Genomic DNA, 54,498 nt, shown 5'->3' on the forward strand with positions numbered 1-54,498 from the left:
CAGCGACACAGTGCCGCGCTTGCCCTTGTCGCGCCCGGCCAACACGATGACCTGGTCGCCTTTGCGAATCTTGTTCATGGCGTTGTTGTCCTTACAGAACTTCGGGGGCCAGGGACACGATCTTCATGAACTTCTCGGTGCGCAGCTCGCGCGTGACCGGTCCGAAGATGCGGGTGCCGATGGGCTCCAGCTTGGCGTTGAGCAACACAGCTGCGTTGCCGTCGAATTTGACGAGGGAGCCGTCTGCACGACGGATGCCCTTGGCGGTGCGAACCACCACTGCACTGTAGATCTCGCCTTTTTTGACGCGACCGCGCGGAGCAGCTTCCTTGATGCTGACCTTGATGACGTCGCCCACGCTGGCATAACGCCGCTTGGAGCCACCGAGCACCTTGATACACAGGACGGATTTCGCGCCCGTGTTGTCGGCCACATCGAGCCGGGATTCAGTTTGGATCATGTCTTGATATTCCCAACTTGTACCGTTTGCCACCCCGGCTGGATCCGGTTGTGTAGCGCTGCGGTCAGTCTTGGGCCCGTCGTCCACACACCAAAACCACTTCGGTGCGCTTCCGCTGGGCAGAAACTTTCGCCTTTTGAAGCGAAGCCCGCGATTGTTGCATAGTCCAAACGCCTCGTCAACACCCGGACCTGCAGAAATCTGTCAAACCGTAGACTCTCGCGGTGCACGCCAGACCATCGCCGCCTCTCATCCGCCGCCGGCTGCTGCTGGCGGCCGGGGTCGCCGGCCTTCTCCCGGGCTGCCGCAACGCCCCTGCGGGCCTGCCGCCCTCACCGCGGGTCCGGCAGGCCGAGCCGGCCCAGGCGCTGCGCCTGGTCGGCGAAGCGCGGTGGCCGCATCGGGCGGAGTTCCAGGGCACCGCCCTGGGAGGCTTCTCCGGCATCGACTACGACCCTGCGCGGGGCGAATACCTGCTTCTCAGCGATGACCGGTCGGATCTGGCGGCCGCACGGTTCTACCGCATGCGCTGGCCCGCGGTCGGCGCAGAGCCGCCGCAACCTGCCGGCGTCACCTTGCTGCGACAGGCCGGCGGCGCACTCTGGCCGGCGCGGCGTGCCGCGGCCGCGGACATCCCGGTGGTCGACCCCGAGGCGATCCGCTGGCGCCCGGAGACCGGCACGGTGCTCTGGACCAGCGAGGGCGACGTGGCGCGCGGCTTCGGCCCGGCACTCTACGAATCCCGGGGCGACGGCACGCTGGTGCGCGAGATCGCCTTGCCCGCGATGTTCGCGGCCGACCGCAGCGGCCGGAGCGGCCCCAGGGACAACCTCGGGCTGGAGGGGCTCGCGCTGACGCCCGACGGCCGCGACGCCTGGGTGGCGATGGAGAACGCGCTGCTGCAGGACGGGCCGGTGCCCACGCTGCGCGCCCCCGGCGGGCCCTGCCGCTTCACCCGGATCGACCTCGCGACCGGCCAGGCCCGGCGCCAGATCGCCTACCTGCCCGACGCGATCCCCCTGCGCCCGCTGCTGCCCGGCACCTATGCCGACAACGGCGTCAGCGAGGTCCTGATGATCGACGGCCACCGAATGCTGGTGCTCGAGCGCGCCTATGCGACCGGGATCGGCAATTCGCTGCGCCTCTACGAGATCGACACCCGCGAGGCCAGCGACACCCTGGCCCTCGACGCGCTGTCGCCCGACAATCACCGTCCGGCGCCGAAAAAGCTGGTGGCGGACTTCGCCGCGCTCGGACTGTCGCGCCTGGACAATACCGAGGGGCTCTGCTGGGGCCCCGATCTGCCCGGCGGCCGCCGGATGCTGGTCGCGGTGAGCGACGACAATTTCAATCCGCTGCAGGTCACCCAGTTCGCAGCCTTCGAATTCACAGACACGTCATGAACATCGCAGTCACCTTCCTGCCGCGCCAGGACCCGCTCCCCCTGCCCCCGATCGCCTTCATCGGCGGCGGCAACATGGCCAGCGCCATCATCGGCGGACTCCTCAAGCAGGACACGCCGGCAGCCACCTTCGAGATCGTGGAGCCCTTTGCGGAGGCGCGCGAACGGCTGGCCCGCGACTTCGGCATCGTCGCCCAGGCCGAGGCCGGCCCGGCCCTGGCGCGCTGCGAGGTCGTCGTCTGGGCGGTCAAGCCGCAGAATTTCGCCGAAGCCGCGAAGCCGGTGCGCGGGCTGGCGCCGGATGCCCTGCACCTCAGCGTCGCCGCGGGCATTCCGTCCGACAGCATCGCCCGCTGGCTCGGCACCGAGCGCGTGGTGCGGGCGATGCCCAACACGCCGGCCCTGGTCGGCCAGGGCATGACCGGGCTGTTCGCGCGCGACGCGGTCGATGGCGCCGGCCGCAAGCGGGTGGAACGGGTGCTGGGCGCCACCGGGGAGCTGCTCTGGGTCGATGCCGAAGGCGCGCTCGACGCGGTCACTGCGGTTTCCGGCTCCGGTCCGGCCTATGTGTTCTATTTCCTGGAGGCCATGACCGAGGCCGGCATCTCGCTGGGCCTGACGCCGGAGCAGGCGCACCAGCTCGCGGTCGGCACCTTCTCGGGCGCCACGGCGCTGGCCGCCAGCGCCGGCGAACCGCCGGCGGTGCTGCGCGCGCGCGTGACCTCCAAGGGGGGCACGACCTATGCGGCGATCTCGTCGATGGAAGACGCCGACGTCGCCGGCAAGTTCAAGGCCGCGATCCGCGCCGCCCACCAGCGCGCCGGCGAACTTGCGGCCGAATTCGGGAAATAGGCTCGCCCCCAGGTTGCCCGGCACTTCGTGTCCGGGCGCCCACCCCCTGCCGGGGGCAACACCGGCGGCCCGGCGAAGCCGGTTCCGCGGTGTTTCACCAACGGGCCTGGCTGCGCCGGCCGGTGAATACTGGCGCTGTGGTTGTTCTATGGCGGCGCGCAACGCGCCTGTCGGTGGGCGGCCGCGGAACCGGCTTCGCCGGGCCGCTGACTGCGCCCCCGGTAGGGGGTGGGCGGGCTACACGCAGTGAGCCCAACCTGGGGGCGAGCTAGTGCTCCGCGCAGCGCGCCCGTTCGTGGGCAGTCGCGGAACCGGCTTCGCCGGGCCGCTGACTGCGCCCCCGGAAGGGGGTGGGCGGCTACACGAAGTGAGCCAACCTGGGGGTGAGCTACACCCCTCCGGCCACGACGCCGGCGAACACGGTGAAGCCCAGCCAGTGGTTGAGGCGGAAGGCCTTGAAGCAGCCTTCACGCGTGCGGTCCCTGATCAGGCGCCAATGCCATAGCGCCTGCGCCGCGGCCACGGCGATCGCAAGGTAGAACAGGGGGCCCAGCCCCATGCCGCCGCCGACCGCAGTCCAGACGACCAGGAACAGCAGGTAACAGGCCATCACGATCGCGACGTCGAAGCGCCCAAAGGTGATCGCCGAGGTCTTCATGCCGATCCGCAGGTCGTCATCGCGGTCGACCATCGCGTACTCGGTGTCGTAGGCCAGCACCCAGAACAGATTGCCCGCCAGCAGCCACCAGGCCAGCGCCGGCACTTCGCCGCGCACCGCGGCAAAGGCCATCGGGATGCCGAAGCTGAAGGCGATGCCGAGCACCGCCTGCGGGATCGACACGACGCGCTTGGCATAGGGATAGGCCAGCGTGATCGCGAGCGCCACGAAGGACCACAGCACCGTCACCTGGTTGGTGGTGAGCACCAGCGCGAAGGCGCACAGGGCCAGCACGGCGCCGACCGCCAGCGCCTCCTTGACCGAGAGCACGCCGCTGGTGACCGGCCGCTGCGCGGTCCGCTTGACGTGGCGGTCGAACTCGCGGTCGGCCACGTCGTTGATGCAGCAGCCCGCGCTGCGCATCAGGAAGGTGCCGAGCACGAACACGACCAGCAGGTGCCAGCCCGGCCAGCCGCCGGCCGCAAACCAGAGCGCGCCCAGGGTCGGCCACAACAGCAGCAGCCAGCCGGCCGGCCGGTTCCAGCGGATCAGGTCGAGGTAGAGCCCGAGCCGCCCGCGCGGGGACTCGGCGCCAGGATCATTCTTCAAGGAGCGAGCGCAGCATCCAGGCCGTCTGGTCATGCACCGTGCAACGCGCGGTCAGCATGTCGGCGGTCGGGTCATCGCCGGCTTCCTCGGCCACGGGGATGAACTCGCGCGCGATGCGCGACACGGTCTCGTGGCCCTTGACCAGGATGCGCACCATCTCCATCGCCTTGGGCGGGACCTGCGGCACGTCGGGCACGGTGGCGATCTTGCTGAATTCGGCATAGGAACCCGGTGCGTAGTGGCCCAGCGCGCGGATGCGCTCGGCCAGGACGTCGGTCGAGGTCCAGAGCTCGGTGTACTGGCCCATGAACATCGCATGCAGCGAGTTGAAGTGCGGGCCGGTCACGTTCCAATGGAAGTTGTGCGTGGTCAGGTAGAGCGTGTAGGTGTCGGCCAGCACCCGGCTCAGGCCTTCGGCGATGGCCGCGCGGTCCTGGCGGTCGATGCCGATGTTGATGATCGGCGCGTTGCGGCTGCCCGATTCCTCGGCCACCCGGATGCCGCCTTTGCGCGGCACCTTGCCGGCCGACGAGGCCGGAGCGGGCGTGGCGGGCGACTTGGGCTTCTTGATGACTTTGGCCATGCGAAGGGTTCTTTCTACAGAAGGGTTGACGGCAGGAGGAAGCCGGAAACGGCGCACCGGCTTCGCAACATGCGCACTCTATCTCAGGACCGTCAGGACAGGCGCTTGACGCCCGGCAGTTCGCAGGCATAGATCGCGTTGCGCAGCGCCGCGATCGCCTCGTAGCGCGTGAAGCTGCGCCGCCAGGCCAGCACCACGCGCCGCGTCGGCGGCTCGCCGCCCTGGGTGTCGCGCACCGGCAGGTAGCGCACGATCTGCTCGGGCTCCTTGCGCCCCTTGCCGCGGGGCTTGAGCGCGTCGGCCGGCACCGACAGCCGCGGCACCAGCGTCACGCCCATGCCCGAGGCCACCATGTGCTTGATGGTCTCCAGCGACGAGCCCTCGAAGCTCTTGCGGATGCCTTCGGCGTTGCTCGAGAAGCGGGCGAATTCGGGGCAGACCTCGAGCACGTGGTCGCGGAAGCAGTGGCCGGTGCCGAGCAGCAGCATGGTTTCCTTCTTGAGTTCGTCGGAACTCACGGACTCGCGCTCGGCCAGCGGGTGATGCGCCGGCAGCGCGGCCATGAAGGGCTCGTCGTAGAGCGCGGCCATCGCCAGGCCGGTGTCGGGAAAGGGCTCGGCCATGATCGCGCAGTCGATCTCGCCGGCGCGCAGCATCTCGAGCAGCTTGGCGGTGAAGTTCTCCTGCAGCACCAGCGGCATCTGCGGCGTGCGCGCGATGTTCTGGCGCACCAGGTCGGGCAGCAGGTAGGGGCCGATGGTGTAGATCACGCCGAGGTTCAGCGGGCCGGACAACGGGTCCTTGCCGCGCTTGGCGATCTCCTTGATGCTGGCGGCCTGGTCAAGCACGCTCTGGGCCTGCTGGACGATCTGCTCGCCCAGCGGCGTGACCGTGACCTCGCCGGCGCTGCGCTCGAAGAGCTTGACCTCGAGTTCGTCCTCGAGCTTCTTGATCGCCACCGACAGGGTCGGCTGCGAGACGTAGCAGGCCTCGGCGGCCTTGCCGAAATGCCGTTCGCGCGCGACCGCAACAATGTATTTGAGTTCAGTGAGGGTCATAGCTTGGGTCAATTATTGCTCGCCCCCAGGTTTTGTCCCACGCGAGCCGGGCCGAGGCGCCGGGCTCGAGGGAAAGATCAGCCGAGCGCGCGCTCGACCCACCGCGCAATGGCCAGCAGGTAGTCGTCGTCGTACCAGCGGCCGGCCAGCTGCAATCCGATGGGCAGGCCCTTCGCGCTGTTGCCGCACGGCATCGAGAGCGCCGGGTGGCCCGTGAGATTCATCGGGTAGGTGTACGGATACCACGCACCGCGGATGGTGCCTGCGGGCTTGCCGCCGATCTCGACCTCGCCGCTCACGTCCAGGTCGATGGGCAGCGGCGGCGCCGAGACGGTGGGCGACACCAGCACGTCGAAGCGGCTGAACAGCGCCTGCAGCTCGGTGAAGCAGCGGGTCTTGGCGAAGGTGGCCTCGTGCAGGTCGACCGCGCTGTGGCGGCGGCCCTTTTGCACGGCGTCGATCAGCGTGGCGTCGAGGCGGTCGCCGAAGCGTTCGAGGTTGGCGCCGACGCGCGCGGCCAGCATCGACTGCAGCACCACCAGGAAGTGGCGCTCGAGCGCGACGAAGTCGAGCTGCACGGTCTCGACGAAGGCGCCTTCGCGCGCCATGGCCCGGACGGCTGCGGTCGTCGTGGCTTCGACTTCGGGGTCCACGGGGTTCCCGGCGGTCGGCAGCCACGCCACGCGCAGGCCTCGCAACGAGGCGGGCGCGGGGCGTTGCGGCATCGGGCCGCCCAGGCCGTACGGATCGCGCGCATCGAAGCCCTTGATGACATCGAACAGCAACTGTGCGTCGGCCACGTCGCGTGCCATCGGGCCGGTGAAGGAGTTGGCAGAGAACAGGTCGGGCGCCTGCAGGTGCGGCACCACGCCCAGCGTGGCCTTGAGTCCGACGATGCCGCAGCACGAGGCCGGAATGCGGATGGAGCCGCCGCCATCGGTGCCGAGCGCCAGCGGCCCCATACCGGCCGCGACCGCCACGGCCGCGCCGCTGCTCGACGCGCCGGGCGTGTAGCGGGCATCGATCGGATTCAGCGTGCGGCCGAAGATCGGCGCGGTCGCGACCTGCTTGTGGCCGAACTCCGGCGTGGTGGTCTTGCCGATGAGGATGGCGCCGGCCGCCTTGGCGCGCGCCACGGCCACCGCGTCTTCCTTCGGCACGAAGTCTTCGTAGATGGCCGAGCCCATGGTGGTGCGCACGCCGGCCGTCAGTGTCAGGTCCTTCACGGAGTACGGCACGCCATGCAGCGGGCCGAGCGCGTCGCCGGCCATCACGGCGGCTTCGGCGCCGCGCGCCGCCTCGAGCGCCTGCTCGGCCGTCACGGTGATGAAGGCATTGAGTTCGCGGCGCGCCTCGATGCGCGACAGTGCCGCGCGCACGGCCTCCACGGGCGAGGCTTCCTTGCTGCGAATCAGCGCGGCGAGGTCGCGCGCGCTGTGGTCCATCAGGTCCATGGTCGTGTCCTTGAGAGGGAAGGCGGAGGAAAGGGGCTCAGAGCATCCAGCGCCCGCCGTCGATCAGCAGCGTCTGGCCCGTGATGAAGCGGGCTTCGTCGCTCGCCAGGAAGCGCACCGCGGCGGCCACGTCTTCGGGTGCACCGACGAATCCGGCGGGCGTGTCGGCAACGATCTTCGCGAGCACGTCGGGGTGCAGCTTGTCGTGCGCGCGGGTGCGAATCGCGCCGGGGCACACGGCATTCACCGTGACTCCGTGGGGTGCGAGTTCGCGCGCCAGCGAGCGCGTGAACCCGACCACGCCCATCTTGGCGGCTGCATAGTCCGCCAGGCCCACGTCGCCGGCGAAGGCCGCGTCGGTGCTCATGTTGACGATGCGGCCGAACCCGCGCGCCTTCATGCCGGGCGCGATGCGGCGCGACGCGCGCATGGCCGTCAGCAGCGACACCTCGATGACGAAGCGCCACACGGCCTCGTCCGATTCGGTGAACAGTCCGCCGCGTTCGCGCGCGCTCTGGCCGACATTGTTGAAAAGGATGTCGACGGGGCCCAGTTCCCGTTCGACCCGGTCGAAGAAGCCGGAGACCACGACGCCATCGGTGCAGTCGCCCGACACGCACAGGCAACGCGCCGCGACGTCGGGCTTCGTGGCGAGCTGCTGCGCGAGCGGGGTGCAGTCGAGGTCCAGCACCGCCACCCGCGCGTCCTTGCCGAGAAGGTCGAGCACCGTGGCGGCGCCGATGCCCTGCCCGCCTCCGGTGACGACGGCGATGCGGTGCTCGAAGGTCATGGCGGTTCGCTCAGTGGAAGGTGCGCCCGCCATCGACGGCGAGTGCGGTGCCCGTGATGTAGCTGGCGCCGGGGCCGCTCAGGTAGAGCACCGCTTCGGCCACTTCCTCGGGAGCGGCAACGCGGCCCAGCGCGTAGCGCCGGCGGATCTCGTCGAGCTCGCGTTCCGGGTCGTCGCTGTGCTCGTAGCTGGTGCGGAACAGCGGCGTGTCGATGGCACCGGGGCAGACCGCGTTGACGCGGATGCCGTCGGCCGCCGCCTCGATGGACAGCGCCTTGCCGAACATGATGACGGCCGCCTTGGCGGCGCAGTACGCGGTGCGGTTCGGCAGCGGACGCAGCCCTGCGCCCGACGAAATGTTGACGATGCTGCCGCCACCGGCCGCGCGCAGGTGCGGCATGGCGGCGCGGCACATCAGCATCGGGCCCGTGAGATTGACGGCCAGCGTGTGGGCCCACTCGGCATCGTCGGTCTGCTCCAGCGGCTTGAGCGAGTCGACGCCGGCCGAATTGACCAGCGCATCGAGGCCGCCAAGCCAGTGGACGGCGTGGTTCACCGCCGCCCTCACCGCCTGGGCATCGGTGACGTCGCACACCAGCGGCAGTGCCGCGTCGCCCAAGGCAGCGACGCACGCCTGCAGCCGCGGCGCATCGCGGTCGAGCAGCACGACGCGTGCGCCGCGTTCCAACGCCAGCCGAGCCACCGCGAAGCCGATGCCGCTCGCGCCGCCGCTCACGACGAAGCGCCGGGCCGTGGAAGACGTGGCGGTCATGCGGCGACGGCTGCCTGCAGCCGCGGGCGCATGTCGTCGGAAATGCGGTCGCAGCGATCGATCCACACGCCCGAGCGAGTCAGCGCGTGCTCGATCAGCCCTTCGAGCACCTTCAGCCGCGAGGGCTGGCCGATGATCTGCGGGTGCATGCCGACCATCATCATCCGGTCTTCGGCGTAGAGCATGTCGAACTCGCTCGTCCAGGCCTCGAGCACGGCGGAAGGCGCCTGCAGCGTGCGGCCCGGCAGCGTGATCGAGTACTGGAAGAAGGGCGCGTCGTCGAGCACCCAGCGGAACGGCAGCTCGACGATGTCGGTGCGCTGGCCGCCGATCTCGAGCAGGTAGGGCGAGTCGTCGTCGAAGAAGTTCGACGAATAGTCGAAGCCGTATTCCTTGAGCAGGTCGAGCGTGATGCTGCTGAACTCCGCCGCCGGCGAGCGCCAGCCGCGGGGCCGGGTGCCGGCCAGACGCGTCAGCGCTTCCATGCCGCGATCCATTTCCTCGCGCTCCTCGGCGGGGCTCAGGTTGACGATCCAGCGGTGGCTGTAGCTGTGGTGCGCCACCTCGTGGCCCTTGTCGACCACCTCGCGCACCAGGTCCGGGTGCTTGTCGGCCACTTCGCCGGGAATGAAGAAGGTGGCCGAAATGCCGTAGCGCGCCAGCAGCGCGAGGATGCGCGGCATGCCCACCTTCCATCCGTAGGCGCCTTGCGACATGAGGATGGGACGCTGCGCGTTGGCGGGGTCACGGCCAGTCCACATGGTCTCCGCGTCGAGGTCGAAGGTCAGCATGAGCGGGAAGCCTTTGCTCGTCGTCGGCATCAGAAAATTCCTTGGGCGATTCGGGTGGGACATCAGGGCGGTCAGACGTGCTTGTGGAAACCCGTCCAGCGCTCGGCCAGCAGCAGCACGACGCCAGTGGTCACGATGAGCAGGGTCGACACCGCGGCCACGCTCGGGTCCACGCCCTGCTCGACCGAGGTGAAGATCTTCACGGGCAGCGTGGTCTGGCTCGCGGACAGCAGGAACACCGAGACCGGCACGTTGTCGAGCGAGGTGATGAACGCGAAGAGGCCGCCCGCGACGAGGCCGGGCTTGACCAGCGGCAGGGTGACGAGGCGGAAGCTGGCGAAGCCGCCCGCGCCCAGCACGCGCGCCGCGTCCTCGAGCGACTCGTCGACCGACGACAGGCTGCCGAGGCTGGCGCGCACCACGTAGGGCACGGTGATGACCACGTGCGCGATCCACAGGCCGAACGAGTTGCCGCGCAGGCCGGTCATCGTGTAGTACTGAAGCAGCGCCACGCCGAGCACCACCGAGGGCAGGATCAGCGGCGCCATGAACAGCGAGGTGAGCACGCCCGCGCCGGGCACCATGCGGCGGTGAATGGCATAGGCCGCGATCAGGCCGAGCACCAGCGCGGCGGCGGTCGAGGCGGCGGCGAGCCACAGGCTGGTCCAGGCGGCGCTCAGGTACTCGGGGTCGCGCAGCACGACGTCGAACCAGTGGAAGGTCAGGCCCCTCGGCGGGATCGTGAGGTAGGCCGTCTTGCTGAACGCCGCAAGGACCACCACCAGCACCGGGATCTGCAGGAACACCACCACCGCGATGGCCGTGGCCGCGAGCAGCGGAGTCTTCTTGTGCTTCGCGCTCATGGGGACACCTTCGTGCTTCGCACTGCGGCGTGCGCTGGCTTGGGAACGGTCCGGCGCTGCGCTCATGCGTGGCCTCCCCAGCGCCTGAGCACGCGGCTCGACAAGCCGATCACCACCAGCGTCAGCGCGGTGAGGGTGAACGACATCGCGGCGCCGGCGGGCCAGTCGAGCGTCTGCAGGAAGTCGTCGTAGATCAGCGTGGCCATCACCTTGTAGGTGGGGCCGCCCAGCATGCGCGGCGTGACCAGCGCGCTGATCGTCAGCACGAACACCAGGATCGAACCCGACAGGATGCCCGGCGCACTCATGGGCAGCGTGATCGACCAGAACACGCGCAACCGGCTGGCGGCCAGCGTGTACGCGGCGGCCTGAACGTCCTTGGAAATCGCCTGGATGGCCGGCACCAGCATCAGCACCATGATCGGCAGGAAGATGTGCGACATGCCGACCAGCAGGCCGAACAGGTTGAACATCATCTTGATCGGCCGCTCGATCAGGCCGATGTCGATCAGCAGGTTGTTCACCAGCCCGCGGTTGGCGAGCAGCGCGATCCAGCCGAAGGAGCGCACCACCAGGTTCAGCAGCATCGGGAAGATGACGAGCATGGTGAGCGAGAGGCGCATCTTCGGGCCCGCATTGGCGATGTAGTAGGCCAGCGGGTAGCCCAGCAGCAGGCAGATGGCGGTGACGCCGAAGCCCAGCACCAGCGTGCGCACCACCACCTCGCGGTAGTACTCGTCGGTGACGATGCTGGTGTAGTTCGCGAGCGTCCATCCGGCGGCGATGCCGGTGCCGGGCTCGTAGGGGTGCAGGCTCAGCGGCACCATCAGCAGCACCGGCGCGATGAACGCCAGCAGCAGGAGCAGCAGCAACGGCGACGCCAGCAGCGCGCCGGTCATCCTGCGCGGCGTCATGCGGCCTCCTGGCTCGCCGCGGGCGTCACGTAGACATGTTGCGGCTCGATGCGCACGCGCACCGCTGCATCGACTTCCAGGCCGGCGTGCGGGCCGTTGGTGAGCGCCTCCGCGATGAGCTCGGTGCCGCCGAAGGCCAGCAGGTATTGCACGCGCGAGCCGACGAATGCGCGCATGGCGACGTGGCCCGCGAGAATGGCGGCGCTAGGCGATGCGCTGGGTGATGCCGCCTCGACGAAGCGGATGTCTTCCTGGCGGACCACGACATCGACCGCGCTGCCAGGCGCCATGCCTTCGGCACCCGTTGCCGACAGCACCGGGCCGCCGTTCAGCTGCACCGCGGCCGCGCCTTCGGCCGAACGCACCACGCGGCCCGTGAGCCGATTGGGTCTCCCGATGAAGCTCGCGACGAAGCCGGTGGCGGGGCGGTGGTAAATGGCCTCCGGCGTGTCGAACTGCTGCACGACCCCGTGCGCGAGCACGCACACGCGGTCGGACATCGACATCGCCTCGCCCTGGTCGTGCGTGACGAACAGCGTGGTGATGCCGACTTCTCGCTGCAGGCGCTTGAGCTCGATCTGCATTTCGTCGCGCAGCGAGGCGTCGAGGTTGGACAGCGGTTCATCGAACAGCAGGATGCTGGGGCGCGGCGCGATGGAGCGCGCCACCGCCACGCGCTGCTGCTGGCCGCCCGACAGCTGTTTCGGCATGCGGTCGCCGAGCGCGGAGAGCCGAACGCTGGCAAGTGCCTGGTCCACGCGTTGCTTCAGCTCGCTGCCTTGCACGCCCTGGCGGCGCAGGCCGAACGCGACGTTCTCGAACACGCTCATGTGCGGGAACAGCGCGTACGACTGGAAGACCAGGCCGATGTTGCGCCTGTTGGTGGGCAGCGCCGTCACGTCGCGGCCGTCGACGAGGATGCGGCCGCCTGTCGGTTCGATCAGCCCGGCCACCATGCGCAGCACGGTGGTCTTGCCGCAACCCGAAGGGCCGAGCAGCGAGATGAACTCGCCGTCGCTGACGGACAGCGAGACCGACGATGCGGCCGTGTGACCGGGATAGCGTTTCTCGAGGCGGTCGAGCGTGAGTGCCGGCATGTCGGTCGGTTCCTGGAGTTTGCGGTGCCGGTGGTCAGCGGGCCACTTCGCGCTGCCAGCGCTTGGTCCAGTCGGGCAGCGACTTGGCCACGACCTCCGGATCGGGCAGCCAGAGGTTGTCGAAGGTCTCCTTGTAGGGAACGATCTTTGCGGCCTTGTCGCTGAGCTTGACCTGCGTGTTGACGGGGCCGGCGTACTTGCGTTCGGCGAAGCAGGTCTGGCCTTCCTTCGACAGCACTTCGTCGATGTACTTGAGCGCCAGCGCCGGAGACTTCGCGCCCTTCGGAATCACCAGCGCCGGCAGGATGCCCACCGCGCCTTCCTTCGGATAGACGATCGCCAGAGGCAGGCCCTTGTCGATGGCCGAGCCGGCACGGTCGGGATACCAGACGGCCGCGGCGATCTCTTGCCGTTCGAACAGCGAGACGATCTGGTCGGCCTGCGTGTAGAGCGTGACGGAAGACTTCGCGATCGGCTTGATGGCCGCGAACCCCGGGTCCATGTTGGCGAGCGTGCCGCCCTTCATGCGATTGAGCGCCATCAGGAACTGCGAGCCCGAGGTGCCGCTGATGTCGCCGATGGCGAGTCGGCCGTCGTACTCGGGCTTCGCGAGGTCGGCCCACGAGGTGGGCGGCGTCTTGATCTGTTGGGTGTCGTACACGATGACCGTGGCGCCGGTCATGAACACGACGTACTGGCCGTCCTTGTCGAGCGCGCGCGGCGACACGTCGGCGGCGTGCGCGAGCTTGCTTTTGTCGATGGTCTCCAGCAGCTTTTCGTTCTTGAGTTGGGCGGCGAGCGAGTTGTCGATGTAGACCACGTCGAAGTCCGACTTTCCGCCGGTCGCGCGGATCGAGGCCGCGAACTGCGAGGAACTGCCGAGCTTGAGCGCCACCTTGGCCCCGGTCTTCTTCTCGAATGAAGCGATGTGGCAGGTCTTGGAGTCTTCGGCGAAAGAACCTCCGAAGATGCCGACGACCAGCTCTTCGGCCTGCACCGCGCCTGACAACATTGCGGCCATGAGGCCGGGAACGAGACAGCGCGAGAACATGGGTTTCATGAAGAGCTCCTGTGGGGCGATGGGCCGGATGGCTGCGTTGGAATTCACTTTATCTTTCACGAAAGATAAATGCAAGGCATTTAAGATAGGGGCGAACCCGCGCCGCGGCGCTGCACCGGATCGGCAGCGCATCGGCATCCCCCTTGATGGAAAGCTCGTCATGCCGCACAAAGAAGAAGCATCGAATCGACGTCCGCCCCAAAGCGATGCCGCCGACCCGCGTCCGCCGACCGAAGAGCTGCCCGCCGCCCAGGGCGGCGACCTGGTCGAGCGCGGCATTCGGCAATGGAAGCGCGAGCGGCCCGACATCGACAGCAGCGGCAAGGCCGTGATTGGCCGCCTGCTGAGGCTCGAGGAAGTCGTGCTGCGCACCCTGAACCTGGTGCTCGAGCCTTTCGGCCTGAAGTACCAGGAGTACGCGGTGCTCGCCACCTTGCGCGTGGCGGGTGCTCCCTACAGGCTGTCGCCGTCGCGTTTGCAGAGCACGCTGCTCTTCACCTCAGGCGGCTTGTCGAACCTGCTCAAGCGGCTGGAGAACGAAGGCTGGATCAAGCGATCGATCGATCCGAACGACGGCCGTGGCGTGCTGGTCAAGCTCACCGCCAAGGGGATCCGTCTGGCCGATGAGGCGATGCCGCGGCACGCGGCGGCGGAGTTGCATCTTTTGCGAATGTTCGACCAGAACCAGCGCGAGACGCTCGCGAACTTGCTCGGCACCATGATGATCGACAACGCACCCGAGCTCGGACCCGAGCCGAGCGATGCCCTGCGAGGGCTCAGGCCTTGAGGTATTCGGCCTTGCTGCCCAGCCAGCGGTCCACATGCCTGGCGGCGAGTTCGGGGTGCCGGTCGAGCATCTGCGGGGCCAGGTCGCGGGCCCAGTCGAGCAGCATGACATCGGTGCTGAGGTCCGCGAATCGCAGCAGCGGCGCACCCGACTGGCGGGCGCCGAGGAATTCGCCGGGGCCGCGGATCTCGAGATCGCGGCGCGCGATCTCGAAGCCGTCGCCGGTCTCGGCCATCGCCTTGAGCCGCGCCCGCGCGGTCTCGCCGACCCGGCCGCCCTCGTTCGGCGCGTACAGCAGCACGCAGGCCGAGGCCGCGGCGCCGCGGCCGACCCGGCCGCGCAACTGGTGCAACTGCGAGAGGCCGAAGCGCTCGGCATGCTCGATCACCATCAGCGAGGCGTTGGGCACGTCGACCCCGACCTCGATCACCGTGGTGCTGACCAGCACCTGCAGCTTGTTGGCCGTGAAGCTCTCCATCACCGCCTGCTTGTCGGCGGTCGGCATGCGCGAATGCAGCAGGCCGACGCCGACCTGGTCGCCCAGCGCGTCGGCCAGTTCGTCGCGGGTCTCGGTGGCGTTGCGCAAGTCGACCGCCTCGCTCTCCTCGATCAGCGGGCAGACCCAGTAGACCTGCCGGCCCTGCCGCAGCTGGGCCTGGATCCGGTCGATGACCTCGTCGCGGCGGTGCTCGGCCACCAGCTTGGTCACGATCGGCGTGCGGCCGGGCGGCAGCTCGTCGAGCGTCGAGACGTCGAGGTCGGCGTAGTAGCTCATCGCCAGGGTGCGCGGGATCGGCGTGGCACTCATCATCAGCAGGTGGGGTTCGAGGTCGCCCTCCGCCTTGCCGCGCAACGCAAGGCGTTGCGCCACGCCGAAGCGATGCTGCTCGTCGATGATCGCCAGCGCCAGCTTCTTGAAGCGCACCTTCTCCGAGATCACCGCATGGGTGCCGATCACCAGCGCCGCCTCGCCGCTCTCGACCGCCGCCGACATCGCGTCGCGCTCCTTCTTCTTCTGGCTGCCGGTGAGCCAGGCCACGCGCAGGCCGCGCTCGGCCAGCAGCGGATCGAGCCAGCCGACCAGCTTGCCGAAGTGCTGCGCCGCCAGGATCTCGGTCGGCGCCATCAGCGCGCACTGGTGGCCGGCATCGATGCAGCGTGCGGCGGCCAGCGCCGCCACCACCGTCTTGCCGGAACCGACGTCGCCCTGCAGCAGACGGTGCATCGGGACGTGGCGCGCCAGGTCGCGGCTGATCTCGACGCCCACGCGCTGCTGCGCCCCGGTCAAGCCGAAGGGCAGCGCGGCCAGCAGTTCCCGGTGCAAGGACTCGCCCGAGACGGCCGCATCGAGCGCCGGCGCGCGCTGCGCCGCCCGGGTGCGCCGCGCCTGCAGCTGCGAGAGCTGCTGGGCCAGCAGCTCATCGGCCTTCAGGCGCTGCCAGGCCGGATGGCTGTGGTCCTCGAGGGTGGCCAGCGCGACATCGGGCGCGGGATAGTGCAGGAAGCTCAGCGCCCGGCGCAGGTCCCAGGTCCCGTGCGGGGCGGCCCCCGCGGGCAGGGTCTCGTCGAGCACGGCGCGTGCCAGGCCCGAACGCACCTCGCGCCGCAGCACCGGCTGGGCCAGCCCGGCGATCGTCGAATACACCGGCGTCAGCGCCTCCGGCAAAGGGGTGCCCGCGGCCTTCACAGCCGGATGCATCATCTGCCGCCCGATGAAGCCGCCCCGCACCTCGCCGCGCACCCGCACCCGGGCGCCGACCGCGAGCTGCTTCTGCTGCGAGGGGTAGAAGTTGAAGAAGCGCAGCTGGCAGGTATCGCTGCCGTCGTCGACGGTCACGATCAGCTGGCGCCGCGGCCGGAAAGCCACTTCGCTCTCGGTGACCACGGCCTCGATCTGCGCCATCTCGCCGTCGCGCACGTCGGCCAGCCGCACGACGCGGGTCTCGTCCTCGTAGCGCATCGGCAGGTAGAGCGCGAAGTCGATGTCGCGCAGGAGGCCCAGCTTGCGCAGCGCCCGCTGCACCACGCTGAGCCCGGTCCCGGGTGCGGGCGCGGCGGCGGCGGGCTTTTCAGGGGTCGGGGACTTGGAAGCGGCAGGCATGGGACAATTCTGCCCGGCTCTTCGCCTCCCTCTTTCCCATGCCTCCTTGGCACGGGCCCGTCCGGCCCTCAAGCACCATGCGCGCCTTCACGCTTTCCGATTTCGATTTCGAGCTGCCGCCCGACCTGGTGGCCCAGCATCCCGCCGCCGAGCGCAGCGCCTCGCGCCTGCTCGACGGCACCGGCGCCGAACCGGTCGACCGCATCTTCAACCAGCTGCCCTCGCTGCTGCGGCCCGGCGACCTGCTGGTCTTCAACGACACCCGCGTGGTCAAGGCACGGCTCTTCGGCGAAAAGCCCACCGGCGGCAAGCTCGAGCTGCTGGTGGAGCGCGTGCTGCAGGGCCCCGAGGTGGTGGCCCACATGAAGGTCAGCAAGAAGCCGCCGGTCGGCACCACGCTGGCGATGACGGGCGGATTCACGGCCACGCTGCTGGGCCGCTGGCCCGAGGAGAATGGCGCCCTGTTCCGCTTGCGCTTCGACAGCCCCGCGGGCGAAGACCCCTACGCGCTGATGGCGCGCTGCGGCCATGTGCCGCTGCCGCCCTACATCACGCACGCCGATTCGACCGACGACGAGAGCCGCTACCAGACCGTGTTCGCGCGCGTGCCCGGCGCGGTGGCGGCACCGACCGCCGCGCTGCATTTCGACGCGTCGCTGCTGGCGGCGCTGGAGGCGCGCGGCGTACAGCGCGCCAATGTCACGCTGCATGTCGGCGCCGGCACCTTCCAGCCCGTGAAGACCGAGAACATCGCCGAGCACACCATGCATGCCGAGCGCTACGAGGTGCCCGAGGCGACGCAGCGCGCGATCGCCGACTGCAAGGCGCGCGGCGGCCGCGTCGTCGCGGTCGGCACGACCACCGTGCGCACGCTCGAAAGCTGGGCCAAGAGCGGCGAGGCCGCCGGGGACACGCGCATCTTCATCACGCCGGGCTTCCAGTTCGCGCACGTCGACCTGCTGGTCACCAACTTCCACCTGCCCAAGAGCACGCTGATGATGCTGGTCAGCGCCTTCGCGGGCTACGAACCCGTGATGGCGCTCTACGCCCACGCGATCCGCGCAGGCTACCGCTTCTTCAGCTATGGCGACGCCATGCTGCTCGCCCGGGTGCAGCCATGACGCGCAGGCCCTGGCTTGCGCTGGCCATGCTGCTGCTGATGCCGCTCGCCGCGGCGGCCCGCGGCTACACGCCGCAAGGCCGATGCGGGGACTATGCGCGACTCGACATCCGCAGTCCGGCCGGCACCTGCGTCGCGCTGCTCGCCGACGAGAACGAAGGCCTGCGCGCGCCGCGACGCGTGCTCGAGGTCGCGCCCGGACGCTACTGGGTCGTGGACATGGGCTCGTGGGAGCCACGCAAGGGCCGCCTGCTCGAGATGACGCTGCCCGCGGACGGCCCGGCGCCGCGCCGCGCGCGCTTCACGGTGATCGCCGAGCAACTCGACCGCCCGCTCGGCCTGGCCCTCGGCCCGGACGGAAAGATCTACGTCGGCGAAGCCGGCAGCATCTGGCGCACGCCGATCCCGGCGCCCGGCGGCGCGCTGCTGCGCGAGATGCTGATCGACAACCTGCCCAAGGACGGCAGGCACCCACTGAAGGAACTCGCCTTCGGCCCGGGCGGCCGGATGTACGTCAACATGGGCTCGGACTCGGACGACTGCCGCGATGGCGCGAAGGCGTACCCGCTGCCCTGCCCCGACGGCACCGGTCCGATGCCGCGCGCCGCGGTCTACGAGGCCACCTTCGGCGGCGACGGCTTCAAGCTGCAGGGCTTCAAGCCCTTCGCCACCGGCCTGCGCAACTCGGCCGCGCTGACGGTGCTGGCCGACGGGCCGGCCAAGGGCACCGTGCTGCAGGGCGAGAACTCGATCGACTACGACCCGGCCGACCAGCCGCCCGAAGAGCTCAACCGCCTCCAGGCCGGCCGCGACTACGGATGGCCCTACTGCGTGGGCCGCCGCCAGCCGGCCCGCGGCTACGAGGCCCGCTTCGATTGCAGCCGTACCGAGGCGCCCTGGATGCTCTGGCCCGCGCACGTCGCGCCACTGCAGATGCAGGTCGGGCCTGCCGGCAGCCGTTTCGCCGGCCAGCTGCTCGTCGCCTGGCGCGGCCACCGGCCCGCGGGGCACCGCGTGGTCGGCTACAAGCTCGACGCCAAGGGAATGCCGTCGGGACGCCCGATCGACTGGCTTGCCGGCTGGACCGCCGCGCCCGGCGTGCGGCCGCTGGGCCGCCCGACCGGATTGACCGTCGACCGCCAGGGCCGGATGCTGGTGGTCGAAGACTTCAACCGCACCGTACTCATGCTGATGCCCGACGGGCCCGCCTCTGCAAGCCTCCAAAGATGACCACTACACTGCCTCGCCTGCAATTCGAACTCCTCGCCACCGATCCGCAGAGCCATGCGCGCCGCGGCACCCTGACCCTGAACCATGGCGTGGTGCAGACCCCGATCTTCATGCCCGTGGGCACCTACGGCACGGTCAAGGGCGTGATGCCGCGCAGCCTGCACGAGATGGGCGCGCAGATCATCCTCGGCAACACCTTCCACCTGTGGATGCGGCCCGGCCTCGACGTCATGTCGGCCTTCGGCGGCCTGCACCAGTTCGAGAAGTGGGACAAGCCGATCCTCACCGACTCGGGCGGCTTCCAGGTCTGGTCGCTCGGCGCGATGCGCAAGATCAGCGAGGAAGGCGTCAGGTTCGCGTCGCCGGTCAACGGCGACAAGCTGTTCCTCACGCCCGAGGTCTCGATGCAGATCCAGACCATCCTCAACAGCGACATCGTCATGCAGTTCGACGAATGCACGCCCTACGACGTCGACGGCCACGTGACGACCGAGGCCGAAGCCCGCCAGTCGATGGCGCTCAGCCTGCGCTGGGCACGCCGCTGCCAGTCGGAGTTCGCCCGGCTCGAGAACCCGAACGCACTGTTCGGCATCGTGCAGGGGGGCATGTTCGAGAACCTGCGCGAAGAATCACTGGCCCAGCTGGTCGAGATGGATTTCCCGGGCTATGCGATCGGCGGCGTCAGCGTCGGCGAACCCAAGGACGAGATGCTGCGCATCATGGCCCACACGCCGCACCTGCTGCCGGCCCACAAGCCGCGCTACCTGATGGGTGTCGGCACGCCCGAGGACCTGGTCGAGGGCGTGGCGCAGGGCGTCGACATGTTCGATTGCGTGATGCCGACCCGCAATGCGCGCAACGGCACGCTGTTCTCGCGCTACGGCGATCTCAAGATGCGCAACGCCCGCCACAAGAGCGATCCGCAGCCGATCGATGCGAGCTGCAGCTGCCACGCCTGTGCGGGCGCCTCCGGCGTGCCGTGGAACGAGGGCGGGCGCGATGGCTTCAGCCGCGCCTACCTGCACCACCTCGATCGCTGCGGCGAGATGCTGGGCCCGATGCTCACCACGATCCACAACCTGCACTACTACCTGAACCTCATGCGCGAGATCCGCGAGGCGCTCGATGCCGGGCAGTTCGCCGAATTCCGCGCCCGCTTCAAGGCGGATCGGGCACGCGGGATCTAGGCTGAGCGCAGGGTCCGCGAAGCCGCGTGCCAACGCGGGCATTCTCGTTCACCTGGGTGGCGAGCGGCTCGGCGGAAGCTCAGAATCCACGCATGTCCGCATCCACCTCCCCCGCTCCCTCCGCCATCTACCCCTCCCTGGCCGGCCGCACCGTCTTCATCTCGGGCGGCGCCACCGGCATCGGCGAAGCCCTGGTGCGCGCCTTCCATGCGCAGGGCGCGCGGGTCGGCTTCTGCGATCTCGACGTGACGGCCGGGCGCGCGCTGGCGCAGCAACTGGGCGGCAACAACGAACCGCTGTTCCAGGAATGCGACGTCACCGACGTGGCCGCGCTCGGTGCGACCATCGCCGCGGTGCGCTCGCGCTTCGGCCCGATCCGGGTGTTGCTCAACAACGCCGCCAACGACCGCCGCCACCAGATGGCCGAGGTCACGAGCGATGATTTCGACCGTCTCGTCGCGGTCAACTTCAAGCACCAGTTCTTCGCCGCCCAGGCAGTGGCGGACGACATGCGCGCACTGGGCGGCGGCTCGATCATCAACTTCGGCTCGATGAGCTGGATGATCAAGGGCGCCGGCTATCCGGTCTATCAGGCCTGCAAGGCGGCCACGCGCGGGCTCACGCGCTCGCTGGCGCGCGATCTGGGCAAGGCCAACGTCCGGGTCAACTCGATCGTCCCGGGCTGGGTCATGACCGAGCGCCAGCTGCGGCTCTGGGTCAAGCCCGAATCGGCCGCCGAGATCGACGCCGCCCAGTGCCTGCCCGGCCGCGTGATGGCCGAGGACATCGCCAGCATGGCGCTGTTCCTGGCCGCCGACGATTCGAAGATGTGCACCGCGCAGGACTACGTGGTGGACGCCGGCTGGACCTGAAGCGGCCCGGGAGGCGGCGGCGCCGGCGGCGCAGCACCCGCATCCGCCGCCGTGCCGCAGGCGTGGCAGAACTTGGCGAAGGCGTTCTTGCGCGCATCGCAGGCGCGGCAGTGGTCGAACAGCCCGATGCCGCAGTGCGGGCAGAAGTCGATCTCGTCGTTCTTGAGGTCCACCGGGCGTTCGCAGCCCGGGCACACGCTCTTGGCCAGCCGCGCCAGCGCCGTGTCGTAGCTCAGCTCGTGGCGGCGCACCGTCTCGGGCTGCGCCTCGGCCAGCTTCTGGCGCGCCAGGTAGCGGTTGAGCGCCAGGATGGCGTAGCGTCCGATCAGCACCGTGACCACGATACCCACTGCATAGCGAACGTAGCCGCCGTAGCTCGGCAGGTAGGGCACCAGTTCGACGAAGAAGGCGAACAGCGCGAAGTAGATGAAGCCCCAGACGAAGGGCCACCAGGTGCTCTTGCGCTTCTTCGCGAACAGCCAGCCGGCGATCACCAGCAGCGGCAGCGTGAGCGCCAGCCGGTACAGGAACACCCGAAGCTCGACCTTTCGGTTCTCGGCATCGAGCCGCTTCCGCGCCGCCTCCTCGAGCACCACCAGTTGCTGCTGCGCCCGCTGGCGCGACTGCCGGGCATCGAGCGCGATCTGGCGCTGCGCGACCACGTTGCGCTCGGCCTCGTCCTCCTTGGCCTTCAGCGCGTCGAGCGCCTTGGTGCGGACGATCAGCTCGCTGTCCTGATCGGGCTGCGCGGTGGCGCGGCGGGTGGCGAGCCAGTTGCCGAAGGTCTCGCGCGCCGCCCGGCTGGCCTGCTGGGCCGCGACCAGCTTGAGCTCGGCCTGCTCGCGGTCGCGCGCCGCCTGCTGCTCGCTGCGCTCGGCGTCGCGCACGGTGTTGCGCAGCGGATCGGCCGCCGCACGGTCGATGAAATCGTCGAGCTCGATCCGGTGTTCGACCTGGGGCAGGTCACCGACGATCGTGTTGCCGAGCCCGACCAGGAAGCTGGCGAACACAATCGCCACCAGCCAAAGGCCGCGGCGAAACCACTTTTCGGACAGGCGCAGGGCTTTGCTCATCGCATTCCTTCTCTTGAGACGATTTGTCGTTCTGGATCGACTGATTCTGGACGATGGCTTGCGAGCCCCCCCGGTTCACGGGAAACACGAACACCCCGGCCAGGATCACTGCCGCAGCCATCAGGCTCATCTGCAACGCCAGCCCCACGAGGTGCCGAGAGCGCGAGACGCGCACCCGGTATTCACGCTCGTACGGGCCGAAGTTGGTGGACGTCCGGCTCAGCACGGCTTCCCGCCCTCGCAGAGCGGGCCGCACAGGCCGCAGCCAGAAAACGTGAACAGATACTGCTTCATGAAGTTCGCTCCGCCAGGAAATGAAAGTGGGCGGATGATGGTCCGCCCCTTGGTTCCCTGGAGCGCTTTGATGCAGCGGTCGCGATACTCTGCGCCGCCGGTATCGCTACCTGATACCCAGCGGCATCCGGCGACCCGCCAGCAGGTCGGCGCGCGTGAAAGGCCGCTCGATGCCCGACAGTCGCACGGCAATGACTTCGAGCGCGCCCTGGGTCGGCGCCGGCGTGCCGGGCCGCAGGAACAGCACCGGCGTGGCGAGGCTCAGCAGCACCAGCGTCCAGCTCAGGCGTGGATGCGGCAGGCGGTGCTGCCACCAGAGAAAGGTCCCGCTGACCGCCGCGCCCAGCGCATAGCCGAACACCACTTCCGAGAGCGAATGCGCATCGAGCGCCAGCCGGGTGGCGCCGATGAAGGCGGCGAACAGCCATCCGAGCAGTGCTGCGCCCACCCGGACCCGATGCTCCCAGCGCGAGACCACCAACCAGCAGGCCACCGGCCAGACGCTGGCCGCGATCGCGGTGTGGCCGCTGAAGCCGGTGAAATCGAGTGTGACGCTGCCGATGCCCCAGCCGAGGAAGGCGATCTTCGACACCGCAATCAGGGCGCCGCCGAGGCCGAACAGCAGCACCCAGAGCACCGCCAGGGGCCGGGTGGCGCCGCGAATGCCGAGCCACACCGCGATCCAGATCGCGGCGGGCAGCAAAAATCCGCTGTCACCGAACCAGGTGATCGCGTGGAGAATTTGACGGAGGCCGGGCATCAGACGGGCGTCAGCTGCCGAGCAGCACGCTCACGCGCCGCCGCAGGCTTTCGGGCTGCACCTCCACCTGGGGCACCGCACTGCCGACATGGAGCCCCACGCGGCTGAAGTAGCCGCGCCGGAACGGCCGCACCATCGCGACGTTCTGGCCGGCGCGCGTCTCGATCCGGCTGAAGTACGAGCCCCACAGATTGGTCAGCGCCATCGGGATCACCGGCGGGTCGAGGCCTTCGGCGCGGGCGGCATCCAGGATCTTCATCACGCCGCCCTTGAACGGTTGCAGGCTGCCGTCGCGCGTGATCGCGCCTTCGGGAAAGATGGCGAGCAGGTCACCCTCGCGCAGCACCTGCACGGCCTCCGCGAAGGCCTTCTCGTAGGCCGCCGGGTCTTCCTTCTGGGGCGCGATCGGGATCGCCTTGGCCATCCGGAACAGCCAGCCGAGCACCGGCACGGCGAAGATGCGGTGGTCCATGATGAAGCGGATCGGGCGCGGGCTCGCGGCCATCAGCAGCACCGCGTCGATGAAGCTCACGTGGTTGCAGACCAGCACCGCGGGCCCGTCGGCCGGGATGTGCTCCTGGCCCCGGATGTCGAAGCGGTAGACCAGGTGCGACAGCACCCAGGCCACGAAGCGCAGCAGGTATTCGGGAACCAGCATGAAGATGTAGAAAGCAACGACCGCGTTGGCGATGCCGGTGAACAGGAAGATCTGGGGAATCGTGAAGCCACCCTTCAGCAGCGCACCGGCGATGACCGAACTGGCGATCATGAAAAGCGCATTCAGGATGTTGTTGGCCGCGATGATACGAGCCCGGTGCGTGGGCTGGCTGCGCATCTGGATCAGCGCATACATCGGCACGCTGTAGAGCCCCGCGAACAGCGACAGCAGCCCCAGGTCGGCCATCACGCGCCAGTGGGCCGGCTGGGCCGAGAACGCGCCCAGCCCCATCTGTCCCACGGCCGGCAGCGCCCGCGACGCGAAATAGAGATCGATCGCGAACACGCTCATGCCGATGGCGCCCAGCGGCACCAGGCCGATCTCCACCTGGCGCCGGCTCAGCGTCTCGCACAACAGCGAGCCGATGCCGATGCCGACCGAGAACACCACCAGCAGCAGCGAGGCCACCTGCTCGTCGCCGTGCAGCACCTCCTTGGCGAAGCTCGGAAACTGGGCCAGGAAGACCGCGCCGAAGAACCACATCCACGAGATGCCCAGCAGCGAGCGGAAGACGACCACGTTGCCGTGCGCCAGCTTCAGGTTGCGCCAGGTTTCGCTGACCGGATTCCAGTTGATCGACAGGCCGGGGTCGGTGGCCGGCGCCAGCGGGATCGCCTGCGCCACCGCCCGTCCGACCAGCGCCAGCAGCAGGCAGGCCACGGCCACAGTGGCATGCCCGACCTGCGGCAGGGCGACCAGCAGGCCGCCCGCGACCTGCCCGAGCAGGATCGCGACGAAGGTGCCCATCTCGACCATGCCGTTGCCCCCGGTGAGCTCGCGCGGCGCGAGCACCTGCGGCAGATAGGCGAACTTGACCGGGCCGAACAGGGTCGAGTGCAGCCCCATCAGGAACACGCAGCCGAGCAGCACGACGGCGTCCGCCCGCAGGAAGCCCCAGGCGGCGATGCCCATGATCGCGATCTCGAGGTTCTTGACGAAGCGGATCATCTTCGTCTTGTCGTACTTGTCCGTGAGTTGCCCCGCGGTGGCGGAGAACAGCAGAAAGGGCAGGATGAACAGGGCGCCGATCGCCAGCCCCGCCATGGCGGGCGACATCCAGGCCAGCTGCAGCTGGTAGGTCACCATCACCGTGAAGGCGAACTTGAACAGGTTGTCGTTGGCGGCGCCCGCGAACTGGGTCCAGAAGAAGGGCGCGAAGCGCCGCTGCCGCAACAAGGCGAACTGGTTGGCGTGGGCGGGCCCCTCGGGCAGGCTGGCGGACGAGACTTCGGAAGGATGGGTCATTCGAATGGGCGCAGCGGTCTGTTTGCTCAGGCCGTCAGGGCGGCGGCCCGCGAATTGTGCCGCAGGGTCTGCCGCCCCATCGCCTGCAGCGCATGCAGCACGGGAAGCGCCGCCAGGGCGGCCGTCAGGTGCTTGAGGCTGTGGCCCGACACCAATTGATTCGTCGCATCGAGGATCGCAGGGTCCGCCAGCTCGAACAGCTTGGCGAGCGCATAGAAGAAGACCACCCCGCCGAGCTTGAGGCCGATGGCGCCCGGCACCGGCCGTGCCAGCGCCAGCGCGAGAACCAGCGCCAGGCCGCCGAACTGCACCAGCGCCCAAGGCAGCGCGTTGCCGCTGCGATGGCAGACTGCCACTGCCAGCAGCCCGCCGACGAGCGTGACCCAGGCGGCTGGCCAGCCGGCGCGTGCGCTGACCCGCTCGCAGACCGCGACACCGACCAGCCCCGCGAAAGCCACCGCCATGCCGGCGCGATCCGCCGCCAGCCGCATGGGATCGGGCTGCAGGTGATAGAAGGCCGAGCCGAGTGCGGTGAGGATCAGGCCGGCGAAGAACATCCAGGCGCAATCCAGTGCATCGAAGGGCAGCGGCGCCAGGGCCTGCGGCAGCGGCGCGGCCTCCAGCAGCTCGTCGTGGGCGCGGCCGAGCCAGTGCAGCCAGCGCAGGCCCCAGATGCCCACCACCGCGAAAGGCAGGTTGCTCAAGACGTCCATCGCGTTCGGCAGCGCACCCCAGGACCGGCCGTCGGCGAAGGGCGCGCCGCCCAGCGCCGGGGTCGGCACCGCGGGACCGAAAACCGCGGCGACCGATAGCAGCGCGGCGAGCGCCAGCAGGGCACGCTCGCGATGGGAGAGGGACGACGGCAGGGACATGGCAGACTCCGATGGGTGGCTCGACGAGGCGGAATCTAGGTTGTCGACCCCGCGCCGGGCATCGAGAATCGATACGGAGCACTTTTTCACCACTTTGGGTATCGCGCCGCAATACTCCCCCAGACATGAGCACCACCGTCGACCTGGTCAACGCACTCAAGAGCGAACTCAAGACCGCCCGCATGACCTATGCCGACCTGGCCAGATCTCTGGACATGGCGGAATCCAGCGTCAAGCGGATGCTGGCCAAGGGCGACATGCCGCTGACGCGGGTCGACGCGATCTGCCGGGCGCTCAAGATCGACTTCGCCGAGCTGGCCCGCCGGGTGGCGGACGCTCAGCCCCTGCTCAAGGAACTCACCCTCGAGCAGGAGAAGGCGGTGGTCAAGGACAAGAAGCTCCTGCTGCTGGCAATCTGCGTGCTGAGCCAGTGGACGCTGGAGCAGATCGTCGCCGCCTACCGGATCAGCGAGGCCGAGTGCATCGGCTACCTGGTCCAGCTCGACCGGATCGGCATCATCGAACTGCGGCCGCTGAACCGCTACCGGCTCAAGCTCGCCAAGACCTTCCGCTGGCGTCCGCACGGGCCGGTGATGGATTTCTTCCGCGAAAACGTGGTGCTCGACTATTACCGCGGCGGTTTCGACGGCCCCGCCGAAGGCCTGCTGCTGGTGCACGGCTCGATCAGCAAGTCGCTGGCGCCGGCCTTCCTCGACCGGCTGCAACGGGTCGCGCAGGACTTCGCCCAGCAGCACCAGACCGATCAGAAGCTGTCGCCCAAGGAGCGCGAGGGTTACACGCTGCTGCTGGGCATGCGCAACTGGGAGTTCGAGCTGTTCACGCGCCTGCGCCGGGGCTGACCTGCTGACCCCCACGCTCGTCAATTCGTGTACTCGCTGCCCCCCGAGGGGGAAGCAGCAGGCCGCCCGTCCGGGCGAAGCGCGGACTACGCCGCGCTGGCGGCCCGGCGCCGGCCTGAAAGCACGAAACCGGTTTCCTCGATAAAATCCGGCGAGCAGAAAAGCGGACGCACCCGTCCCACCGATGGCGCAATCTCCCATGAACGCTCAGGTGAATCGCCATGCGATTCGGCCACTGCCTATTTTTTGATCAATCGCCGACTGGAGAGTCACCACGCCAAGTGGTGCACCGAAGGAGCAAACCCGCTGCCGGACGCAGCGGGTGAAACTCTCAGGTAACAGAGACAGGGGGAGCGGCAGTCTGAACCCCGGGTCTTGCCGCTTTCACAGTAAGCGCTAACGCCCGCCGTTCATGCCATCCCAAAAGGATTCGGACATGCGCGTGGTTGTACTTGGCGCCGGCTTGCTCGGCGTGACTTCGGCCTATTACCTTCAGCAGCTCGGTCATGAAGTGACCGTGGTCGACCGGCACGCGACGCCGGCGGCCAAGGCGCGCGGCCTGGCCGCGGTCGGTGCACATTCGCCCGCAGTGCGGCCCGGACTCGCAGCGCCCCGGACCGCTCAACGCTGGACCAAGATGTGCGGCCGCATGCGCCGCCGGCTGGCCGGCCTGATCGACCAGGCCATGGGCACGCCGCCGAAACGCGATTCTCTCGACCATCTCGTGCGCCTGGCCGCCTACAGCCGCAAGAGCGCTCGGGCGCTGCGCGACGAAGCTGGCGTGCCGCAGGGCCCGCGGGCGGCCGGCCTCCTGAACCTCTTCACCGACCCCGAGGCCTTCCGCGTGCGGACGGCCCGGGCAAGCCATTGGACGGGGCTCGGCTGCGAGGAGCGGCTGCTGTCGGCCGACGAAGCGATCGGCATGGAACCGGCGCTGAAGGCGATCCGCGGCAAGCTGGCCGGGGCGACCCATGCGCTCGAGGATCCGGCGCGCGATGCGACGCAATTCGCGGCCAGCCTGGTGTTCCTGTGCCGTGCGGCGGGGGTGCGCTTCATGACCGGGCACACGGTGGTCTCGCTCGTGGAGCGCGACGGCCGCCTCGACCACGTCGAACTGCTCGATGCCGCCGGCCAGCCCGCCACGCTGCGCGCCCAGGCCTACGTGCTGGCGCTGGGGGCCTCGAGCGTGCCGCACGCCGAGGACCTGGGCATCGACATGCCGCTGCGCTTCCTGCGCGAGTACATCGTCACCATGCCGATCCTGGACCCGGCGAAGGCGCCGCGCATCGCGCTGCGCGACCGGCAGGGAAAGCTGCGCATCACGCGCGTCGAAACGGCGGCCGGCGAGCAGTTGCGGATTCAGGCCGTCGTGCAGGCCGGGCTCGACGAGGCGGCCGAGCCCGACTCGGACCGCTTCCAGGCGATCGTGCGCCGCACCGAGATGCTGCTGCCCGGCGTCGCCGACGCCAAGCAGGCGAGCTTCGAGACCGCCATGCATGCGGTCAGCACCAACCGGCTGCCGATGATCGGCAAGACGCGCTTGCCCAACCTGTTCCTGAATACCGCGCCCGGCAGCCGGACCTGGATCCATGCCTGCGGCGCGGGCAAGTCGATCGCGCGCATCGTCAGCGGCCTGCGGCCCGAGCTCGACTTCGCCTTCCGGCGCCCCTAGGCCGGCGCTGCGCCGCTACAATCCGCACTCTGCAGGAGAGCGGGCCCACGGGCCCCACCGAAGGCGCAAACTCCCATAAACGCTCAGGTCGGCTCACAAGATGAGCCTGTACTGCAGTTCACTGTCAAAGCCGTCTGGAGAGCCATCACGCCGCTTGCATGCGCGCGTGGTGCACCGAAGGAGCAAACCCGCTGCGGGCGCAGCGGGTGAATCTCTCAGGTACCGAGGACAGGGGGAGCGGCAACTTGGACTCTCGGTCCGGTTGCTTTCGTTGTCGACAGCATTCCGTCGCCGTTGCGTTCAAGCGCTGCAACCTTCAAGGGTTCTCGATATGCGCGTGATCGTTCTTGGCGCCGGCCTGCTCGGCGTGACTTCGGCCTACTACCTCCAGCAACTCGGCCACGAAGTGACCGTGATCGACCGCCAGGCCACGCCGGCGGCGGAAACCAGCTTCGCCAATGGCGGGCAGATCTCGGTCAGCCATGCCGAGCCCTGGGCCAACCCGGGGGCGCCACTCAAGGTGCTGCAATGGCTCGGCAAGGAAGATGCGCCCTTGCTGTTCCGCATCCGCGCCGACATGCGCCAGTGGCTCTGGGGGTTGCAGTTCCTGCGCGAATGCACGCCGGCGCGCACCCGCCACAACATCGAGCAGATCGTGCGCCTGGGCACCTACAGCCGCGACACCCTGCAGCAGCTGCGGCGCGACACCGGCCTGGACTACGACCAGCGCACCCAGGGCATCCTGCACTTCTACACGACGCAGAAAGAGTTCGATGCGGCGCTGAAGCCGGCCGAGCAGATGCGCGCGCTCGGCTGCGACCGGCGGGTGATTTCGGCCGACGAGGCGGTGAAGCTCGAGCCCGCGCTCTCCCACATCCGTGCGCAGCTCGCCGGCGCCACCTACACCGCGGAGGACGAATCGGGCGACGCCAACCGCTTCGCGCGAGAGCTGGTCAAGCTGGCCGAGGCGGCCGGCGTGCGCTTCCTCATGAGCCACACCGTGACCGCGCTGCGCGAAGCCGGCGGCAGCATCGATCACGTCGAGGCGACCGACAGCGAGGGCCGCTTCCAGCGTATCCGCGGCGACGCCTTCGTGCTGGCGATGGGCTCGCTGAGCCCACTCTACGCGGCGCCGCTCGGAATCCGCCTGCCGATCTACCCGGCCAAGGGCTATTCGGTCACGATGCCGGTCAAGGATGCCTCGAAGGCCCACCAGGTCTCGTTGACGGACGACGAATTCAAGCTGGTGTTCTCGCGCTACACCTCGGCCACCGGCGACCGGCTGCGCATCGCCGGCACGGCCGAGCTCAACGGCTACGACCGCGACCTGAACCGGGTGCGCTGCGAGGCCATCGTGCGGCGCGTGGAGCAGCTGTTCCCGGGCGCCGGCAACGCGGCCGAGGCCCAGTTCTGGACCGGGCTGCGCCCGGCGACACCGAGCAACGTGCCGCTGATCGGGGCGACGAAGCTGCCGAACCTGTTCCTGAACACGGGCCACGGCACGCTGGGCTGGACCCATGCCTGCGGCTCGGGCAAGTCGATCGCGCGCATCGTGAGCGGACTCGCGCCCGAGGTCGACTTCGCCTTCACCGGGCTGCGCACCGGCCTTCAGTCGTCGTCGGTGAAGACCGTCAGCACGCCGGTGTAGCCGTACAGGTGGTTGCGGGCGATCTCGCCTGCGGCGAAGAAGCCGACCAGCGGGACATCGCCCAGCGCATGCCGCACGATCTGCAGCTCGGCGCCGGGGGCGCCGAAATGCGGTCCGCCGCGGCCCGAGCAGCTCACGTAGATCGCGCCCGCGATGCGGCGTGCCGGATGCGGCGCGGCCTCGGCCTCGCCGGCCGCGACCGCGCGTGCGGTCGCCAGCGTCTGCTCCTGCGGCTCGAGCTCCTCGCGGATCTCGGCGCAGACGCGCATCAAGTCGGCGCGCGCCGCCTGCGCGTTGCGGCGGCAGAAGCTCATGCGCATGCCGGCTTCGGCAACATCGGCGATCGCCACGCCGCGACGGGTCGGATCCAGCCCGATGATGTGGCGCACCCGCACGTCGGCGCCCAGGTCACCGGTGCGCCGGACGCCGTCGCTGCCGGCCTCGGCCAGGCCGACCAGGGTCGCGCGCACGGCGTCGATCGCCTGCTCGGGTGCATCGAGCGACACCCGCAGGTCGGCCAGCAATACGTCGAGCGCGGGCTCGCCGTCGAGCTCCAGCAGCAGATTGCCGTCGGCCTTGGTGATCTCGCGCTCGCGCGAGACCGGCTGGCAGCCCTGGGTCACACGCGACACCAGCCGCACACCCTCGCCGAACACCACGCCCGAGAGGCCGCCCGAGAACACGCCGCCGACCGCGCCGTGGCCGCGGATGTTGCCGTTGCCGCCGATCGCGAATTGCAGCGAGCCGACGCGGCCGGATGACAGGCCGCCGAACAGGTAGCCGGTGTCGGTGCGCTCCGCCATCTCGGCGATCAGTTCGCCCAGCTCGGGCGTGCGCGGGTCGGCGTGCACCAGCGCGGTATGGGCCGCGAAGCCGCTCGTTTCCGAGCTGGCGAGCGGCGCCACGCCGGAAAACACGCGGTATTGGTCGCTCGGCAACTCGCACAGCATCACGCTGAGGGCCGGCTCGTCGAAGTACTCGGCGTTGTTGGCCGCCACACCGACCCCCACGGTGCCGGTCCAGTCGGTGATCTCGGGCAGTTCGGCACCCAGGTGATCGAGGATCTCCTGGGCGTCTTCCCCGTAGTGGTCGGTGATGTAGAGCAGGCCCAGGGTCGGCGAGCGCGCATAGTCGGGCAGCGCCATCTGCGCCCGCAACTGGGCCAGCACCAAGCCGGCGGCCATGCGCCATTGCGGGTGGGTGGCATGCCCGGAAGGAAATAGCTTCATGGGCTCGGCTTTCTTTTCTCTCTCGGAGGCGAGGAATCGGCGTCAGCGCGCACGCTTGCGCGCCGGCGCCGGGCGTTTGGCAGCCGCCGCACCGCCGCGGGGCGACGCCGGAGCCTTCTTTCGGGCGGCGGCCGGCCTGGCGGCGCTCTTGGCCGGGGTCGAACGCGCGCCCGAACCGGCCGCGTCGGCCAGCGGCTGCGCCATGGCCGGYACCGTGAGATGCGAGGCGTCCTGCAGGGCCGAACTGGCGATCTGCTGGAACTGCTGCGTGAGGGCTCCCCACCATTGCAGCGGGTCGACGACCCCGGCCCCATCCGCCGCGGCCGCGGCAGGCGTCGGCGCCGGTGCCTCTTCGGCTTCCGGCGCCGCCTCGGGCGCGGGTGCCGCGGCCGGCGCCTCGGTCCGGAACGCCGGCGCCGGTGCGGGCGCTGCCGGCCGCGTGAAGGCGCTCGCGAGGTCTTCCATGCGCACGTTCATGCCGCGCAAGGTCGACAGCGTCATCTTCTGCACTTCGAGCGCCTGGATCGTCGCCTTGAGCGCATGGCCATTCTGCTCGAGCCAGTACTGAACGGTCTTGAGCTCCTGGATGCGCTTGTCGACCTCCTCGACGCTCAGCGTCGGCGCCACCCAGTTCGACAGGCTCGGCAGCCCTGGCACGGCGCTGGGCGTGGTGCTCCCGCCAGCCAGATTCTTCAGGAAGTCGAAACCCGGAACGAACTGACTGAAGGCGAAAGGCTTGCTGGCGTCGCTCATGGGGGGTGCTCCGGAAGTGTGTTTCTTGTGCAGGCAGCTTACTCCAAGCGTCCACGCTTTTGGGCTTGCCGATGGCATCAGGGACTCGCCATCGAGGCCCGGCTTGTGGACAATGGCCGACCAGACACAGAAAGTCACATGTCCATCTTCCACCTCGCCTTCCACGTGCGCGACCTCGACGAAGCCAGGCGCTTCTACGGCGGCGTGCTCGGCTGCGCCGAAGGCCGCAGCACCGACACCTGGGTCGACTTCGACTTCTTCGGCCACCAGATCTCGCTGCACCTCGGCGAGCCCTTCGCCACCGCGCGCACCGGCCGCGTGGGGGACGCGATGGTACCGATGCCGCACTTCGGCATCGTGCTCGAACTGCCCGCCTGGCGCCAACTCGCCGCGCGCCTGGAGGCGGCCGGGGTCGACTTCGTGCTGAAGCCGCAGGTGCGCTTCGAGGGGCAGCCCGGCGAGCAATGGACGATGTTCTTCTGCGATCCCTTCGGCAATCCGATCGAGGCCAAGGGCTTCAGGTCGCTCGACACCGTATACGACGCATGAGCCTTTCGGCCGCGGCACCCCAGCCATCGACGCGCCAGCGCTTCGCCGCGGCGGCCGTGCTGCTGCTGTTCGCCTGCGGCACGGCGCACGCGGTGCAGGACTGCGAGCTCAACGGCCAGGCGGCGAATCCGGCCAATGGCGGCACCACCGTCGGCAAAACCGGCCTGATGCGCTGCAAGGACCGCGACAGCGGCCTGCTGGTGCGCGAGCAGCAGATCCAGAGCGGCACCTTCACGGGCCTGGTGCGCTTCTACGAGGACGGCAAGCTCGTGAAGGAACACAGCGTGAACGCGCGCGGCAACATGGAGGGCCGGGCCCGCGAGTTCTCGCCCACCGGACAGGTGCTGCGCGATGCGACCTACGAGGACGGCCGCGAGATGGGCCTGGTGCGCAGCTTCTATGCGACCGGGTCGCTGCGCCGCGTGACCTTCTTCGCCGATGCGGCGGGCGAGCGCGCCTCGGTCGAGTTCACCGAAAGCGGCCAGCTCTCGGCACTGCGCTGCGGCGACAAGCCGGTGCTGGCGCCGGTGGCCGACGACGCACGGCTGTGCGGCTTCCGCGACGGCGCGTCGAAGGTCGAATTGTTCGACGCCCAGGGGACGCTGCGGTCGCGGCTGTCCTATGTGGCCGGCAAGCGGGTGCGCAGCGAAGACCTCTACGACAACGGCAAGCCCGCGACGCAGGACGAGGTGGTGGGCAACCAGCGCACCGAAAGACGCTTCTCCTCCGAAGGGATCAAGCGCCGCGAAGTGATCTCGCTGATCGGCGAGCGCGGCGCGGTCAAGCAGCGCGAGCAGGAGTTCTCCGAGAAAGGCACGCTGGTGCGCGAGCAGCTCTGGAACACCGCCGGGGCGCCGCTGAGCGACACCAGCTACTACCAGAACGGCCAGCCGCGCAGCAAGTCGGTCCATGGCGTGGACGGCAAGGCGCGCCTGATCGAGATCACCGAATTCCACGACAACGGCCAGCGGGCAGCCGTCGGCCGCTACCTGGCCAGCGACCGCCTCAGCCAGATCCCCATCGGCGCCCATCAACGCTTCAGCGACACGGGCGTCCTCATCGCCGAATCGATCTACGACAGCAAGGGCCGCATCACGCGCGAACGCGCCTGGGATCCCAGCGGCAAGCTGGAGCGCGACGACGAAGAGTTCGAGGACGGCTCACGCAGGGCCTTCGCGAAGCCGTAGCCCGGAAAGAGGGTCAGGCCGGCGCCGGGCCGCCCCAAGGCGGCCTGCGGCCCCCTCGGGGGGCAGCGACCACACGCAGTGAGGGAGCGTGGGGGCCAGTCAATCGAGCTTGATGCCCGCGGCCTTGATGATCGGGCCCCAGCGCTGGGATTCGGCGCGCGACAGGGCCGCGAACTGCTGCGGCGTGCCGGGCATCGCCTCCATTCCGAAGTCGTTGAAGCGCTTCTGCACCGCCGGCGCGGTGAATGCCCGATTGAGGTCGCCGTTGAGCCTGGCGACGATCGCCGGCGGGATGCCGGCCGGTCCCACGACGCCCTGGAAGGCGAACACTTCGGAATTCGCGACGCCCACTTCCGCCAGCGTCGGCACTTCGGGCAACAGCTTCGAGCGGCTGCCCGAGCCGATGGCCAGAACGCGCACCTTCTTGCTCTGCATGATGGACAGGCCCGAGGCGAGGTCGAGGAACATGGCCGGCACCTGGCCGCCCATCACGTCGGCCATCGCCGGCGCCGCACCGCGGTACGGAATGTGGGTGATGAAGGTGCCGGTGCGGACCTTGAACATCTCCATCGCCAGGTGATGCGGCGAGCCGTTGCCCGGCGAGGCGTAGTTGACCTTGCCCGGATTGGCCTTGACATAGGCCAGGAAGGCCTTGAAGTCCTGCGCCGGGAAGTCCGGGTGCACCACCAGCGCCAGCGGGAACTTGCCGATCGCGCCGATGTAGCTGAAGTCCTTCTCGGGGTTGAACGGCAGCTTGCTGAACAGGTGCTCGTTGAAGGCCAGCAGCGCGTTGTCGGCCGACATGATGGTGTAGCCGTCGGGCTTGGCCTTGGCGACCAGTTCGGCGCCGATGTTGGTCGACGCGCCGGGACGGTTGTCGATCACGATCTGCTGACCCAGCGTCTGCCGCATGGCCTCGGCCAGGGTGCGCGCGATCACATCGGTGCCGCCGCCGGCCGGGTACGGCACCACCCACTTGATGAGCTGGTCAGGATAGGCGCCCTGGGCGCGCGCCCACGGAGCGGCTGCAGCGGCCGCAGTCGCGGCGAGGGTGGTGAGCAGGGTTCTGCGATCCATCGAATAAGTCTCCTGGTTTCGTGTGTTCTGGAATGTAAGGGCTCAGGCGGAGAGCGACGGCACCGGCAAGCCATCCAGCGCCTGCGCGAGCGCGGCCCGGCAGCGTGCTTCGTCGCCGACCTGCTCGAACAGCAACAGCGCAAGCCGCGCGAGGAACAGCGATTCTCGTTCGGCGCCGGCTTCGCTGATGGCGCGCGCGCACTCGGCGTATACGCGGTCGCGGGCTTCGGGGGACAGGGCGGTCATGGGGACTCCTTGGTTGGCAGCACGGCGGCGCGCGCCAGGGCCCGCAGCAGCTCGCCCTCGGGCGGACGTCGCCAGCGCGCAACCACATGGCCGTCGGGGCGCAACAGATAGACGGCGCCCTGCGCCGCGCCGAGCGCCGCGAACACCTCGGGACCGGCTTCGCTCGGCAACAGCTCGCACAGCGCGACCGGCAGCGGCCCGGCCTGTGCCCGCGCCACGTCGGAGGCCAGGAGTAGGTCCGGCTCCTGCATGTTCAGCACCAGCACGGTGAAGGCCGGGCCGAGGCGGTCCGTCAGATGCAGGCCCTCGGCCAGCGCCTGCTCGGGCATGACCTCGCCCGGCCGCGGACCGGCGGTCAGCGCCTCGCCTTCGCTCGACAGCATCGATCCCTCGTAGCCCACGGCCTGCGTCTGGCGCGGGTTGATCAAATTGGCGATGCCCCGGTGCGCACCCGAGAGCGACAACGCCGCCTCGCGCAGCAAGTCGAAGCCGCGCGAGGGCGGCGACATGAATTCGGTGCTGCGCATCGCGTTCTCGGCATTGATGTGGAAGGCCGCGATGCGCTCCTGCGAGTAGCTGTCGAGCAGCGACGCCTCCGAGACGCCGCGGGCCACCAGCGCCAGCTTCCAGGCCAGGTTGTCGGCATCGTCGAAGCCGGAATTGAGGCCGCGCACGCCGAAGATCGGCATCGCATGCGCGGCATTGCCTGCGAACAGCACGCGGCCGTGGCGGTAGCTCTCGAGCGTCATCGCGCCGGCGCGGTAGACCGAGGTCCACACCGTGTGCCAGGGCAGGTGGCCTTCGCCGATGGCATCGAGATGGCGTTGCACGAACTCGGCCACCGCCGCGGGCTGCAGCGCCTCTTCGGTGCTCTGGCCCGCGCGCAGCTGGTAGTCGATGCGCCAGATGTCGTCGGGCTGGCGGTGCATCAGCACGGTCGAGCCGGGGTTCCAGGGTGGATCGAACCAGGCGCGGCGTTCGGTCGGATACGCGCTGTGCAGCTCGATGTCGATGATCACGTAGCGGCCTTCGTAGCCGGTGCCGACCAGTTCGAGGCCGAGCGACTTGCGCACGAAGCTCTGGCCGCCGTCGCAGGCGGCCAGCCACTCGCCGCGCAGCGCGTAATCGCCGAGCGCGTTGCGGGCCGCGAGCACCAGGCCGTCCGCATCCTCCACGAAGCCGGTGAGCTCGGTGCCCCAGCGGATGTCGATCAGTCCGGGCGTGGACGCGTTGCGGCGGTCGATCTCGTCCAGCAGGTACTGCTCGATGTAGTACTGCTCCAGGTTGATCATCGGCGGCAGCTTCTGCTGCTCGTCGTGCGGCATCTCGAAGCGGAACACCTCGTCGGTCTTGTAGTAGCTGCGCCCGCCCGTCCAGGGCAGGCCCTTGGCCAGGAAGGCCGGCAACGCGCCCAGGCGCTCGACGATCTCGAGGCTGCGGCGCGAAATGCAGGCCGCGCGGCTGCCGACGCAGACCGTGTCGTCGGCCTCCAGGATCACGCTGCGCACGCCATGGTTCGCCAGGCCGAGCGCGAGCGACATGCCGACCGGCCCGCCGCCCGCGATCACGACCGGATGGCGGCCGGGCTCGGCGCCCTTCTCCAGCGCCGGCATCCGGGGTTCGAAGCGCGTGTAGTGGAAGGCGCCGACCGAGGGCGGCAGGCCGGCGGCGGCTGGCGGCAGCGGACCGCTGGCGGCGTCGCCGGCGCGCGCAGCGGGAGGGTTCACGGCGGCAGTGTTCATGGAACGGGATTGTCCTGATGCAGCTGCGACGCCGATGTCGTAACTTCGTACGAAGTGTTAACCCCTAAATCGCAATGAAACGCTGGCCCGTCCGTGCCGCCGGCCAGGCCCTGTCAGCGCCCGTCGTCTGCGACGTGCTCGCGGGCATCGGCACGCCGCACCTGGCCGCCAGCTACCTGACGGCGATGCAGCGCGTGCTGCCCGTGACCTTCTGCACCGTGTTCGCGGCGAGCGCCAACGGCCGCATCGAAACCGTCTCGGCCGCCAGCACCTATGGCCACACGGCCGAGCGCACCGCCGAGCGCTACGTGGCCGAGCGCTTCGACCGGCTGGACCCCCACATGGCCTGGCTGGCCGCTCGCAAGCTGCCCAAGGGCCCGCAGATCTGGCTCGGCCACCATCGGGCCGAGGAGGTGGAAGACCCGGCCTACCGGGCCGCGTGCTACGGCGATGTCGGCATCCGGGAGCGCAGCTCGGTGCTGCTTCTGCTGCCGACCGGCCAGCGGGCGGCCGTGAGCTTCTACCGCAGCCTCGCCCAGCCCGATTTCGGCGCTGCGGATTTCGCGCTGCTCGAAACCCACGCCGCACTGCTCGCCGACGCCACCGCCGCCCATGCGCGCAGCGCAGTCGCTGTCCGGGAGGCCGCGGAGCCGGCGCTGGCATCGCGCCTGCTGGGCCTGAGCCTGCGCGAGCGCGAGGTGGTCGGCCACTTGCTGGCCGGCAAGACCGCCAAGGAGACGGCGCGCGAGATCGGCATCGAGCTCACGACCGTGCGCACCCACCAGTACCGGGCGTTCCGGCGGCTGGGGATACGGAGCCTGAAGGAACTGCTGCGGGGCGCGCGGGCCTGAGAGCCCCCACGCTCCCCCACTGCGTGTGGGTCGCTGCCCCCCAAGGGGGCCGCAGGCCGGCTTGGGGCGGCCCGGCGCCGGCCTGAGCGCGGCTACCTCGCCGCCGCCGGGGCCACCACTTCCTGGTCGATCGCGCCGAAGACCGACTGTCCGTCGCGGCCCTTCATCTCGATCTTGATGGTGTCGCCGTACTTCATGAACTCGGTGCTGGGCTGGCCGTCCTGGATGGTCTCGATGCAGCGCTTCTCGGCGATGCAGCTGTAGCCCTTGGGCCAGTCCATGCCGCCCTTCTTCTCGACGCCCTTGTTGCTCACCGTGCCGCTGCCGACGATGCTGCCGGCGCGCACGTTGCGGGTCTTGGCGATGTGGGCAATCAATTGCCCGAAGTGGAAGGTCATCTCCTCGCCCGCATCGCACATGCCGACCTTGCGGCCGTTCCAGGTGCTCTGCAGCGCCAGGTGCACGCGGCCGCCCTGCCAGGCGTCGCCCAGCTCGTCCGGGGTGACCGCGACCGGGCTGAAGGCGGTCGCGGGCTTGCTCTGGAAGAAGCCGAAGCCCTTGGCCAGTTCGGCTGGGATCAAGTTGCGCAGGCTGACGTCGTTGGCCAGCATCACGAGGCGGATGCCGTCGAGCGCCTGCGCCGGGGTGGCGCCCATCCTGACGTCGCCGGTGACGACCGCGATCTCGGCCTCGAAGTCGATGCCGAAGGCCTCGCTGGCGACCACCACCGGGTCGCAGGGGCCGATGAAGTCATCGCTGCCGCCCTGGTACATCAGCGGGTCGGTGTAGAAGCTCTCGGGCACTTCGGCGTTGCGCGCCTTGCGAACCAGTTCGACGTGGTTGAGGTAGACCGAGCCGTCGGCCCACTGGTAGGCCCTCGGCAGCGGCGCCATGCACTGCGCCGGATCGAAGGGAAAGGCGTGCCGGGCCCGCCCGCCGTTGAGTGCGTCGTAGAGGTCCTGCAGCTGCGGGCTCATGAAGCCCCAGTCGTCGAGCACCTGCTGCATGCGGCTGGCGATGCCGGTGGCGTAGTGGGCGCTGACGAGGTCGCGCGAAACGACGACGAGCTGGCCGTCGCGGGAACCGTCTTTGAGGGTGGCGAGTTTCATGGGTGGCGGCGAGTGCCGGCTCGGCATCGCTACTAAACTGGTTGGACGGGCGGCAGTGTACCGAGGTGAACCTCTGGGCCGGCGTCCGCTCCATCCCCGATGCTTCCCGCAGCCCTGCCCGATGCCCCCGACGCTCCGCGCCCACCCTGGCGCGGGCTCGCGCTGCTGACTGCGGCCGTGGTGCTGGCCCACCTGGCCTTGCTGGGGCTGACGCCACCGGTCACGGGCCCGCGCCCCTCTCCGCTCGCCAACACCTTCATCACGCGCAGCATCGTGGTCGCGCCGCCGCCGGCGCCCGAGCCGGCTGCTGCGGCGGCGGTGGTGGTCACGCCTGCACCACCGCCGCCCCGCCCCGTGCGGCCGCGGCCCGCAGCTCGGCCCCGCCCGGCGGTGGAGCCGGCCCCCACGCCGGCCGCCGCCGCTTCGATGCCGCCCGAGGCGCCGCCGAACGACCTCATCGCCCAGGCCGCAATCGACGGCGGCGACGCACAGGCGCCCGAAGCGACGGCCGGTGCGCCCACATCCGGTGCATCCGGGGCATCCGGTGGAGGCGGAGCAGGCGGCGGCGAGACGGCCGGCACCATCGCCGGCCCGGTGGCGCTGCAGATTTCGGGCTCGGTCCGGCTGGCGTTCGCGGCCACCGCCCAGCAGGGGGCGCAGCCCCTGCAGGGCGTGTTCGGCGAGCTCGTCTGGCTGCAGGACGGCAGCCACTACGACGCGACGCTGTCGTGGACCTTCCTCTTCAAGACCCTGCGCAGCCAGCGCAGCACCGGAAGCATCGGTCCGACCGGCATCGAACCCCTGCGCTTCTCCGACAGGCGCAAGGCCGAAGTCACCTCCCTTTTCGACCGCGACAAGGGGCTGGTCGTGTTCAGCAGCAACGTACCGAGCGAGATGCTCCTGGCCGGTGCGCAGGACCGGCTCAGCGTGGTGCTGCAGCTCGGCGGCCTGCTGGCCGGCGATTCGGCACGCTACCCGCCCGGTGCCGTGATCGCGGTGCAAACGGTCGGACCGCGGGACGCCGAGATCTGGACCTTCAACGTCGAAGGCGAGGAGGCGCTCAGCGTGCCCGCCGGCGATTTCCAGACCCGCAAGCTCACGCGCAACCCACGCAAGCCCTTCGACGACAGGATCGAGCTGTGGCTGGCCCCGGCGCTGGGCTGGCTGCCGGTGCGCATCAAGCAAACCCAGACCAACGGCGACTTCATCGACCTGCAGATGCGAAACCAGGTGCCATTGCGCGCCTCCAATCCCTGAAAAACAGGCAGAAAAAGGCGCCCGCCTACAAAACAACGATGGATATTGAAACTGGCGCGTTGATTGCTATCTAAGCATCATGAATGCCATCGACATCCTGACAGGACCCGCCATGCAAATGCTCTACGACTCCGACTCCTTCGTCGTCGTGCACGTGCAGCCGACCGAAGGCGAGGTGCCCGCGGCGCCCCACCTGCCGGTGCTGGCGCGCCATGGCTTCGAGATCGTCGACAAGCGCTCCGGCAAGGAGGTCTACCTCGACGGCTCCTGGGCGGAACTGTTCCAGCAGCAGATCGCCGCCTGGCAACTCAACACCCCGACCCAGGAAGAGGTCGAGGACACGCTCGAAGGCTACGCCGAGTTGGCGCACACTCCGGTCCTGGTGCACTGAAGGATACCGGCGGCCAGTAGCATCGCGGGATGACGCTTCGACGCCCCCTCGCACCCTCCTCTTCTCTTCGTCATCCGGCTCGTGTGGCGCTGGTCCTCGGCGCCGCCTTGCTGGCGGCCTGCACGACGCCCCGCCCCACCACCGGCACCGGAGAACCGGTCGCCCGCCGCGTGGCGGCGCAGATGCCGGCCGACGCCCTGTTGCTGGGCGAACAGCACGATGCCGCGGAACACCAGCAGATCGAGCGTGAAACCGTCGAGGCCCTGGTGCAAAGCGGCCGATTGGCCGTCGTTGCACTGGAGATGGTCGAAGAAGGCAGCAGCACAAACCAGTTGCCGGCCGATGCAACCGAAATGCAAGTGCAGGCCGCGCTGAGCTGGAACGACAAGGGTTGGCCCTGGACCGCCTACGGTCCGGTGGTGATGGCCGCGGTGCGCGCTGGCGTGCCCGTGATCGGCGCCAACCTGCGGCGCGCCCACATGAAGGATGCGATGGCCGACGTGTCGCTCGATGCCCAGCTGTCGGACGGTGCGCGCACCGCCCAGCAGGAGGCCGTGCGCAGCGGCCACTGCAATCTTCTGCCCGAGTCGCAGATCGTGCCGATGACCCGGATCCAGATCGCCCGCGACCGCGCCATGGCGCAGGCCGTGATCAAGGCGAAGGTGCCGGGCAAGACGGTGCTGCTGGTGAGCGGCGCCGGCCACAGCAACAAGTTGCTCGGCGTTCCCCAGCACCTGCCGACCGACGTCTCGGTCAAGGCGGTGAAGATGCAGGCGGGGGATTCCGACATGGGCCCCGGCGCCTTCGACGCCGTCTGGCTGACCCCCGCGCTGCCCGGGAAGGACTACTGCGCCGGCGTCAAGCGTTCTTCCTGATCGAATCCGCCAGCGTGTTGACCAGCGTGTCGATGTGCGACTTCTCGACGATGTAGGGCGGCGCAATCACCAGCACGTCACCCGCGGGCCGCACCAGCGCGCCCTTGTGATAGCAGTCCAGGAAGATGTCGTAGGCGCGCTTGCCCGGCGCGCCGGCGATCGGCGCCAACTCGACCGCCGCGGCCAGGCCCAGGCTTCGAATACCCACCACGTTGGGCAGGCCCTTGAACGCGCTGTGGAAGGCATCGCCCAGCACCTTGCCCATTTCGCCGGCGCGCGCGAACAGCTGCTCCTTCTCGAACAGCTCCAGCGTCGCGAGGGCGGCCGCGCAGGCCACCGGGTGGCCCGAATAGGTGTAGCCATGGAAGAACTCCACCACGTGCTCGGGCGCCGAGGTCTTCATCATCTCGTCGTAGAGCTTGTCGCGGCAGATCACGCCGCCGAGCGGAATCACGCCGTTGGTCACGCATTTGGCGAAATTCAGCATGTCGGGCACGACGCTGTAGAAGTCCGACGCGAAATTGGTGCCCATGCGTCCGAAGCCCGTGATGACCTCGTCGAAGATCAGCAGGATGCCGTGCTTGTCGCAGATCTCGCGCAGCTTCTGCAGGTAGCCCTTGGGCGGCAGATACCAGCCGGCCGAGCCCGCGACCGGCTCCACGATGATGGCCGCCACGTTGCTCGGGTCGTGCAGCGGCAGGATGCGCTGCTCGAGCTCGGCCAGCGGATCCTCGGCCCAGACCGGCTCCTGGTTGTGGATGTAGGCGTGATTCACCGGGTCGTGGATGAATCGCATGTGGTCCACGCGCGGCAGGAAAGCCGAGCCGAACACCTTGCGGTTGCCCGGAATGCCGCCGACCGACATGCCGCCGAAACCGACCCCGTGGTAGCCCTTCTCGCGGCCGATGAAGACGTTGCGGTGCCCCTCGCCCCGGGCGCGGTGGTAGGCCAGCGCGACCTTCATCGAGGTGTCGGCCGCTTCGCTGCCCGAGTTGCAAAACAGCACCTTGTTGAGGTCGCCCGGCGCCATCGCGGCGATCGTCTCGGCCGCCTTGAAAGCGCGGTCGTTGCTGACCTGGAACGCGGTCGCGTAGTCGAGCGTGTCGAGCTGCTTCTTGATCGCCTCGTTGATCGGCTTGCGGTTGTGGCCTGCGCCCACGCACCACAGCGAGGAGATGCCGTCGATCACCTTGCGGCCGTCGTGGGTGGTGAATTCCATCCCGTCGGCCGCCACGAAGACCCGTGGATCCTTCTTGAACGAACGGTTGGGGGTGAAGGGCAACCACTGGTTGTCCATGCTGAAGTCGTCGTTGAAGGCCATGAAGTCACTCCTGCGAGGTTGGGTCTGGCGGCGGGGAAGTGGGCATTTTGGCACCAGGCGGCCGCGCCGGCGGGCCCTGCGACAATGGCGGGCCTTATGAACCCCGCGTACATCCTCACCCTCTCCTGCCCCGATCGCACCGGCATCGTCCACGCCGTCTCCGGCTTCCTGCTCGAGCGCGGCGGCAACATCGAAGAAGCGGCGCAGTACAACGACCACCACACCGGCCTGTTCTTCATGCGCGTGCGCTTCGCCTGCGAGCAGGGTGAAGCCCAGTTGCGCGAGCAGATCGCCACCCTCGCGGCCGAATTCGGCATGCGCTGGAAGCTGCACGCCGCCGCCGAACCGATGAAGACCGTGATCCTGGTCAGCAAGGAAGGCCACTGCCTCAACGACCTGCTGTTCCGCTGGAAGAGCGGTCTGCTGGCGATCGACGTGCGCGCCATCATCTCGAACCACCGCGAGTTCTACCAGCTGGCCGCGAGCTACAACGTCCCCTTCCACCACATTCCGGTGACCGCCGCGAACAAGGCGCAGGGCGAAGCGAAGCAACTGGAGATCATCGAGGCCGAAGGCGCCGAACTGGTGGTGCTGGCGCGCTACATGCAGATCCTCAGCAACGACCTGTGCGGCAAGCTGGCCGGCCGCGCCATCAACATCCACCACTCGTTCCTGCCGAGCTTCAAGGGCGCCAAGCCCTACTACCAGGCGCACGACCGCGGCGTGAAGCTGATCGGCGCCACCGCCCACTACGTGACCGCCGACCTCGACGAAGGCCCGATCATCGAGCAGGACGTGGAGCGCGCCGACCACACCGACACGGTCGAGGACCTCACGGCCCGCGGCCGCGATACCGAGAGCCAGGTGCTGGCGCGGGCCGTGAAGTGGCACAGCGAGCACCGGGTGCTCCTGAACGGGCACCGCACCGTCGTGTTCCGTTGAAGGCACGAACCGCATTCGTCGTGTCGTACAGTGATGGCGACTCGCACGATCGACAAAAAAAAGGACATCTCATGCGGACCTGGAAACACTACCTTCTCGCGCTGCTGGCCGTCGGCACTGCCGGCATCGCCATGGCCCAGTACGTGGGCCCCTCGGGCACGCAGCTGACCACGGTGGCCACTGTGCTGAAGACCGGCAAGGACGACCAGCAGGTCCTGCTGCAAGGCGTGCTGCTCAAGAAGGTGGGCCATGAGAAGTACGAGTTCAGCGACGGCACCGGCACCATCCGTGTCGAGATCGACGACAAGATCTTCCCGCGCGAAACCATCGACGAGAAGACCCGCGTCGAGCTCCTCGGCGAAGTCGAAAAGGACTTCATGACCTCGCCCCAGGTCGACGTCGACACGATCCGGCGCCTGCCGAGCCAGTAAGCGCCACCCTCGATGAACGGCCTGCGCGGAATGGCCTGGCTGCTGGTATTCCAGTCGGTCGGCGAACTGCTCTCGCGCGGCCTGTCGCTGCCGCTGCCGGGCCCGGTGCTCGGGATGATGCTGATGCTCGCGGGGCTGCGTTTCGCCGCCGTGCGCGAGCCGGTGTCCGAATGCGCCAGCTTCCTGCTGGCGCATCTTTCGCTGCTGTTCGTGCCGGTCGGCGTCGGCGTCATGACGCACCTCGCGCTGCTCGGCCAGTACGGCGGGCGCATGCTGCTGGTGATTGCGCTGTCGACCTGGATCGGCCTCGCGGTCACGGCCCTGGTGCTCTTCTGGCCCGACCGGAAGAACCATCCGCTCTAGGGGCCTGAAAAGGCTCTACTCGCATGCCGCGCTTCGTCGAACTGTGGATCTACCTCTCGGCCACCCCGCTGTTCGGGCTCACGGCCACGTTGGTCGTCTACCTGCTGGCGAACGCGGCCTACACGAGGGCCGGCGGCGCGCCCTGGGCGAACCCGGTGCTGTGGTCGGTCGTCGTGCTCGCCGGCGGCCTGCTCGCCACGCGCGTCGACTACCCGACCTATTTCGCCGGCGCCCAATTCATCCATTTCCTGCTCGGACCGGCCGTGGTGGCGCTGGCCTGGCCGCTGTGGCAGCGGCGCGCCGAACTGCGGGCGCGCTTCGGCCGCCTGCTGCTCGCCGCGCTGCTCGGCGGCGCTGCCGCCGCCGGTTCGGCGGTCGCGCTCGGCTGGGCCGTGGGCCTGCCGCACGACGTCGTGCTGTCGCTCGCGCCCAAGTCGGTGACGGCGCCCGTCGCCATGGGCATCTCCGAGAAGATCGGCGGCATTCCCGCCCTGTCGGCGGTGTTCGCCGTGCTGACCGGCATGATCGGCGCGCTGTCCGCCAAGTACCTCTTCGATGCGCTGCGCATCGGCACCGACGCCACGGGCTTCGCCGCGCGCGGCTTCGGGCTCGGCACCGCGGCGCACGGCATCGGCGCCGCCCGCGCGCTGCATGTCGACGCCGATGCCGGCGCCTATGCGGGGCTCGCACTGGGCATGCAGGTCGTGCTGGCCGCCCTGCTCATGCCCCTGGTCTTCAAGCTCTTCCAATGAAGCGCCTGGCTGCTGGCACCGAGGTCTATTTCAGCAGCAGCCGAAGATCGATCGCGTTGGCCATCGCCGCATAGCCCGCATTTCCCGGATGGAGATGGTCGCCGCTGTCGTTGACCGGATTCAATGCCTGCGGATCGGAGGGGTCGCGCAGCGCCGCGTCGAAATCCACCACCCCGCCGATGTCCTGGCGGCCGCGGATCCAGCGGTTCACGGCTTGCCGACGTGATTCTTTCTCTTTGCTCCAGTACGCCGAGCCCTTGAAGGGCGGCAGCGTGCCCAGCAGCGTCTTGACCCCGCGCGCGCGCGCCTGCTCGATCAAGTACTGAAGGCCGGCGGCGATCTGATCCGCAGCGGGCTGGCCGCGGATCGGCCCGGTGGCGCCTTCCGGCATGCTGAAGCCGATGTCGTTGATGCCGAGCAGGATCACGACATGGGTCACGCCGCGCTGCGCCAGCACATCGCGCTCGAACCGGGCGATGCCCTTGGGTCCGACCCCGTCGGCCAGCAGGCGGTTGCCCGAGATGCCGGCATTGATCACCGCGACGGGTGCGGCGCCGCCGGGCTTCGCGCGCAGCCTGGCGGCCAGCCGCTCGGGGTAGCGGACCGGGCGCCCTTGCTCCTCGACGACCCCCGCGCCCTCGGTGATCGAATCGCCAAAGGCCACCACCACGCCGGCATCGGCCGGTCGCGCCGGCACCTGGGCACCGATCAGCAGGGCGCCCAGCAGCAGCGTCGGCAGGCATCGAGAAAGCGGCTTCATGCGAAGCGCACAGTCTACGAAAAACCGGGTCCGGCTTTCACCAGGTGTCGACGTAGGCCGTGGCCGACGGCCGCACCGCGGACGCGGAGGCGAGCCCACGCACCAGCCAGGCGCGGGTGTCGGCCGGATCGATGACCGCGTCGATCTCGAGCGTCTGCGCCATGTGGATCGCCTCGCCGTTCGCGTACTGCTGTGCGACCAGCTTCTTGAACAGCGCATCGCGCTCGGCGCCCACCGCCGCCGCTTCGAGTTCCTTGCGGAAGCCGAGCCGCACGGCGCCTTCAAGCCCCATCGCACCGAATTCGCCGGTGGGCCAGGCGACCGTGAACACCGGGGCGTCGAAGCCGCCGGCGGTCATGGCCTGCGCGCCCAGGCCGTAGCCCTTGCGCAGCACCACCGCGAAGTACGGCACGCGCAGGTGCGAGGCCACCATGAACATGCGGCAGACGTGGCGCACCTGCGCCTGCGCCTCGATCTCGGGGCCGACCATGAAGCCCGGCGTGTCGCACAGCGCCACCAGCGGGAGGCCGTGCGCATTACACAGCTGCATGAAGCGCGCGGCCTTGTCGGCGGCCTCGACGTCGATCGCGCCGCCGAGGTGGTGCGGGTTGTTCGCCAGCAAGCCGACCGGCTTGCCCTCGATGCGCGCCAGCGCCGTGACGATGCCGGCGCCGAAACCGGCGCGCAGCTCGAGCATCGAGCCGGTGTCGGCGACGCCGCGCATCGCGGCGCGCACGTCGTAGACGCGCAGCCGGTTCTCGGGGATCGCCTGCCGCAGCGCGCGCGGGTCGGCGCATTGCCAATCGCTCGTCGGCCCCTGGAAGTACGAAAGGTACTGTTTCGCCGCGGCGACCGCATGGGCCTCGTCCTTGACCAGGATGTCGATCACGCCATTGCGCGACTGCACGCTGCTGGGCCCGATCTGCTCGGGCGCGAAGGTGCCGAGGCCGCCGCCCTCGATCATGGCCGGGCCGCTCATGCCGATGTTGCTCGCCTCGGTGGCGATGATCACGTCGGCACAGCCGAGCAGCGCGGCGTTGCCCGCGAAGCAGCGGCCGTGCACGATGCCCACCACCGGCACCTTGCCCGACAGCGCGGCGAACTGGCTGAAGGTGTGGTTGTTCAGGCCCGCGACGATCGGCATGTCGGTGTCGCCGGGCCGCCCGCCGCCGCCTTCGGCGAACAGCACCACCGGCAGTTGCAGCTGGTGCGCGATGCCGAGCATGCGGTCGGTCTTGTGGTGGTTGCGCATGCCCTGCGTACCCGCCAGCACGGTGTAGTCGTAGGACATGACCACGCAGCGCGACTTCTCGGGCCCGAACTGCTTCGCGTTGATGCTGCCGATGCCGGTCACCATGCCGTCGGCCGGCGTGTTGGCGATCAGGTCCTCGAGCGTGCGGCGACGGGTCTGGGCGGCGATCGCGAGCGCGCCGTACTCGGTGAAGTTGCCCGGGTCGTCGGCCGAGTCGCAAAGATCGGCGATGTTGGCGCGCGCGGTACGGCCGCCCTGCGCGTGGCGCTTGGCCACCGCAGCGGCGCGGTTGGCATCGAGGGTCGGCGCATGGCGGTCGATCACTTTCTGCAGGTCGGGTCGGATCTCGTCGAGATGGCGCTCGGCATGCGCCTCGGCTTCGACCGCCTGCCCGTCCATCTCTTCGAGCCTGACCAGCGACTGGCCTTCGACCAGGTAGTCGCCCGCCGCCGCCAGCAGCGCGACGACGCGGCCGGCCGTGGGCGCATGCAGCAGATGCTCCATCTTCATGGCTTCGAGCACACCGAGCTGTGCGCCCGCCGGCACCACGTCGCCCACATCGACCTCGAACTGCACCAGCCTGGCGGGCATCGGCGCCTTCACCACGAGGCCGTCTTCCTCGTCCTGCGGCAATGCTGCCGCCTCGCGAGGGGCGGCCGCAGGCCGCGCCGTCTTCGCGACCGTCGCGTCGATGTGCGCGGCGGCGGCGAGCAGATCGCCCAGGTGGGCCTCGACGAAGCGCGTGTGCACCGCCTGCGACGCGAACTCGGGCCGCATCGCGATCGCGCGCAGCAGCGCAAGGTTGGTCGCCATGCCGTCGACGTGGCATTCCTCGAGCGCCCGCAGCGAACGACGCACCACGTCGGCGAAGCGCGGCGACGACGATTGAACGATCAGCTTGGCCAGCAGCGTGTCGTAGTGCGGAGAGGGCGCGAGGCCGGCATAGCCGTGCGTATCGACGCGCACGCCGGGGCCGGCGGGCAGGTCGAAGCGCGTCAGCGTGCCGCTGGACGGCCGCGCGCTGCCCTGCGCATCGAGCGTCTCGGCGTTGACGCGCCACTGCACCGCGAAGCCGCGCTGCGGCGCCGTGCGCTGCGTATCGACGCCCAGGTCCGCCAGGGTCTGGCCGGTCGCGACGCCGATCTGGAGCTGGACCAGGTCGAGGCCGGTGACCGCTTCGGTCACCGTGTGTTCGACCTGCAACCGCGGATTGGCTTCGATGAAGACGAAGGGCAGCGTCGCCGAATGGTCGTCGACCAGGAATTCGAAGGTGCCCAGGCTCTGGTAGCCGACCGCCTTCGCCATGCGCAGCGCGGCCTGCGTGACCTGATCGCGCAGCGCTGGCGGCAGCGACGGGCTCGGCGCGATCTCGACCAGCTTCTGGAAACGCCGCTGCAGCGTGCACTCGCGCTCGCCCAGGCTCGCCACCGCCTCTCCGTCGCCCAGTACCTGGACCTCGATGTGGCGTGCGTTGCGCATCAGCCGCTCGACGTAGACGCCCTCGACGCCGAACGCGGCCTTGGCTTCGGACATGCAGCGCGCATGGGCTTGCGGCAGTTCGTCGGCCAGGAGGACGGCGCGCATGCCGCGGCCGCCGCCACCGCCGATGGCCTTGACCATCACGCCCGCGCCGTCCGCCTGCTGTGCCGCGAAGAAAGCCTGCGCTTCGGACAGCGTCACCGCGGCGGGGCTGCCGGGCATCACCGGTACGCCGCACTGCTCGGCCAGCGCCCGCGCCCGCGCCTTGTCGCCGAACAGCGCGAGCTGGTCCGGCGTCGGACCGATGAAGCGCAGGTCCGCGTCGGTGCACGCCTGCGCGAAATCCGCACGTTCGCTCAGGAAACCGTAGCCCGGATGCACCGCATCGCAGCCCTGCGCACGCGCGATCGCGATCAGTGCCGCAATGTCCAGATAGGCCGAAGGCCCGGTCGCAGCGAGCGGCACGGCCGTGTCGGCCAGCTGCGCATGCAGCGCGGTGGCGTCGTCCGCCGCATGCACCGCGACGCTCGCGATGCCGAGGTCGCGCAGCGCGCGCACCAGCCGGACCGCGATCTCGCCGCGGTTGGCAATCAGAACTTTCTTCATCATCCGGTCAGTCCTTGAGCAAGCGGCGCAGCACCTTGCCGGCACCCGTGGTGGGCAAGGCCTCGATGAAGCTCACCGCGCGCGGCGCCTTGTAGCTGGCCATGTTCTCGCGCGACCAGGCGATCAGCGCATCGGCATCGAGCGTGGCCCCGGGCTTCTTCACGACGAAGGCCTTGACCACCTCGCCCTTCTCCGGGTCGGCTTGCGCGATGACCGCGGCCTGCGCCACGGCGGGATGCTTGATGAGGATGGTCTCCACCTCTTCGGGGAACACGCTGTAGCCCGAGACCTTGATCATTTCCTTGAAGCGGCCGATGAAGGTGAGGTAGCCGTCGGCATCGAGCTTGCCCATGTCGCCGGTGTGCACCCAGCCGCCGCGCAGGGTCGCGGCCGTGGCCTCGGGCTTGTTCCAGTAGCCCTTGAAGGAACCCGCGCTGGCGAGCACGATCTCGCCGACCTCGCCCGCCGGCTTGTCCTCGCCCGTGTCGGTGTCGATGATCCGGATCGTGACGCCCGGCACCGCGAGGCCCTGCGTGCCCCAGCGTGGCGCGTGGTGCGGCGTATAGGTGTCGCAGGTGTGGGTCTCGCTCAGGCCGTAGGCGGCCTCGAAGGAGCTGCAGTTCGTCGCGAAGCCGCGCCATTGCTGCGCGAGCGGCTCGGTGAAGGCGATGCCGAAGCTGGTGACCGGGTTCATGCGCAGGCTCGACAGGTCGAGGTCCGCAATGCCTTCCACGTGCATGCAGGCCACGTTCATCGGCGCGATGCTGTACCACCAGCTGACCCGGTAGCGGTCGATGGCCTGCAGCGTCGCGCGCGGTTCGAAGCGATGCAGCAGCACCGAGGTCGCGCCGGCGAGCACCGGCACGTTGACGCCCATCAGCATGCCGGCGATGTGATAGAGCGGCGCGATCGACAGCAGCACGTCGCCGCCCGAGACGCCGTTGCAGTCGGCCGCCGCGCGGGTCTTGAAGAGGGCGTTGCCGTAGCTCAGCATCGCGCCCTTGGGCAGGCCGGTGGTGCCGGAGGTGTAGGTCATGAGCGCCACGTCGTCGAGCGACACCTCGACCGGCGCAGGGCGCTGGCCGCTGCGCATCACCGCGAGGAAGTCCTCGCAGCCGGCCGGCAGGTCGCGCGGCTCGCGTTGCGCCGCGGCCAGTTCGGCCGGCAGGTCCGGCGTGGGCGCGGCGGGCAGCAGGTCGGCATAGTGCACGACGAACACATGCGCCAGCGCGCTCGACGCGCGCACCTTGTCGACCACCGGCAGCAGCGACGAGGCCGCGACGATCACGCGGGCCTTGAGGTCGTTGACCTGGTAGGACAGCTCGTGCTCCTTGTTGAGCGGCCCGCTCGGACAGACGATGGCGCCGATCTTCTGGATGCCGAAGTGCGCGACGAGATATTGCGGGCAGTTGTTGAGGAACAGCACGACCGGCTCGCCCTTGCGCACGCCGATCGCCTGCAGACGCGCGGCGAAGGCGTCGCTCGCGGCATCCAGCTCGGCGTAGCTCAGGGCCTGCCCGTACCAGATGCAGGCCGGGTGACCGCCGCGCTCGCGCGCATGCGTACGCAGGTACTCGTGCAGCGGCTGCTGCGGGCGGTCGGGAAGCTGGATTGTCTCCATGGCGTCACTCTCACAGGGTTATCGATAGGGCTTGGCGCTTGCCATCCCCGCATGGTGCACCAACAATCCTACCCATGGGTATAACCTCGGCGACACAGCACAAACCCTCTGAGCGCGGCCAAGCGTCTTCCACGCGAAGCGACCTGCCGCAACGCACCGGTCGGCAGCGCACCGCCACGGCAGGCACCGACGTGCAGCGCGAGCGCATCCTGCAGGCCGCGGCGCAGCTCTTCGCCGCGCAGGGCTACGCCCACACGACGATGGCGCAGATCGTGCGCGCGCTCGATGCCACCAAGCCATTCGTGTACTACTACTTCCGCGACAAGCAGGAAATCTTCGAGACGCTGTCGTGGCGGCCCGCGGTCGACTGCTTCACCGCGATGGACTTCGCCGCCGGCGACACGCGCCCGGCCGTCGACAAGGTCAAGGAGGGCATCGAGCGGCTCATCCGCGCCACGGTGGCACATCACCCCTGCGCCTTCTTCGCCTACAAGGAGCCGCAGGTCTACCGGCCCGAGTACCTCGCGGCGCAGAAGAAGCTGGCCCGCCACTTCTACGACCAGCTCTTCCCGCTCCTCGAGGAGGCCCGCAGCGACGGGGACCTCGACTTCGGCGAGACCAAGATCACCGCCTTCGCCGCGCTGAGCCTGCCCGGCTTCCTCTACAGCTGGTACCGGCCCGATGGCCGCCTGTCGCCCGACGAGGTGGTGGCCGAGCTGTCGAAGCTCGCCTGGCGGGTGCTGGGCCTGCGCGAGCGCCGGACCTGAGCCGGACCGCTTTCTTTCCACGAAACCCAAGACCGGAGACCGTCCATGAAATTCCCCCGCCTGCTCGCGCCCGCCGCGGCCACGGCCCTGCTCGCAGCGGGCGCCGCCCATGCCCAGCAGACCTACAAGATCGCCTACATCGATCCGCTGTCGGGACCGTTCGCGAACGTGGGCGAGCTGATGCTCACGCACACGCAGTACGCGATCGAGGACATCAACGCCAAAGGCGGCGTGCTCGGCGGCACCAAGCTGCAATTGCTCCAGTTCGACAGCAAGCTGTCGGCGCAGGAGAGCCAGAGCGCGCTACAGGCCGCCATCGACCAGGGCGCACGCGCCATCGTCACGGGCGGTTCGGGCTCCTCGGTGGTCAGCGCCCTGGTGCAGGCGGTCAACCGCTGGAACCAGCGCAATCCGGGCCGCGAGCTGCTGGTGCTGAACCACTCGTCGATCGACCCCGAGCTGACGGGCAAGGCGTGCAGCTTCTGGCATTTCCAGACCGAGGCCAACACGGCGATGAAGATGAAGGCGATCGCCAACTACACCAAGAAGACCCCGGAATTGAAGAAGGTCTACCTGCTGAACCAGGACTACGCCCACGGCAAGCAGTGGGCCAGCTACGGCCGGCAGATGGTCGGCCTCGCGCGGCCCGACATCCAGTTCGTCGGCGAGACGCTCCATCCCATCGGCAAGGTGAAGGACTTCGCCCCCTACCTTGCCAACATCAAGCAGTCGGGCGCCGATTCGGTCATCACCGGCAACTGGGGCCAGGACATGACCCTGCTGCTCAAGGCGGCCGGCGATGCGGGCTACGACCTGCACTACTTCAACCACAGCGCGGGCTCGATACCCGGCACGGTGCTCGCCGTGTCGCAGGCCAAGCTCGGCCAGCTGACCTGGGTCGCCGAGTGGCATCCCGGCGAGGCCGATTCGCCGAAGGTCGATGCGCTGGCGAAGAGCTACAAGGCGAAGACCGGCAAGGACTTCCTGGCGCCGCGCATCGAGATGACGCCGCGCCTGCTGGCCGCCGCCATCAACAAGGCCGGCAGCACCGACACGCCGAAGGTGGCGCGCGCCCTCGAGGACCTGAGCTTCGATTCGGTGGTCGGTCCGGTGCGCATGCGCGCCGAGGACCACCAGTTGCTGCTGCCGCAGGTGGTCAACACGATCGCGCCGGTCGACGGCAAGACGGTCAAGGTGGGCTGGGAAGGCACGAACTACGGCTTCCGCACGGATGCGATCTACACCGGAAACGAGTTGGCCCAAGGCACCGACTGCAAGATGACGAGACCGTAGCTGTTGCTCGCCCCCAGGTTGCCCGGCACTTCGTGTCCGGGCGCCCACCCCCTGCCGGGGGCAACACCAGCGGCCCGGCAAAGCCGGTTCCGCGGTGGCACCATTGCTCGCCCCCAGGTTGGGCTCACTGCGTGTAGCCCTCCCACCCCCTGCCGGGGGCAACACCAGCGGCCCGGCAAAGCCGGTTCCGCGGTGTTTCTGGAACCAGGCTCGTCGGGGTTGCACTTTGCCATGAGCGTGCGCTACCGTAGCGGCTGCCCAGCAACCTGCATGGAGAGCCCGCGCATGACCCGCACCCTTCGACTGATCGGCGCACCGACCGACATCGGCGCCAGCACCCGCGGCGCCGGCATGGGCCCCGACGCGCTGCGGGTGGCCGGCCTTGCCAACACGCTGGCCGGGCTGGGTTTCGAGGTGATCGACGGCGGCAACCTGGGCGGCCCGGGCACGCCCTGGGAGGTGCCGGCCGAAGGGCTGCATCACCTGGACGAGGTGGTGGCCTGGAACCGCCTGGTCTACGACGCGGTCGACCTCGCGCTGGAGTCCAGGCAGCTGCCCGTGCTGCTGGGCGGCGACCACTGCATCGCGGTCGGCTCCATCAGCGCGATCGCCCGCCACGCGCGCCAGCGGCGGAAGAAATTGCGCGTGCTGTGGCTCGATGCCCACACCGACGTCAACACCGAGACCACCAGCCCGAGCGGCAACATGCACGGCATGCCGGTCTCCTGCCTGCTCGGCCACGGGCCCGCGGCGCTCACCGGCTGGAGCGGCGAGCCGGCGGCACTGGCGCCCGACGCGATCCGGTTCCTCGGCATCCGCAGCGTGGACGCGGAGGAAAAATCGGCGATCCGGGCACTCGGCCTCGGTGTCTTCGACATGCGGCACATCGACGAGCACGGCATGCGCACCACCATGACCGAGGCGCTGCAGGACGTCGACGACGACACCCACCTGCACGTCAGCTTCGATCTCGACTGCCTCGACCCGGACTACGCGCCCGGGGTCGGCACCGGCGTGCGCGGCGGCCCGACCTGGCGCGAAATGCAACTCTGCATGGAAATGATCGCCGACACCGGGCGGCTCGCCTCGCTCGACGTGGTCGAACTCAATCCGGCGCTGGACGTGCGCAACCGGACGGCGGAGATCGCGGTCGAGCTGATCGAGAGCCTGTTCGGCAAGTCGACGCTGGCGCGTTGACATGGCGCGGCCGCCGCAAAAAGGCGGTGCTTCGTGATTTTTCTCCCGCGGAAAACTAACACCCTCGAATTACATTCTTAAGTATTCTTTTTGATACTGAGAAACCAAGATGGGCGTGCGGAAGATTGGATTGCTGGTGGAGCAGCCGACCGATGGATCGTATTTCTGGGTCATCCATGAAGACGTGCGGGACGACGGCCGATTCGAACCGCTGCAGCGCGCCGAGCGCTCGTTCGCGACCTACTCGGCCGCTCTGGCGCAGGGCTACGGCGTGCTCCAGCGCCTCTGCGGCCTGACCGGCCTGCCGGCCTACGCGGCCCGTTCGGTCTCCTTGTCGCCGGCCGCCTGATCGTTGGGCGCGCCGGCTCAGCCGCGCGTCGGCGACGGCGGCACCGGGCTGAGCGGCACCTCGATCATCGGCTGCGGCGGCACCACCGGCGAAGCCTCGACCGGCCGGCCTTCGGTCGCGGCCGGCAGGAAACGGTCGATCAGCGAGAAGAAGCGGTCGTAGAAGCGCTCGTCGGTCAGGGTCTCGCTCGCCACCTTGACCAGGGCGTCGTCGCTCGAGCTGAAAGGCAGCGACAGCGAACCGATCGCGCCCACCCCCACGGTGGCGGAGTTGTTGACCTTCTTGATGCCATAGCGG

53 protein-coding genes and 3 riboswitches (2 of these 56 running past the window's edge) are annotated in these 54,498 nt (G+C 69.2%); of the genes, 24 read left to right on the top strand and 29 right to left on the bottom strand.

The annotated features are described in order from the left end of the window. A protein-coding gene (gene rplX, locus AC1D2O_RS12500) for a 50S ribosomal protein L24 (protein WP_286601597.1) crosses the window boundary here: on the bottom strand, window positions 1–78 show its 5' portion. Its footprint begins 240 nt before the window's first position; the window shows 78 of its 318 coding nt (coding positions 1–78); the start codon lies at window positions 76–78; the stop codon falls past the left edge of the window. A 13-nt stretch (window positions 79–91) separates the two neighbouring features. Next, complete coding sequence (gene rplN, locus AC1D2O_RS12505) at window positions 92–460, bottom strand: 50S ribosomal protein L14 (protein WP_068674584.1); 369 nt, start codon at window positions 458–460, stop codon at window positions 92–94. 224 nt (window positions 461–684) lie between these two features. Here rplN and AC1D2O_RS12510 point away from each other — a divergent pair, with 224 nt between their 5' ends. Beyond that, complete coding sequence (locus AC1D2O_RS12510) at window positions 685–1,863, top strand: esterase-like activity of phytase family protein (RefSeq protein WP_478157099.1); 1,179 nt, start codon at window positions 685–687, stop codon at window positions 1,861–1,863. Beyond that, window positions 1,860–2,714, top strand: a complete 855-nt coding sequence (gene proC, locus AC1D2O_RS12515) for a pyrroline-5-carboxylate reductase (RefSeq protein WP_478087529.1) — start codon at window positions 1,860–1,862, stop codon at window positions 2,712–2,714. The genes AC1D2O_RS12510 and proC overlap by 4 nt, the downstream gene beginning before the upstream one ends. A gap of 388 nt (window positions 2,715–3,102) precedes the next feature. Here proC and ubiA read toward each other — a convergent pair whose 3' ends face one another. The 11 genes from ubiA to AC1D2O_RS12570 all read right to left on the bottom strand — a co-directional run bounded on the left by ubiA (window position 3,103) and on the right by AC1D2O_RS12570 (window position 13,363). Next, complete coding sequence (gene ubiA, locus AC1D2O_RS12520; protein WP_478157101.1) at window positions 3,103–3,981, bottom strand: 4-hydroxybenzoate octaprenyltransferase; 879 nt, start codon at window positions 3,979–3,981, stop codon at window positions 3,103–3,105. Continuing rightward, on the bottom strand, window positions 3,971–4,564 hold the full coding sequence (locus tag AC1D2O_RS12525; RefSeq protein ID WP_478087533.1) for a Dps family protein: 594 nt from the start codon (window positions 4,562–4,564) through the stop codon (window positions 3,971–3,973). Before AC1D2O_RS12525 ends, ubiA begins: the two co-directional genes overlap by 11 nt. Window positions 4,565–4,656: 92 nt before the next feature. Further along, window positions 4,657–5,622, bottom strand: coding sequence for a LysR substrate-binding domain-containing protein (locus AC1D2O_RS12530; RefSeq protein ID WP_478087535.1), 966 nt, complete (start codon window positions 5,620–5,622; stop codon window positions 4,657–4,659). Between the two features lie 77 nt (window positions 5,623–5,699). Then, entirely contained in the window at window positions 5,700–7,076 is a 1,377-nt protein-coding gene (locus AC1D2O_RS12535; RefSeq protein WP_478087537.1) for an amidase, read from the bottom strand. A gap of 37 nt (window positions 7,077–7,113) precedes the next feature. Beyond that, window positions 7,114–7,866, bottom strand: a complete 753-nt coding sequence (locus AC1D2O_RS12540; RefSeq protein ID WP_478087539.1) for an SDR family NAD(P)-dependent oxidoreductase — start codon at window positions 7,864–7,866, stop codon at window positions 7,114–7,116. A gap of 10 nt (window positions 7,867–7,876) precedes the next feature. After that, window positions 7,877–8,638, bottom strand: a complete 762-nt coding sequence (locus AC1D2O_RS12545; RefSeq protein WP_478087541.1) for an SDR family NAD(P)-dependent oxidoreductase — start codon at window positions 8,636–8,638, stop codon at window positions 7,877–7,879. Continuing rightward, complete coding sequence (locus AC1D2O_RS12550) at window positions 8,635–9,459, bottom strand: polysaccharide deacetylase family protein (protein ID WP_478087543.1); 825 nt, start codon at window positions 9,457–9,459, stop codon at window positions 8,635–8,637. Before AC1D2O_RS12550 ends, AC1D2O_RS12545 begins: the two co-directional genes overlap by 4 nt. A 41-nt stretch (window positions 9,460–9,500) precedes the next feature. Next, window positions 9,501–10,292: an ABC transporter permease gene (locus AC1D2O_RS12555; protein WP_478087545.1), complete on the bottom strand. Its 792-nt coding sequence runs from the start codon at window positions 10,290–10,292 to the stop codon at window positions 9,501–9,503. 62 nt (window positions 10,293–10,354) lie between these two features. After that, on the bottom strand, window positions 10,355–11,206 hold the full coding sequence (locus AC1D2O_RS12560) for an ABC transporter permease (protein ID WP_478087546.1): 852 nt from the start codon (window positions 11,204–11,206) through the stop codon (window positions 10,355–10,357). Then, window positions 11,203–12,303, bottom strand: a complete 1,101-nt coding sequence (locus AC1D2O_RS12565; RefSeq protein WP_478087547.1) for an ABC transporter ATP-binding protein — start codon at window positions 12,301–12,303, stop codon at window positions 11,203–11,205. The genes AC1D2O_RS12560 and AC1D2O_RS12565 overlap by 4 nt, the downstream gene beginning before the upstream one ends. Before the next feature lie 34 nt (window positions 12,304–12,337). Beyond that, a complete protein-coding gene (locus AC1D2O_RS12570; protein WP_478087549.1) occupies window positions 12,338–13,363 on the bottom strand; it encodes an ABC transporter substrate-binding protein in 1,026 nt (341 codons plus the stop codon). On the opposite strand from AC1D2O_RS12570, the gene AC1D2O_RS12575 reads away from it, so the two are divergent. Beyond that, entirely contained in the window at window positions 13,353–14,150 is a 798-nt protein-coding gene (locus tag AC1D2O_RS12575; protein ID WP_478087550.1) for a MarR family winged helix-turn-helix transcriptional regulator, read from the top strand. The genes AC1D2O_RS12570 and AC1D2O_RS12575 overlap by 11 nt on opposite strands. Here the strand turns inward: AC1D2O_RS12575 and recG are convergent. Further along, window positions 14,140–16,251: an ATP-dependent DNA helicase RecG gene (gene recG / locus AC1D2O_RS12580; protein WP_478157102.1), complete on the bottom strand. Its 2,112-nt coding sequence runs from the start codon at window positions 16,249–16,251 to the stop codon at window positions 14,140–14,142. The genes AC1D2O_RS12575 and recG overlap by 11 nt on opposite strands. Before the next feature lie 77 nt (window positions 16,252–16,328). On the opposite strand from recG, the gene queA reads away from it, so the two are divergent. The 4 genes from queA (at window position 16,329) to AC1D2O_RS12600 (ending at window position 20,660) form a co-directional block, all read left to right on the top strand. Beyond that, entirely contained in the window at window positions 16,329–17,372 is a 1,044-nt protein-coding gene (gene queA, locus AC1D2O_RS12585; protein ID WP_478090140.1) for a tRNA preQ1(34) S-adenosylmethionine ribosyltransferase-isomerase QueA, read from the top strand. Further along, a complete protein-coding gene (locus AC1D2O_RS12590) occupies window positions 17,369–18,601 on the top strand; it encodes a PQQ-dependent sugar dehydrogenase (protein ID WP_478090141.1) in 1,233 nt (410 codons plus the stop codon). The genes queA and AC1D2O_RS12590 overlap by 4 nt, the downstream gene beginning before the upstream one ends. Beyond that, a complete protein-coding gene (gene tgt, locus AC1D2O_RS12595) occupies window positions 18,598–19,788 on the top strand; it encodes a tRNA guanosine(34) transglycosylase Tgt (RefSeq protein ID WP_478090142.1) in 1,191 nt (396 codons plus the stop codon). The genes AC1D2O_RS12590 and tgt overlap by 4 nt, the downstream gene beginning before the upstream one ends. A gap of 92 nt (window positions 19,789–19,880) precedes the next feature. After that, entirely contained in the window at window positions 19,881–20,660 is a 780-nt protein-coding gene (locus AC1D2O_RS12600; RefSeq protein WP_478090143.1) for an SDR family NAD(P)-dependent oxidoreductase, read from the top strand. Here AC1D2O_RS12600 and AC1D2O_RS12605 read toward each other — a convergent pair. The 4 genes from AC1D2O_RS12605 to AC1D2O_RS12620 form a co-directional block, all read right to left on the bottom strand. Next, on the bottom strand, window positions 20,633–21,733 hold the full coding sequence (locus AC1D2O_RS12605; protein ID WP_478090144.1) for a serine endopeptidase: 1,101 nt from the start codon (window positions 21,731–21,733) through the stop codon (window positions 20,633–20,635). The genes AC1D2O_RS12600 and AC1D2O_RS12605 overlap by 28 nt on opposite strands. A 400-nt stretch (window positions 21,734–22,133) precedes the next feature. Next, window positions 22,134–22,787 (bottom strand): phosphatase PAP2 family protein, encoded by a 654-nt coding sequence (locus AC1D2O_RS12610; RefSeq protein WP_478090145.1) that lies wholly within the window; start codon window positions 22,785–22,787, stop codon window positions 22,134–22,136. Window positions 22,788–22,797: 10 nt separating this feature from the next. Continuing rightward, window positions 22,798–24,750 (bottom strand): MFS transporter, encoded by a 1,953-nt coding sequence (locus AC1D2O_RS12615; RefSeq protein ID WP_478090146.1) that lies wholly within the window; start codon window positions 24,748–24,750, stop codon window positions 22,798–22,800. Window positions 24,751–24,776: 26 nt separating this feature from the next. Then, window positions 24,777–25,622 carry a hypothetical protein gene (locus AC1D2O_RS12620; protein WP_478157104.1) on the bottom strand — a complete coding sequence of 282 codons (846 nt, stop codon included), beginning with the start codon at window positions 25,620–25,622 and terminating at the stop codon, window positions 24,777–24,779. Window positions 25,623–25,747: 125 nt separating this feature from the next. On the opposite strand from AC1D2O_RS12620, the gene AC1D2O_RS12625 reads away from it, so the two are divergent. From AC1D2O_RS12625 to AC1D2O_RS12635, 3 genes are all read left to right on the top strand, one after another. After that, window positions 25,748–26,482 (top strand): helix-turn-helix domain-containing protein, encoded by a 735-nt coding sequence (locus AC1D2O_RS12625; protein ID WP_478090148.1) that lies wholly within the window; start codon window positions 25,748–25,750, stop codon window positions 26,480–26,482. Window positions 26,483–26,733: 251 nt separating this feature from the next. Further along, a riboswitch (glycine riboswitch) is annotated at window positions 26,734–26,840 on the top strand. 78 nt (window positions 26,841–26,918) lie between these two features. Continuing rightward, window positions 26,919–28,154 carry an FAD-dependent oxidoreductase gene (locus AC1D2O_RS12630; protein ID WP_478157105.1) on the top strand — a complete coding sequence of 412 codons (1,236 nt, stop codon included), beginning with the start codon at window positions 26,919–26,921 and terminating at the stop codon, window positions 28,152–28,154. A gap of 22 nt (window positions 28,155–28,176) precedes the next feature. Then, a riboswitch (glycine riboswitch) is annotated at window positions 28,177–28,278 on the top strand. Beyond that, window positions 28,279–28,396: riboswitch (glycine riboswitch) on the top strand. 89 nt (window positions 28,397–28,485) lie between these two features. Beyond that, window positions 28,486–29,802, top strand: a complete 1,317-nt coding sequence (locus AC1D2O_RS12635) for a D-amino acid dehydrogenase (RefSeq protein WP_478093711.1) — start codon at window positions 28,486–28,488, stop codon at window positions 29,800–29,802. On the opposite strand, the gene AC1D2O_RS12640 is transcribed toward AC1D2O_RS12635, so the two are convergent. Continuing rightward, a complete protein-coding gene (locus tag AC1D2O_RS12640) occupies window positions 29,763–31,031 on the bottom strand; it encodes an FIST signal transduction protein (RefSeq protein WP_478093713.1) in 1,269 nt (422 codons plus the stop codon). The two genes, AC1D2O_RS12635 and AC1D2O_RS12640, sit on opposite strands and share 40 nt — an antisense overlap. Window positions 31,032–31,073: 42 nt before the next feature. Further along, complete coding sequence (locus tag AC1D2O_RS12645) at window positions 31,074–31,784, bottom strand: PhaM family polyhydroxyalkanoate granule multifunctional regulatory protein (protein ID WP_478157107.1); 711 nt, start codon at window positions 31,782–31,784, stop codon at window positions 31,074–31,076. A 138-nt stretch (window positions 31,785–31,922) separates the two neighbouring features. On the opposite strand from AC1D2O_RS12645, the gene AC1D2O_RS12650 reads away from it, so the two are divergent. Continuing rightward, window positions 31,923–32,333 carry a VOC family protein gene (locus AC1D2O_RS12650; protein ID WP_478095097.1) on the top strand — a complete coding sequence of 137 codons (411 nt, stop codon included), beginning with the start codon at window positions 31,923–31,925 and terminating at the stop codon, window positions 32,331–32,333. Beyond that, the gene (locus AC1D2O_RS12655) at window positions 32,330–33,520 is read left to right on the top strand and encodes a toxin-antitoxin system YwqK family antitoxin (RefSeq protein ID WP_478157108.1); all 1,191 of its coding nucleotides are present in this window, start codon (window positions 32,330–32,332) and stop codon (window positions 33,518–33,520) included. Before AC1D2O_RS12650 ends, AC1D2O_RS12655 begins: the two co-directional genes overlap by 4 nt. 99 nt (window positions 33,521–33,619) lie before the next feature. Here the strand turns inward: AC1D2O_RS12655 and AC1D2O_RS12660 are convergent, their stop codons facing one another. Genes AC1D2O_RS12660 through AC1D2O_RS12670 form a run of 3 tightly spaced genes read right to left on the bottom strand, consistent with a single transcriptional unit; the run spans window position 33,620 to window position 36,585 of the window. Then, window positions 33,620–34,597 (bottom strand): Bug family tripartite tricarboxylate transporter substrate binding protein, encoded by a 978-nt coding sequence (locus tag AC1D2O_RS12660; RefSeq protein WP_442281973.1) that lies wholly within the window; start codon window positions 34,595–34,597, stop codon window positions 33,620–33,622. Window positions 34,598–34,639: 42 nt separating this feature from the next. Beyond that, the gene (locus tag AC1D2O_RS12665; protein WP_478092573.1) at window positions 34,640–34,843 is read right to left on the bottom strand and encodes a hypothetical protein; all 204 of its coding nucleotides are present in this window, start codon (window positions 34,841–34,843) and stop codon (window positions 34,640–34,642) included. Next, a complete protein-coding gene (locus AC1D2O_RS12670; RefSeq protein WP_478157110.1) occupies window positions 34,840–36,585 on the bottom strand; it encodes an FAD-dependent monooxygenase in 1,746 nt (581 codons plus the stop codon). Before AC1D2O_RS12670 ends, AC1D2O_RS12665 begins: the two co-directional genes overlap by 4 nt. Before the next feature lie 74 nt (window positions 36,586–36,659). On the opposite strand from AC1D2O_RS12670, the gene AC1D2O_RS12675 reads away from it, so the two are divergent. Continuing rightward, window positions 36,660–37,436 carry a LuxR C-terminal-related transcriptional regulator gene (locus AC1D2O_RS12675; protein WP_478092569.1) on the top strand — a complete coding sequence of 259 codons (777 nt, stop codon included), beginning with the start codon at window positions 36,660–36,662 and terminating at the stop codon, window positions 37,434–37,436. 92 nt (window positions 37,437–37,528) lie between these two features. On the opposite strand, the gene AC1D2O_RS12680 is transcribed toward AC1D2O_RS12675, so the two are convergent. Further along, window positions 37,529–38,545 carry a fumarylacetoacetate hydrolase family protein gene (locus AC1D2O_RS12680; RefSeq protein WP_478092567.1) on the bottom strand — a complete coding sequence of 339 codons (1,017 nt, stop codon included), beginning with the start codon at window positions 38,543–38,545 and terminating at the stop codon, window positions 37,529–37,531. A 99-nt stretch (window positions 38,546–38,644) separates the two neighbouring features. Between AC1D2O_RS12680 and AC1D2O_RS12685 the strand changes: the two genes are divergently transcribed. The 3 genes from AC1D2O_RS12685 (at window position 38,645) to AC1D2O_RS12695 (ending at window position 41,068) form a co-directional block, all read left to right on the top strand. Beyond that, complete coding sequence (locus tag AC1D2O_RS12685) at window positions 38,645–39,802, top strand: DUF3108 domain-containing protein (protein WP_478157112.1); 1,158 nt, start codon at window positions 38,645–38,647, stop codon at window positions 39,800–39,802. A 112-nt stretch (window positions 39,803–39,914) separates the two neighbouring features. After that, a complete protein-coding gene (locus tag AC1D2O_RS12690; protein WP_478091445.1) occupies window positions 39,915–40,193 on the top strand; it encodes a BTH_I0359 family protein in 279 nt (92 codons plus the stop codon). A gap of 29 nt (window positions 40,194–40,222) precedes the next feature. Next, the gene (locus tag AC1D2O_RS12695; protein WP_478091446.1) at window positions 40,223–41,068 is read left to right on the top strand and encodes a ChaN family lipoprotein; all 846 of its coding nucleotides are present in this window, start codon (window positions 40,223–40,225) and stop codon (window positions 41,066–41,068) included. On the opposite strand, the gene aptA is transcribed toward AC1D2O_RS12695, so the two are convergent. Beyond that, window positions 41,052–42,389 carry an omega-aminotransferase AptA gene (aptA, locus tag AC1D2O_RS12700; protein ID WP_478091448.1) on the bottom strand — a complete coding sequence of 446 codons (1,338 nt, stop codon included), beginning with the start codon at window positions 42,387–42,389 and terminating at the stop codon, window positions 41,052–41,054. The genes AC1D2O_RS12695 and aptA overlap by 17 nt on opposite strands. A 96-nt stretch (window positions 42,390–42,485) precedes the next feature. Between aptA and purU the strand changes: the two genes are divergently transcribed. The 4 genes from purU to AC1D2O_RS12720 all read left to right on the top strand — a co-directional run bounded on the left by purU (window position 42,486) and on the right by AC1D2O_RS12720 (window position 44,877). Next, window positions 42,486–43,331 carry a formyltetrahydrofolate deformylase gene (gene purU / locus AC1D2O_RS12705; protein WP_478091450.1) on the top strand — a complete coding sequence of 282 codons (846 nt, stop codon included), beginning with the start codon at window positions 42,486–42,488 and terminating at the stop codon, window positions 43,329–43,331. A 71-nt stretch (window positions 43,332–43,402) separates the two neighbouring features. Continuing rightward, on the top strand, window positions 43,403–43,762 hold the full coding sequence (locus AC1D2O_RS12710; protein WP_478091452.1) for a YgiW/YdeI family stress tolerance OB fold protein: 360 nt from the start codon (window positions 43,403–43,405) through the stop codon (window positions 43,760–43,762). Window positions 43,763–43,774: 12 nt separating this feature from the next. Further along, on the top strand, window positions 43,775–44,125 hold the full coding sequence (locus AC1D2O_RS12715) for a CidA/LrgA family protein (protein WP_478091453.1): 351 nt from the start codon (window positions 43,775–43,777) through the stop codon (window positions 44,123–44,125). A gap of 23 nt (window positions 44,126–44,148) precedes the next feature. Beyond that, window positions 44,149–44,877, top strand: a complete 729-nt coding sequence (locus AC1D2O_RS12720) for an LrgB family protein (RefSeq protein WP_478091455.1) — start codon at window positions 44,149–44,151, stop codon at window positions 44,875–44,877. 25 nt (window positions 44,878–44,902) lie between these two features. Here the strand turns inward: AC1D2O_RS12720 and AC1D2O_RS12725 are convergent, their stop codons facing one another. The 3 genes from AC1D2O_RS12725 to AC1D2O_RS12735 are packed head-to-tail and all read right to left on the bottom strand — an operon-like array spanning window position 44,903 to window position 50,595. Next, window positions 44,903–45,637 (bottom strand): SGNH/GDSL hydrolase family protein, encoded by a 735-nt coding sequence (locus tag AC1D2O_RS12725; RefSeq protein WP_478091457.1) that lies wholly within the window; start codon window positions 45,635–45,637, stop codon window positions 44,903–44,905. A gap of 37 nt (window positions 45,638–45,674) precedes the next feature. Continuing rightward, entirely contained in the window at window positions 45,675–48,977 is a 3,303-nt protein-coding gene (locus AC1D2O_RS12730) for an acetyl-CoA carboxylase family protein (RefSeq protein ID WP_478157113.1), read from the bottom strand. A gap of 4 nt (window positions 48,978–48,981) precedes the next feature. Continuing rightward, window positions 48,982–50,595, bottom strand: a complete 1,614-nt coding sequence (locus AC1D2O_RS12735) for an AMP-binding protein (protein WP_478090664.1) — start codon at window positions 50,593–50,595, stop codon at window positions 48,982–48,984. Between the two features lie 74 nt (window positions 50,596–50,669). On the opposite strand from AC1D2O_RS12735, the gene AC1D2O_RS12740 reads away from it, so the two are divergent. The 4 genes from AC1D2O_RS12740 to AC1D2O_RS12755 all read left to right on the top strand — a co-directional run bounded on the left by AC1D2O_RS12740 (window position 50,670) and on the right by AC1D2O_RS12755 (window position 54,201). Next, a complete protein-coding gene (locus AC1D2O_RS12740) occupies window positions 50,670–51,362 on the top strand; it encodes a TetR/AcrR family transcriptional regulator (RefSeq protein WP_478157114.1) in 693 nt (230 codons plus the stop codon). 45 nt (window positions 51,363–51,407) lie between these two features. Further along, window positions 51,408–52,655 (top strand): branched-chain amino acid ABC transporter substrate-binding protein, encoded by a 1,248-nt coding sequence (locus tag AC1D2O_RS12745; protein WP_478090662.1) that lies wholly within the window; start codon window positions 51,408–51,410, stop codon window positions 52,653–52,655. A 285-nt stretch (window positions 52,656–52,940) separates the two neighbouring features. Then, entirely contained in the window at window positions 52,941–53,852 is a 912-nt protein-coding gene (gene rocF / locus AC1D2O_RS12750; protein WP_478090661.1) for an arginase, read from the top strand. 109 nt (window positions 53,853–53,961) lie between these two features. Next, on the top strand, window positions 53,962–54,201 hold the full coding sequence (locus AC1D2O_RS12755) for a hypothetical protein (protein ID WP_478090660.1): 240 nt from the start codon (window positions 53,962–53,964) through the stop codon (window positions 54,199–54,201). A 17-nt stretch (window positions 54,202–54,218) separates the two neighbouring features. On the opposite strand, the gene AC1D2O_RS12760 is transcribed toward AC1D2O_RS12755, so the two are convergent. Then, window positions 54,219–54,498: the 3' end of a DUF2242 domain-containing protein gene (locus AC1D2O_RS12760; protein ID WP_478157116.1), read on the bottom strand. The gene runs 371 nt beyond the window's last position; 280 of the gene's 651 nt are visible here — the last part of the coding sequence; its start codon lies beyond the right edge, outside the window — the gene reads right to left on this strand; its stop codon occupies window positions 54,219–54,221.

The sequence above is a fragment of the Variovorax sp. P1_G12 genome (genome assembly GCF_056405555.1).

What these genes read in the sequence shown, in the direction of transcription:
- AC1D2O_RS12675 (WP_478092569.1), top strand. Translation starts at nt 36,660, where the DNA reads ATGAAACGCTGGCCCGTCCGTGCCGCCGGCCAGGCCCTGTCAGCGCCC.
- AC1D2O_RS12565 (WP_478087547.1), bottom strand. Translation starts at nt 12,303, where the DNA reads ATGCCGGCACTCACGCTCGACCGCCTCGAGAAACGCTATCCCGGTCAC.
- AC1D2O_RS12730 (WP_478157113.1), bottom strand. Translation starts at nt 48,977, where the DNA reads ATGATGAAGAAAGTTCTGATTGCCAACCGCGGCGAGATCGCGGTCCGG.
- AC1D2O_RS12620 (WP_478157104.1), bottom strand. Translation starts at nt 25,622, where the DNA reads ATGTCCCTGCCGTCGTCCCTCTCCCATCGCGAGCGTGCCCTGCTGGCG.
- AC1D2O_RS12725 (WP_478091457.1), bottom strand. Translation starts at nt 45,637, where the DNA reads ATGAAGCCGCTTTCTCGATGCCTGCCGACGCTGCTGCTGGGCGCCCTG.
- AC1D2O_RS12745 (WP_478090662.1), top strand. Translation starts at nt 51,408, where the DNA reads ATGAAATTCCCCCGCCTGCTCGCGCCCGCCGCGGCCACGGCCCTGCTC.
- queA (WP_478090140.1), top strand. Translation starts at nt 16,329, where the DNA reads ATGCGCGCCTTCACGCTTTCCGATTTCGATTTCGAGCTGCCGCCCGAC.
- AC1D2O_RS12695 (WP_478091446.1), top strand. Translation starts at nt 40,223, where the DNA reads ATGACGCTTCGACGCCCCCTCGCACCCTCCTCTTCTCTTCGTCATCCG.
- AC1D2O_RS12605 (WP_478090144.1), bottom strand. Translation starts at nt 21,733, where the DNA reads ATGAGCAAAGCCCTGCGCCTGTCCGAAAAGTGGTTTCGCCGCGGCCTT.
- AC1D2O_RS12530 (WP_478087535.1), bottom strand. Translation starts at nt 5,622, where the DNA reads ATGACCCTCACTGAACTCAAATACATTGTTGCGGTCGCGCGCGAACGG.
- AC1D2O_RS12640 (WP_478093713.1), bottom strand. Translation starts at nt 31,031, where the DNA reads ATGAAGCTATTTCCTTCCGGGCATGCCACCCACCCGCAATGGCGCATG.
- AC1D2O_RS12715 (WP_478091453.1), top strand. Translation starts at nt 43,775, where the DNA reads ATGAACGGCCTGCGCGGAATGGCCTGGCTGCTGGTATTCCAGTCGGTC.
- AC1D2O_RS12625 (WP_478090148.1), top strand. Translation starts at nt 25,748, where the DNA reads ATGAGCACCACCGTCGACCTGGTCAACGCACTCAAGAGCGAACTCAAG.
- AC1D2O_RS12735 (WP_478090664.1), bottom strand. Translation starts at nt 50,595, where the DNA reads ATGGAGACAATCCAGCTTCCCGACCGCCCGCAGCAGCCGCTGCACGAG.
- AC1D2O_RS12690 (WP_478091445.1), top strand. Translation starts at nt 39,915, where the DNA reads ATGCAAATGCTCTACGACTCCGACTCCTTCGTCGTCGTGCACGTGCAG.
- tgt (WP_478090142.1), top strand. Translation starts at nt 18,598, where the DNA reads ATGACCACTACACTGCCTCGCCTGCAATTCGAACTCCTCGCCACCGAT.
- AC1D2O_RS12545 (WP_478087541.1), bottom strand. Translation starts at nt 8,638, where the DNA reads ATGACCGCCACGTCTTCCACGGCCCGGCGCTTCGTCGTGAGCGGCGGC.
- AC1D2O_RS12540 (WP_478087539.1), bottom strand. Translation starts at nt 7,866, where the DNA reads ATGACCTTCGAGCACCGCATCGCCGTCGTCACCGGAGGCGGGCAGGGC.
- AC1D2O_RS12710 (WP_478091452.1), top strand. Translation starts at nt 43,403, where the DNA reads ATGCGGACCTGGAAACACTACCTTCTCGCGCTGCTGGCCGTCGGCACT.
- AC1D2O_RS12535 (WP_478087537.1), bottom strand. Translation starts at nt 7,076, where the DNA reads ATGGACCTGATGGACCACAGCGCGCGCGACCTCGCCGCGCTGATTCGC.
- AC1D2O_RS12590 (WP_478090141.1), top strand. Translation starts at nt 17,369, where the DNA reads ATGACGCGCAGGCCCTGGCTTGCGCTGGCCATGCTGCTGCTGATGCCG.
- AC1D2O_RS12630 (WP_478157105.1), top strand. Translation starts at nt 26,919, where the DNA reads ATGCGCGTGGTTGTACTTGGCGCCGGCTTGCTCGGCGTGACTTCGGCC.
- rplN (WP_068674584.1), bottom strand. Translation starts at nt 460, where the DNA reads ATGATCCAAACTGAATCCCGGCTCGATGTGGCCGACAACACGGGCGCG.
- AC1D2O_RS12655 (WP_478157108.1), top strand. Translation starts at nt 32,330, where the DNA reads ATGAGCCTTTCGGCCGCGGCACCCCAGCCATCGACGCGCCAGCGCTTC.
- AC1D2O_RS12680 (WP_478092567.1), bottom strand. Translation starts at nt 38,545, where the DNA reads ATGAAACTCGCCACCCTCAAAGACGGTTCCCGCGACGGCCAGCTCGTC.
- proC (WP_478087529.1), top strand. Translation starts at nt 1,860, where the DNA reads ATGAACATCGCAGTCACCTTCCTGCCGCGCCAGGACCCGCTCCCCCTG.
- purU (WP_478091450.1), top strand. Translation starts at nt 42,486, where the DNA reads ATGAACCCCGCGTACATCCTCACCCTCTCCTGCCCCGATCGCACCGGC.
- AC1D2O_RS12615 (WP_478090146.1), bottom strand. Translation starts at nt 24,750, where the DNA reads ATGACCCATCCTTCCGAAGTCTCGTCCGCCAGCCTGCCCGAGGGGCCC.
- AC1D2O_RS12650 (WP_478095097.1), top strand. Translation starts at nt 31,923, where the DNA reads ATGTCCATCTTCCACCTCGCCTTCCACGTGCGCGACCTCGACGAAGCC.
- AC1D2O_RS12665 (WP_478092573.1), bottom strand. Translation starts at nt 34,843, where the DNA reads ATGACCGCCCTGTCCCCCGAAGCCCGCGACCGCGTATACGCCGAGTGC.
- AC1D2O_RS12755 (WP_478090660.1), top strand. Translation starts at nt 53,962, where the DNA reads ATGGGCGTGCGGAAGATTGGATTGCTGGTGGAGCAGCCGACCGATGGA.
- AC1D2O_RS12685 (WP_478157112.1), top strand. Translation starts at nt 38,645, where the DNA reads ATGCTTCCCGCAGCCCTGCCCGATGCCCCCGACGCTCCGCGCCCACCC.
- AC1D2O_RS12660 (WP_442281973.1), bottom strand. Translation starts at nt 34,597, where the DNA reads ATGGATCGCAGAACCCTGCTCACCACCCTCGCCGCGACTGCGGCCGCT.
- AC1D2O_RS12525 (WP_478087533.1), bottom strand. Translation starts at nt 4,564, where the DNA reads ATGGCCAAAGTCATCAAGAAGCCCAAGTCGCCCGCCACGCCCGCTCCG.
- AC1D2O_RS12575 (WP_478087550.1), top strand. Translation starts at nt 13,353, where the DNA reads ATGGGTTTCATGAAGAGCTCCTGTGGGGCGATGGGCCGGATGGCTGCG.
- AC1D2O_RS12560 (WP_478087546.1), bottom strand. Translation starts at nt 11,206, where the DNA reads ATGACGCCGCGCAGGATGACCGGCGCGCTGCTGGCGTCGCCGTTGCTG.
- AC1D2O_RS12720 (WP_478091455.1), top strand. Translation starts at nt 44,149, where the DNA reads ATGCCGCGCTTCGTCGAACTGTGGATCTACCTCTCGGCCACCCCGCTG.
- AC1D2O_RS12550 (WP_478087543.1), bottom strand. Translation starts at nt 9,459, where the DNA reads ATGCCGACGACGAGCAAAGGCTTCCCGCTCATGCTGACCTTCGACCTC.
- AC1D2O_RS12555 (WP_478087545.1), bottom strand. Translation starts at nt 10,292, where the DNA reads ATGAGCGCGAAGCACAAGAAGACTCCGCTGCTCGCGGCCACGGCCATC.
- AC1D2O_RS12600 (WP_478090143.1), top strand. Translation starts at nt 19,881, where the DNA reads ATGTCCGCATCCACCTCCCCCGCTCCCTCCGCCATCTACCCCTCCCTG.
- AC1D2O_RS12670 (WP_478157110.1), bottom strand. Translation starts at nt 36,585, where the DNA reads ATGAACACTGCCGCCGTGAACCCTCCCGCTGCGCGCGCCGGCGACGCC.
- AC1D2O_RS12635 (WP_478093711.1), top strand. Translation starts at nt 28,486, where the DNA reads ATGCGCGTGATCGTTCTTGGCGCCGGCCTGCTCGGCGTGACTTCGGCC.
- AC1D2O_RS12570 (WP_478087549.1), bottom strand. Translation starts at nt 13,363, where the DNA reads ATGAAACCCATGTTCTCGCGCTGTCTCGTTCCCGGCCTCATGGCCGCA.
- AC1D2O_RS12740 (WP_478157114.1), top strand. Translation starts at nt 50,670, where the DNA reads ATGGGTATAACCTCGGCGACACAGCACAAACCCTCTGAGCGCGGCCAA.
- AC1D2O_RS12610 (WP_478090145.1), bottom strand. Translation starts at nt 22,787, where the DNA reads ATGCCCGGCCTCCGTCAAATTCTCCACGCGATCACCTGGTTCGGTGAC.
- aptA (WP_478091448.1), bottom strand. Translation starts at nt 42,389, where the DNA reads ATGGCCTTCAACGACGACTTCAGCATGGACAACCAGTGGTTGCCCTTC.
- recG (WP_478157102.1), bottom strand. Translation starts at nt 16,251, where the DNA reads ATGCCTGCCGCTTCCAAGTCCCCGACCCCTGAAAAGCCCGCCGCCGCC.
- rocF (WP_478090661.1), top strand. Translation starts at nt 52,941, where the DNA reads ATGACCCGCACCCTTCGACTGATCGGCGCACCGACCGACATCGGCGCC.